The organism is Ruegeria sp. D4 (assembly GCF_056534475.1).
In genome coordinates this window covers 114,931-168,281 of the sequence record NZ_JBQFPJ010000008.1, presented here as the reverse complement: position 1 = coordinate 168,281, position 53,351 = coordinate 114,931, and the positions used below count along the sequence as shown (strand labels likewise).

The 53,351-nt window shown below is 58.8% G+C and carries 44 protein-coding genes and 1 pseudogene (1 of these 45 running past the window's edge); 22 read left to right on the top strand and 23 right to left on the bottom strand.

Translation table 11 applies throughout. The annotated features are described in order from the left end of the window. Positions 1 to 155: 155 nt before the first annotated feature. Positions 156 to 1,292, bottom strand: a complete 1,137-nt coding sequence (locus ACR0MI_RS13335; RefSeq protein ID WP_170614115.1) for a LacI family DNA-binding transcriptional regulator — start codon at positions 1,290 to 1,292, stop codon at positions 156 to 158. A 247-nt stretch (positions 1,293 to 1,539) separates the two neighbouring features. Continuing rightward, positions 1,540 to 2,409, bottom strand: coding sequence for a LysR family transcriptional regulator (locus ACR0MI_RS13330; RefSeq protein WP_170619352.1), 870 nt, complete (start codon positions 2,407 to 2,409; stop codon positions 1,540 to 1,542). 254 nt (positions 2,410 to 2,663) lie between these two features. Between ACR0MI_RS13330 and ACR0MI_RS13325 the strand changes: the two genes are divergently transcribed. Continuing rightward, a complete protein-coding gene (locus tag ACR0MI_RS13325; protein ID WP_170614043.1) occupies positions 2,664 to 2,852 on the top strand; it encodes a hypothetical protein in 189 nt (62 codons plus the stop codon). A 50-nt stretch (positions 2,853 to 2,902) separates the two neighbouring features. Here ACR0MI_RS13325 and ACR0MI_RS13320 read toward each other — a convergent pair whose 3' ends face one another. The 12 genes from ACR0MI_RS13320 to ACR0MI_RS13265 all read right to left on the bottom strand — a co-directional run bounded on the left by ACR0MI_RS13320 (position 2,903) and on the right by ACR0MI_RS13265 (position 13,065). Next, entirely contained in the window at positions 2,903 to 3,715 is an 813-nt protein-coding gene (locus tag ACR0MI_RS13320) for a methyltransferase domain-containing protein (RefSeq protein ID WP_170815872.1), read from the bottom strand. 21 nt (positions 3,716 to 3,736) lie between these two features. After that, positions 3,737 to 4,537, bottom strand: a complete 801-nt coding sequence (locus tag ACR0MI_RS13315; RefSeq protein ID WP_170619350.1) for a class I SAM-dependent methyltransferase — start codon at positions 4,535 to 4,537, stop codon at positions 3,737 to 3,739. Then, complete coding sequence (locus tag ACR0MI_RS13310) at positions 4,534 to 4,947, bottom strand: RidA family protein (RefSeq protein ID WP_480441086.1); 414 nt, start codon at positions 4,945 to 4,947, stop codon at positions 4,534 to 4,536. Before ACR0MI_RS13310 ends, ACR0MI_RS13315 begins: the two co-directional genes overlap by 4 nt. A gap of 381 nt (positions 4,948 to 5,328) precedes the next feature. Further along, a complete protein-coding gene (locus ACR0MI_RS13305; RefSeq protein WP_170817015.1) occupies positions 5,329 to 6,393 on the bottom strand; it encodes a ferredoxin--NADP reductase in 1,065 nt (354 codons plus the stop codon). Continuing rightward, positions 6,390 to 7,544 carry an aromatic ring-hydroxylating oxygenase subunit alpha gene (locus ACR0MI_RS13300; RefSeq protein WP_170619348.1) on the bottom strand — a complete coding sequence of 385 codons (1,155 nt, stop codon included), beginning with the start codon at positions 7,542 to 7,544 and terminating at the stop codon, positions 6,390 to 6,392. The genes ACR0MI_RS13305 and ACR0MI_RS13300 overlap by 4 nt, the downstream gene beginning before the upstream one ends. 28 nt (positions 7,545 to 7,572) lie before the next feature. Beyond that, complete coding sequence (locus ACR0MI_RS13295; protein ID WP_170619347.1) at positions 7,573 to 7,818, bottom strand: hypothetical protein; 246 nt, start codon at positions 7,816 to 7,818, stop codon at positions 7,573 to 7,575. Continuing rightward, a complete protein-coding gene (locus tag ACR0MI_RS13290) occupies positions 7,815 to 8,363 on the bottom strand; it encodes a TetR/AcrR family transcriptional regulator (RefSeq protein ID WP_170619346.1) in 549 nt (182 codons plus the stop codon). The genes ACR0MI_RS13295 and ACR0MI_RS13290 overlap by 4 nt, the downstream gene beginning before the upstream one ends. A 46-nt stretch (positions 8,364 to 8,409) precedes the next feature. Continuing rightward, positions 8,410 to 8,856, bottom strand: a complete 447-nt coding sequence (locus tag ACR0MI_RS13285) for a DUF2141 domain-containing protein (protein WP_170619345.1) — start codon at positions 8,854 to 8,856, stop codon at positions 8,410 to 8,412. 92 nt (positions 8,857 to 8,948) lie between these two features. After that, positions 8,949 to 10,082, bottom strand: coding sequence for a lyase family protein (locus ACR0MI_RS13280; protein ID WP_170619344.1), 1,134 nt, complete (start codon positions 10,080 to 10,082; stop codon positions 8,949 to 8,951). Beyond that, the gene (locus ACR0MI_RS13275; protein WP_170619343.1) at positions 10,042 to 11,556 is read right to left on the bottom strand and encodes a tripartite tricarboxylate transporter permease; all 1,515 of its coding nucleotides are present in this window, start codon (positions 11,554 to 11,556) and stop codon (positions 10,042 to 10,044) included. The genes ACR0MI_RS13280 and ACR0MI_RS13275 overlap by 41 nt, the downstream gene beginning before the upstream one ends. Positions 11,557 to 11,561: 5 nt before the next feature. Further along, positions 11,562 to 12,032: a tripartite tricarboxylate transporter TctB family protein gene (locus ACR0MI_RS13270; RefSeq protein WP_170619342.1), complete on the bottom strand. Its 471-nt coding sequence runs from the start codon at positions 12,030 to 12,032 to the stop codon at positions 11,562 to 11,564. Between the two features lie 73 nt (positions 12,033 to 12,105). After that, positions 12,106 to 13,065 (bottom strand): tripartite tricarboxylate transporter substrate binding protein, encoded by a 960-nt coding sequence (locus ACR0MI_RS13265; protein ID WP_170619341.1) that lies wholly within the window; start codon positions 13,063 to 13,065, stop codon positions 12,106 to 12,108. Between the two features lie 103 nt (positions 13,066 to 13,168). Between ACR0MI_RS13265 and ACR0MI_RS13260 the strand changes: the two genes are divergently transcribed. Continuing rightward, positions 13,169 to 14,086, top strand: a complete 918-nt coding sequence (locus ACR0MI_RS13260; RefSeq protein ID WP_170619340.1) for a LysR family transcriptional regulator — start codon at positions 13,169 to 13,171, stop codon at positions 14,084 to 14,086. A 296-nt stretch (positions 14,087 to 14,382) separates the two neighbouring features. Here ACR0MI_RS13260 and ACR0MI_RS13255 read toward each other — a convergent pair whose 3' ends face one another. From ACR0MI_RS13255 to ACR0MI_RS13240, 4 genes are all read right to left on the bottom strand, one after another. Beyond that, complete coding sequence (locus ACR0MI_RS13255; protein WP_170614046.1) at positions 14,383 to 14,769, bottom strand: acyl-CoA thioesterase; 387 nt, start codon at positions 14,767 to 14,769, stop codon at positions 14,383 to 14,385. Between the two features lie 178 nt (positions 14,770 to 14,947). Beyond that, a complete protein-coding gene (locus tag ACR0MI_RS13250) occupies positions 14,948 to 15,751 on the bottom strand; it encodes an SDR family NAD(P)-dependent oxidoreductase (RefSeq protein ID WP_170614047.1) in 804 nt (267 codons plus the stop codon). 187 nt (positions 15,752 to 15,938) lie between these two features. Further along, positions 15,939 to 17,093, bottom strand: coding sequence for an acyl-CoA dehydrogenase family protein (locus ACR0MI_RS13245; RefSeq protein WP_170614048.1), 1,155 nt, complete (start codon positions 17,091 to 17,093; stop codon positions 15,939 to 15,941). 284 nt (positions 17,094 to 17,377) lie between these two features. Next, a complete protein-coding gene (locus tag ACR0MI_RS13240) occupies positions 17,378 to 18,010 on the bottom strand; it encodes a TetR/AcrR family transcriptional regulator (protein WP_170614049.1) in 633 nt (210 codons plus the stop codon). 141 nt (positions 18,011 to 18,151) lie between these two features. Between ACR0MI_RS13240 and ACR0MI_RS13235 the strand changes: the two genes are divergently transcribed. The 14 genes from ACR0MI_RS13235 to ACR0MI_RS13170 all read left to right on the top strand — a co-directional run bounded on the left by ACR0MI_RS13235 (position 18,152) and on the right by ACR0MI_RS13170 (position 37,586). Further along, positions 18,152 to 19,933, top strand: a complete 1,782-nt coding sequence (locus ACR0MI_RS13235; protein WP_170614050.1) for an acyclic terpene utilization AtuA family protein — start codon at positions 18,152 to 18,154, stop codon at positions 19,931 to 19,933. After that, complete coding sequence (locus tag ACR0MI_RS13230; protein WP_170614051.1) at positions 19,933 to 21,564, top strand: carboxyl transferase domain-containing protein; 1,632 nt, start codon at positions 19,933 to 19,935, stop codon at positions 21,562 to 21,564. Before ACR0MI_RS13235 ends, ACR0MI_RS13230 begins: the two co-directional genes overlap by 1 nt. Positions 21,565 to 21,686: 122 nt before the next feature. After that, a complete protein-coding gene (locus tag ACR0MI_RS13225; RefSeq protein ID WP_170817012.1) occupies positions 21,687 to 23,690 on the top strand; it encodes an acetyl-CoA carboxylase biotin carboxylase subunit in 2,004 nt (667 codons plus the stop codon). Next, positions 23,683 to 24,501, top strand: coding sequence for a TIGR03084 family metal-binding protein (locus ACR0MI_RS13220; protein WP_170614053.1), 819 nt, complete (start codon positions 23,683 to 23,685; stop codon positions 24,499 to 24,501). The genes ACR0MI_RS13225 and ACR0MI_RS13220 overlap by 8 nt, the downstream gene beginning before the upstream one ends. Before the next feature lie 522 nt (positions 24,502 to 25,023). Continuing rightward, entirely contained in the window at positions 25,024 to 26,544 is a 1,521-nt protein-coding gene (locus ACR0MI_RS13215) for an aldehyde dehydrogenase (RefSeq protein ID WP_480535869.1), read from the top strand. Position 26,545: 1 nt separating this feature from the next. Continuing rightward, positions 26,546 to 27,931: a Rieske 2Fe-2S domain-containing protein gene (locus ACR0MI_RS13210; RefSeq protein ID WP_170614054.1), complete on the top strand. Its 1,386-nt coding sequence runs from the start codon at positions 26,546 to 26,548 to the stop codon at positions 27,929 to 27,931. 37 nt (positions 27,932 to 27,968) lie between these two features. Beyond that, entirely contained in the window at positions 27,969 to 28,598 is a 630-nt protein-coding gene (locus ACR0MI_RS13205; protein ID WP_170614055.1) for a hypothetical protein, read from the top strand. Then, positions 28,598 to 29,224: a hypothetical protein gene (locus tag ACR0MI_RS13200; RefSeq protein WP_170614056.1), complete on the top strand. Its 627-nt coding sequence runs from the start codon at positions 28,598 to 28,600 to the stop codon at positions 29,222 to 29,224. Before ACR0MI_RS13205 ends, ACR0MI_RS13200 begins: the two co-directional genes overlap by 1 nt. Then, on the top strand, positions 29,221 to 30,414 hold the full coding sequence (locus ACR0MI_RS13195; protein ID WP_170614057.1) for a YlbE family protein: 1,194 nt from the start codon (positions 29,221 to 29,223) through the stop codon (positions 30,412 to 30,414). Before ACR0MI_RS13200 ends, ACR0MI_RS13195 begins: the two co-directional genes overlap by 4 nt. Further along, positions 30,411 to 31,700, top strand: a complete 1,290-nt coding sequence (locus ACR0MI_RS13190; protein ID WP_170614058.1) for an amidase — start codon at positions 30,411 to 30,413, stop codon at positions 31,698 to 31,700. Before ACR0MI_RS13195 ends, ACR0MI_RS13190 begins: the two co-directional genes overlap by 4 nt. Before the next feature lie 336 nt (positions 31,701 to 32,036). Further along, positions 32,037 to 34,133: a hydantoinase/oxoprolinase family protein gene (locus tag ACR0MI_RS13185; RefSeq protein ID WP_170614059.1), complete on the top strand. Its 2,097-nt coding sequence runs from the start codon at positions 32,037 to 32,039 to the stop codon at positions 34,131 to 34,133. After that, positions 34,133 to 35,785, top strand: coding sequence for a hydantoinase B/oxoprolinase family protein (locus ACR0MI_RS13180; protein WP_170614060.1), 1,653 nt, complete (start codon positions 34,133 to 34,135; stop codon positions 35,783 to 35,785). Before ACR0MI_RS13185 ends, ACR0MI_RS13180 begins: the two co-directional genes overlap by 1 nt. Then, complete coding sequence (locus ACR0MI_RS13175) at positions 35,782 to 36,849, top strand: pyridoxal phosphate-dependent aminotransferase (RefSeq protein WP_480854578.1); 1,068 nt, start codon at positions 35,782 to 35,784, stop codon at positions 36,847 to 36,849. Before ACR0MI_RS13180 ends, ACR0MI_RS13175 begins: the two co-directional genes overlap by 4 nt. A 38-nt stretch (positions 36,850 to 36,887) precedes the next feature. Next, a complete protein-coding gene (locus ACR0MI_RS13170; protein WP_480854576.1) occupies positions 36,888 to 37,586 on the top strand; it encodes a maleate cis-trans isomerase family protein in 699 nt (232 codons plus the stop codon). A 13-nt stretch (positions 37,587 to 37,599) separates the two neighbouring features. Here ACR0MI_RS13170 and ACR0MI_RS13165 read toward each other — a convergent pair whose 3' ends face one another. Then, entirely contained in the window at positions 37,600 to 38,955 is a 1,356-nt protein-coding gene (locus ACR0MI_RS13165) for an MmgE/PrpD family protein (protein ID WP_170614062.1), read from the bottom strand. 217 nt (positions 38,956 to 39,172) lie between these two features. Between ACR0MI_RS13165 and ACR0MI_RS13160 the strand changes: the two genes are divergently transcribed. Beyond that, complete coding sequence (locus ACR0MI_RS13160) at positions 39,173 to 40,060, top strand: LysR substrate-binding domain-containing protein (protein ID WP_170614063.1); 888 nt, start codon at positions 39,173 to 39,175, stop codon at positions 40,058 to 40,060. 22 nt (positions 40,061 to 40,082) lie between these two features. Here ACR0MI_RS13160 and ACR0MI_RS13155 read toward each other — a convergent pair whose 3' ends face one another. Beyond that, on the bottom strand, positions 40,083 to 42,527 hold the full coding sequence (locus tag ACR0MI_RS13155) for an FAD-dependent oxidoreductase (RefSeq protein ID WP_170614064.1): 2,445 nt from the start codon (positions 42,525 to 42,527) through the stop codon (positions 40,083 to 40,085). A 511-nt stretch (positions 42,528 to 43,038) separates the two neighbouring features. Between ACR0MI_RS13155 and ACR0MI_RS13150 the strand changes: the two genes are divergently transcribed. Both ACR0MI_RS13150 and ACR0MI_RS13145 read left to right on the top strand, forming a co-directional pair. Beyond that, positions 43,039 to 44,760 (top strand): type I secretion system permease/ATPase, encoded by a 1,722-nt coding sequence (locus ACR0MI_RS13150; RefSeq protein ID WP_170614065.1) that lies wholly within the window; start codon positions 43,039 to 43,041, stop codon positions 44,758 to 44,760. Next, the gene (locus ACR0MI_RS13145; protein WP_170614066.1) at positions 44,760 to 46,076 is read left to right on the top strand and encodes an HlyD family type I secretion periplasmic adaptor subunit; all 1,317 of its coding nucleotides are present in this window, start codon (positions 44,760 to 44,762) and stop codon (positions 46,074 to 46,076) included. Before ACR0MI_RS13150 ends, ACR0MI_RS13145 begins: the two co-directional genes overlap by 1 nt. Before the next feature lie 24 nt (positions 46,077 to 46,100). On the opposite strand, the gene ACR0MI_RS13140 is transcribed toward ACR0MI_RS13145, so the two are convergent. The 3 genes from ACR0MI_RS13140 to ACR0MI_RS13130 are packed head-to-tail and all read right to left on the bottom strand — an operon-like array spanning position 46,101 to position 48,112. Beyond that, positions 46,101 to 46,946, bottom strand: a complete 846-nt coding sequence (locus ACR0MI_RS13140; RefSeq protein ID WP_480854573.1) for a dockerin type I domain-containing protein — start codon at positions 46,944 to 46,946, stop codon at positions 46,101 to 46,103. A gap of 57 nt (positions 46,947 to 47,003) precedes the next feature. Further along, positions 47,004 to 47,702: a lactonase family protein gene (locus tag ACR0MI_RS13135; RefSeq protein ID WP_480854571.1), complete on the bottom strand. Its 699-nt coding sequence runs from the start codon at positions 47,700 to 47,702 to the stop codon at positions 47,004 to 47,006. Next, complete coding sequence (locus ACR0MI_RS13130; RefSeq protein WP_480854569.1) at positions 47,699 to 48,112, bottom strand: hypothetical protein; 414 nt, start codon at positions 48,110 to 48,112, stop codon at positions 47,699 to 47,701. The genes ACR0MI_RS13135 and ACR0MI_RS13130 overlap by 4 nt, the downstream gene beginning before the upstream one ends. 221 nt (positions 48,113 to 48,333) lie before the next feature. On the opposite strand from ACR0MI_RS13130, the pseudogene ACR0MI_RS13125 reads away from it, so the two are divergent. From ACR0MI_RS13125 to ACR0MI_RS13115, 3 genes and pseudogenes are all read left to right on the top strand, one after another. Further along, positions 48,334 to 50,901 (top strand): annotated as a pseudogene (locus ACR0MI_RS13125) (Ig-like domain-containing protein); the annotation flags it as partial. Further along, positions 50,884 to 52,203, top strand: coding sequence for a TolC family protein (locus ACR0MI_RS13120; RefSeq protein ID WP_480535906.1), 1,320 nt, complete (start codon positions 50,884 to 50,886; stop codon positions 52,201 to 52,203). The pseudogene ACR0MI_RS13125 and the gene ACR0MI_RS13120, both read left to right, overlap by 18 nt. Continuing rightward, positions 52,200 to 53,351 carry the 5' portion of a type I secretion system permease/ATPase gene (locus ACR0MI_RS13115; protein ID WP_480854567.1) on the top strand. 993 nt of this gene lie beyond the right edge of the window, so only the first 1,152 of its 2,145 coding nucleotides appear in the window; it begins with the start codon at positions 52,200 to 52,202; the stop codon falls past the right edge of the window. Before ACR0MI_RS13120 ends, ACR0MI_RS13115 begins: the two co-directional genes overlap by 4 nt.

The following is a 53,351-nucleotide window of genomic DNA, read 5'->3' as shown; positions in this document are numbered from 1 at the left end:
GTTTTCCCGGGCTTTGGGCTTGTTCATCCGTGGTCCAGAAGCGAATGGTATCGGCTTGCGCCGACAGCGCTGACAAGGTCAGTGCAAGGGATGTGCCAAGCAAAAGCCTGGCCGTACGGGTTGCGATGCGAATAGTCATTTGGTTCCTCCCCGGATTATTCGACATGTATGGAAATCTTTTGCGCCAGTTCTTCTGGAGAACAGGTGGGCGGCCCGTCTGAAGCGCGCTCAACCAACGTGGCCTCACCCAACTCGCGCAGCGTATCTGCGGTTTCGCCCCTGATCTGACGGATCAGCAGTGTCACAAGCCTGTGCCCGGCTTGGCCGGAATCCACGTTGAAGGTGGTCAATGCCGGGTGGGCATGCTGGCTTTCGGGAATGCCGTCATAAGCAATGACCGAGACATCCCGACCAACCTGCAAGTTCAGATCAGCGGCCACGGTATAAAAGCCCAATGCAGCAAGATCAGTGGCAAAAACGATCGCTGTGGGCGGGCGGTTCAGCCGCATCAGTGCGCGGCCCTGCACGGCCCCTTCCTCTCGGGTTCGGGCTCCGTCGCGCACAAGTTCAAGATCATAGGGCAGACCTGCGATGCCCAGCCCCTCGACAAACCCGTCCCGACGCAGGTGACTGTAGTTGAATTTGAGATCGCTGCCGACATAGCCGATCCGCGTATGGCCGTGCCCGGCCAGCCTCAGGACTGCGTTACGCATTGCGCTTTCGCCGGAAATGTCGAACCAGGATGTACCTTCGGGCGGGTTCGAGCGTCCGTAACCGGTTCGTCCATACAAAATATGCGGCACCTCGAGATGGCGCAGAAGACGAACACGAGAATCATTCACGGCGGTCCGAGGCAGGATGAAGCCGTCGGCCTTGCGCTCCTCGACCAAACGGCTCAGGACTTTCAACGTGTCCTGCTCGGATTTGGCGGTCGAGATTGTCATGGTCCAGTCAAAACCGCTGGCGGCCTCGCACGCACCGGCAAGAAATTCCTGAAGGAACGGATTGTGCCCGTCCGGCTCTTCACTGTTGAGCACCATGGCGATAGCGCGAACACGTCCGGTTCGGATTGCCTGTGCATGGCTCAACGGACGGTAACCGAGCTTTCGCGCGGCGTTTTCCACCCTTTTTCGCGTTGTTTCGGCGATATCGGAATAGCCGTTCAGTGCGCGGGAAACGGTGCTTTTTGACAGCCCCAGATGTTCGGCCAGTTCGTCGATTTTGACGCGACCCGCCGCCGGGGGCGTCGCCCCGTTGTTTCTTGCCTTGGAAGTGGACGGATTCGCGTTCATGTGCTCAGGTTCGGTTTCGAAACCGGTTTCGGCAACAGTTTTGTGTGTGTTTTTTTGGATCGAGCCAAACCCGGATCCGCCGACTACTGATCCAAGTGCCAACATAGATGGTGAATTGCTGGCAACTCCGTCGCTCAGGACAGGCACAGGCTTCCCCGGCGCAAATCCAGCCTGATCACATACGAAACCATCGGGGCGATGTCCGTGGCGGTAGCCGCAAGTGGCCGATCAAGCTCGCAGGGCGATCTTATCCGCTGTGCGATGCAAGACCCAACGAACTCGCGGCAGCACGAAGCTCTGATGCGGCCTGGGCTGGCAGCCCATCCCCCTCGCTTTCGTCGAAAACCGCGTAGGCGGCATATGCGAACCGGGGGGCCGCCTTGACCAGCTTAAGCCACCCGCCTTCAAGTTCCGGTTCGATCACGCGTTTCGGAAAATAACCAGCGGCGGGAATTGAGCGCAGGTATTGAAGGCCGAGGGTTCCGATCCCCAGTTGAAGACGTGGCGTATCAAGCTCGGGAAAGTTCAGCAAATGGTCGGCCCGGAATTCCGGGCCCCAATCTATCAGGATGTAGGCGTTGCCGAGATTGGCTGGCAGGGCATCCGGGCCGCTGGTGACCAGTACAAACTCATCTTCGAAAAGTTGCACCGCAGATAGCCCTGACACGCTTCGCGGCTCGTACATTATTGCAAGGTCCAGGCCGCCCTCTTCGATTTCGCGGGTCAGGGTTGCGGAAGACGCGGCTGACGCTTTGATGGCAACATCGGGCATCAATGTCATCAACTTGGGCAGGGCGTCGGTCAAATAGCCGTCCCATAAGCTCGGCGCCGCACCGATCGCCAGCGCGGCTGTCATCGCCGCCGGAAGGCTTGCATCCAGCTTTGCCTGTGTCCAGGTGCGTACCAGAACCTGAGCGTGTTTGAGGAAATGCCGCCCCGCTGGCGTCAGGGTCGCGCCGGATTTGCCACGTTCAAAAACGGATTGGCCTAGCTGCTGCTCGAGCGTCCGAATCCTCATGCTCACGGTCGATTGTGTGACATGCACCTTGTTTGCGGCATCGAAAAAGGTGCCCGTCTCAACGACCGCCAGGAACGTGCGGGCAAGTTCAATATCCATGAGCCACCTATTTGATTGGTCGATATTATCCGTGATAAAAATTCGTTTTTCAATAAAATGAGGCCGTGCGATATTTTATGTGTAGCGCGAAAGTGCCCCTGCCATATCGGATCACCAATCAACACTTCTAATTTCGTATTGCAGCACCCAAGCTGAGGAACCAATGAAGTCTGATACCCGAAGAAATTTCACCGGCACCGGTGCGCTACACCAACCTTGCAATGGGTAGTTGCCCATATCTGACGGAGACTAAAATGGGTCGAGATTCTGTTGTGTCACTGCTCTCGTCGCTGTTTGCCCGGCTTGTGTTCCCCATGCCCGCCGATCTGGATATGGACGGTGACGGCCTGGCCTCTCTGGCGGAGCTTCAGACGAAGTATCCTGCAGTCCCTGATGAATTCTTTCTGGAATTCGGCCCGGATGCAGATGGCTTTGTCAGTTGAGTCGAACAATCATCAGGTGCGAGGGAACCGATCCGAACTTCGGCCGTCTGCTATCTGGCGACCGCTTCGAACAAAAGCGCCTTTTGCGGCATGATCAGGAACTCGCCGTCGCGAAAGTGAGTGACCGCCTTTAGTATCTCTGAAGCAACAACGTTGGTGGCTTCCTCTCCCGCCGCGCGAAGCGCCTTTTCGTTCGGAGTTGATAACAGTTCGTCTCGCATGGCTTGCGCGTCGCAGCGCAGTTTTCGGTCGACGGAAATGGTCTTCGGTGCGGCGACGTTGAAACCAGCGGCTCCAATCAATTCGCGAACCTCATCGGCGTCGTTCCATGTGAAGGGTTGAACAGCCGTTGTGGCGGCCGTGTCACCAATGTGGACTTTCAGCACATCGGCAACGACCGCAAAAAAGGGCGGGATCGCTGACCAGCATGTCACGACAACCAGCGCGTCTGTCTTTACGATCTTTCTGATCTCGGCCAGGGCTGCGGGTTTGTCAGGAAAAAACTGCAAACCATGTTGGCAAAACGCCAGATCGACTGCCCCATCTTTCAAGGGCATCGACTGGGCCGGTGCCTCGATCCATTCAAATCGGTGCGGGCCGTCCGGCGTGTTTGCGCGGGCAACCCGGATCATGGCCGGGTTCAGATCGCATCCGACAATACGAGCGGGTGTGGTCAGCCGCTTGGCCACGGCGCGGGCCATGACCCCCGTTCCGCAGGCCACGTCAAGCACGGTTTTTGCGGGGGGCAGCGAAATGGCATTCTGCGTGGCTTCTGCCATCGGGCCGAAAATGGCCGGGACGCGTTGTTTCTCGTATGTTCCCGCTGCAGAGGTCGAAAGATGAAAGGTGTTGTCTTGCGACATTGGATTGCCGTCCGAAGTTTGCTACGCGCGGGTATTGGTTGCCTTGACGGCCCAGGCGCGGGCCGGCAGCACGATCTCGTTCTCGCCCAGATCGGTCTTTAATCTGCCTTTCAGTTCGGCCTGTTGTTTCGGAGCGAGCTTTGCGAGGTAGCCCGGTGCCGGTCCAGCCCCTCGTGTGAACGGGTCCCAGAACGCTTCGAAGTCCGAAAATCGGGTGTCGCGCTGGATGGGTGCCACATCGCATTGCAGGCCCGCAGCCTTGCAAAGCTCGGCCAGCCCGTCGGGCGTGCATTGAGGAAACCGGGCCGCCTCGTCTAAACTGGCCGCGTTTTCATCAATCGATGCCGCAGCTTTCCAGAAAGTGCTGATGAAGCCCATGCCACCGCCGGGATAGTCCCAGACATAGAAGCAAACAGTGCCTCCCGGCCTTACAACGCGTATCATTTCCTGCAGCCCCGCAGTTGCATCGGGGAAAAAATTGACGGCCAGACCAGACGTCGCGATGTCGAACATCCCGGTCTCGGCAGGCAGATCTTCCGCACCGCCGACGGCAAACCGAGCACGATCATCTGCCGAGTTTTCGCGGGCGAAGGCGACGAAGGCGTCCGACGGATCAACGCCGAGCACGGATTTCGGGCGACAGTGGTCCAGAATAGTTGCGGAAAGCGCGCCGGTTCCGCATCCGACATCTATCCAGTCGGCGTCAGGCGAAGGTGCCAGCCAATCCAGGAAATCGCCGGCGATCTGACGGCTCCACCGGCCCATGTAATGTTCGTAGGCATCACCGGCGGCCCAGCTGTCGAATTTCGCAGATGTGGTCATGACGATGCTCCGCCTGTGTCTTCGGGGATCACGGCATCCACTTCGATTTCGACCAGCCATTCCGGGTTCACGAAGCGTTCAATCGCCATGATCGTGTCCACCGGCCGGGAGTCCCTGCAATAGTGTTTCCGCGCCTCGATCGCGTCCCTCCAGTTGTCGATATCCGTCAGGATCACGCGGGTGCGGACAATGTCCTGCAAGCCGGATCCGGCGTCTTCGAGGGCCGCCTTGATGATTTCGAAACACTGTCTGGTCTGCGCATAGACATCGCCGATGCCGACCGTTTTACCGTTTGCATCGACCGGCGCAGTTCCCCCGACGGCGATGAACGATCCGACCCGAACAGCACGGCTGAACCCAACGATCTCTTCCATCGGGTTGCCGTTCGAAACGAGTTGCCGTCCCTTCATTACTGGTTCCCCCAAATTGATGCGCTAGTGTAGAGTCTTCTTTTTTTCTTGTCTCAGAAATAATCGACCCGGCAACCTGCGGGGACAGTTCTGTTTGACGGTCTTGAGGCAAAGCATTCCAAGTGCGATTCACACAAATCCGGGCTTGAAAAAGCAAGCCGCCGGAACAGTCCCGCGGCCAGTGTTTTCTAATCGTTTGGCGTCGGGCCCCTGCCCAGACAAGGAAGGGCTTTGGCACAAGGAAGACACACCGTCACAATGGGCAGGCCGCTCTATCGACGGCCCTGCCCGCCCCGGCACAGGCAATTCGTACGGCAGGTGAAGTCTGGTAAATAGTGGACTTGGTCGCTTGGATCGACTCACCCATTTCCCTTAATGCGATCAGTCATAGCTGAGCGACAGGGCTTCCGTCTGCGGCAGCGACTGGCACGTCAGGATCGCCCCTTTTGCAATGTCCGAGTCTTCCAGCGCCATTCGCGCGCGCATGTGGACATCGCCTTTTGCCAGCTTGGCACGGCAGGCACCACAAACCCCGGACTGGCAGGAAAAGGGCGGTTTCAGTCCTGCGGATTTTGCTGCTTCGAGAACCGTTTGGCCGCTGGCCACGTCGACCGAATGCCTGACGCCGCCCAACGTGATCTCTGCCTTGGCAGCCAGACCTTCGACAGTGGTGTCAATCTCTGCCGCGCCGCCATAACTTTCCATGTGGATGCGATTGGCAGGAACATCGAGCGACATCAGCGATGCTTTCACGGCCTTGTTCATGCCGCCGGGTCCGCAGACGTAATACTGCGCGTCCTGTGCATAGGGCGGGTTTTCGGCAATCAGCGCCTCGATCGCGGGTTCGTCGATGATACCTCTACGCCAATACTCGGCCGAGGACCAGAAACCGGGTTTGGAAAAGACATGGTGAATGGTCATCCGATCCGGGTTGGCTTCCCACAGGGCGTTCAGCTCGTCCAAAAACAGGACAGAGTGCTCGTTGTTGTTACCATAAGCCAGATGCGCGAAGGAATTGGGCTCGGCCGCCATGACTGAACTGAGCATTGCGTAAAGCGGGGTGATGCCTGAACCTGCGCCAAAAAAGTAATGGGTACGCCGCGCTGTCGCTCCGGGGTCCAGGAAAAACCCGCCGAAAGGTGGCATCACATCAATCACATCGCCCTTGTTCACAGTGTCATTGACGTGGTTGCTGACGAGGCCGTTCCGGACACGCTTTACGGTGATCCGCAGCGGATCACCCGTAAACGGAGACGAGGAGATTGAATAGCTGCGCCTTTGCTCCTCTCCGTTCACCACGAAGCGGAACGACAGGTGCTGACCGGGCCGCCAGACGAAGGTTTCGCGCAGGGCGTCGGGCACGTCGAACATGACTGTCTTGGCCTGGCCGCCGATTTCCTCGCGGGTATCGAGAACGGTCAGCGGGTGGAAGTTTCGCTGGTTCATTTGGCTTCCCCCAACCATTCGAGAACGACTTTCTGATGCTGCACGACCGGGCTTTCACCAACCGCTGCGGGACCGGTTTCGAAATAGAGCGATTTCATCGATTTCTGCTGCTGTTCACATGCGTAGATGTCTTCCCCCGTGAAGTCGCCCGCGACCATCGGGTCATCCTCGCTCATGGCGTCATGGGCTTCGTACTTGCCGCTCAGGCCAAACTTGGTCCAGAAATTCGAGGATTTCATCGACTGCTTGGCAAACTCCCAGCCGGAACTGTTGGACACCCGCCCCCGGTTGGACACTCGCGTCAGTTCGGGGCCGAGCGGCTCAATGATGAAGATGTTCCAACCGTCCTCGGAGCCAGCCAACCCAATCCCCGGGAACAGCATCGGCACCCATGCGCCAGTCATGTCCTCGGGGATCACACGCGGGGCAATCAGCTTGCTTTCCTGATCCTTCAGAAAGTCTTCGACCGGGGGTTCCCAGAACATGTAATGGGGGCCTTCCCAGTGGTACTTCGCGGCCTTGTGGTCGTACATTTGCAGCGTGTTCGAATGCAGGTGGCTCAGGTGGTAGACGTCGATGTAGTTTTCGACGACCACCTTCCAGTTGGCCTTGATCTCGTAGCTGTTGTTCAGGTCTTCATATTCGACCAGTTCCTCGGGTACGTGCGGGCCGATATGCGGTTCCACCGGCCCGAACCATTCAGCGATGGAGGGCGCGCCCGGGTTAGGATGCACAAATATCATCGATTTCCAGATGTCGACCCTGGCGGGTTTCAGACCCAGGCAGGATTTATCTACCTTTCCGAATTCCTCTTGTTCTTCGGGCACCGAGATCAGGTTGCCTTCAAGGTCATAGGTCCAGTCGTGATACGGGCATGTCAGCGCCTTTTGCGTCTTGCCGACGGCCCGGATCAGTTGCGTGCCGCGGTGACGGCAAATGTTATGAAACGCGCGCAGGCGTCTGTCGCGGCCCATTACCACGAAAATGTTGTTCAGCCCGGCCTGAACGGTGATGTACTGGCCGGGTTCGCTGACATCCTCCATGAACCCGGCATAACGCCAGGTTTTTGAAAAGATCTCGCGCATTTCGCGATCGAACCATTCTTGCGAGGTGTAGGCCTCGACAGGCAGCTGGTGAAGCATTCGGGTCATTCGGGTGTTCCCAAGATTGGTGTGAACCCTAGCCGGGCAGAAAATCGGCGGTTATCAGCAAGATACCGAAGACGACCCAGGCAACCTGGATCAACCAGTACAGAATGGGGTCTTCGTCCCGCGTTACTTCAGACAACAAAAACGCATAGCCCGTGCGGTAACTCTGGACTGTCCAAAACAGGAACAGCAGCCCCCAGAGCGATTGATAGCCAAGCACTGTTGCAATCATCAGCACGGCGAAAGCGACGTAGTTGAGTGGACGCATCTGGATCATGAGCGGTTTTCCAATCCTTCCAGCAGGTTGCCCGCGAGGGATTGTGCGGCTTGCGGCCACTCCTGAGGCATGTTCAACGGCGCCAGAGACGCCACGTTCAGATATAGCGCAACGATGCCATGGGCCGCGACAGCGATCGCGTGATGGTCGGCTTGTGGATGGTCCTTGCTCAAAACACCTGCAATCGCGGCCTCGAACCCCAGAAGGGAGTCTCGGCAGGCGGCGCGCAGGTCTGCGTCTTCTGCGGCACGCGCAGTCAGGGCCGCAAACGCCAACACCATGTCCGGGGTCGATTCCATCGTTTCGGAAAACAGAAACTCGACCAGAGCCGGCCCCGCGCCATTTTCCGGAAGCGCGGCCAACAGCGCTTCGGTCTGTTCGGCAAAGCTGCGCAGGACATAGTCCTGCAACGCCATGATCATTTCGTCCCGATTGCCCAGATGGTGTCGGATCAGTGGCCGGGTCAGCCCCGCATCGTCGGCGATTTGCGCAAGCGATGCGCCTTGAAGCCCGAAACGTGCCACGCAACGCACCAGTGCGTTCATCACCTGTGCACAGCGTTCGTCTCGGTTTGAAGGGCGCCCGGCCACGTCAGTTCCAGTACTTCAGCTGCAATGTTGATTTGGCCGTCGCGCCAGTGGTGACAGCCGCATCCTCGAATTTTGGCGGCAAGCCCCGTCGTCCCATGCCGGAAAACGCATATCCTTCGGTCGGCACTTCGCCTTTCATGTCCAGATCGCTGTCCAGGTCCTCGTCGTGCATCGCGGCGAAGGCATAGGTGCCAGCCGGAAGGTTGTGAAACGTGACCGAGACCGTTGCACCGGCAGCAGGGACCTGGGCCATCGCGATCGCCGTGGCCACGTCCATCGTCTCAAAACCAGCGGCCTGATCGAAGGCCGCCACGATCACTGCGCCATTGCCATTCCGCAGCCCGTCGACAGTCACCGAAAGCGGTGCGGTTTCGGACGATTGCGCAATGGCTGCGACTGCGGTGGCAGCAGCAAGGGCCGCCACTGAGACAAGTTTGAAAGGTTGCATCGGGTCACCAAAAGTTGTCAACGTTGACAATAATTAGGGTGGCCCCCGTTTATTGTCAATGATGACAGAATATTTTTTTGGAACGCCAAGCATCAACGAATCCGGGCGGCCTCGGCCGACGCTGTGCAGTGCTCTGCCATTCGTTCGGGATGAAAGGTCAGGTTTTCAAACAACGCCTGCGCCCAGTGTAGTGCCCCTGATGTCAGCAGGAACACTTCGGGCACGATAACCCACTCTCCAATCCAAGCGCCGCCGGACCTTTCGTGTTGGTGAAGGGTGAATTCCCCGATCTGTTCCGCTTTCTGCCGGCCGAGGCGCGACACCGCCTCCATGAATTCAGAAGCCCGCTGGTTGCGTTTATGGTGCATGGATGAGGACGCGCCTTTGCCGTTGGCATGTACTTCAGAGATCTCGGCAATGTCGGATGAGGACAGAAGGTTGATATTGTGGGCGATCTTGCAGAGCGTGGCGCAGAGTGATCCCAGTGCAGTCACCACATCCGCGATCCCGTCGCGGGCGTTTTGCCAGTGGGGCGCGACACTGCCCAGCCCCAGGCTTTCCGCAACCGCTGTCTTGACCCTCTCTCCCTCTGCGTTCTCGTAGCCTCGAAGGTCACCAACCGGGCCGCCGATTTGCACATTGAGGCCACGACCCGAAGCCTGTTCCATCGCCTTGTTGCGGCGCGCCAGTTCTGACCGCCACACCGCCAGTTTGGTGGCCAGCTTCATGGGAACCGCATGCTGACCGTTGGTGCGCCCCATCAGCCAGGTCGAAGGGTGGTCGCGGATATGTCCGTCCAGCAGTTTGAGCAGCCGGTTGATGCCAATCTCGATTTCCGCAAGGCCAAGCTTCATCTGCATGACCATGGCGGTGTCCATAATGTCCTGTGTGGTCGCCCTGTGGTGAACGTGATCTGCATGCGCGCGCACCAATGACCGAATCTGTTTCACCAGCCCCACGATGGGGCGCCCGACCAGATCCATTTCCGCAGCCAGTGCTTCGGTATCCAGATCAGAGATACCCACGGCTTCGATCGCCAAGGCCGCCTCGGTCGGGATCAGGTTCAGATCGGCCTGACAGCGCGAAAGGATCTGTTCGACCTTCAACCACGCAGCGATGGTGGCGGGCTCGGACCAGATCCTGCGCATTTCAGCGGAGGAAAAGCAGTTGCGGTAGATCCGGTAATCAAGCATCGCCCAGTCCACCGTCGGCGATACGCCGTTCATTCATGATTGACCGAATGCGGAACCCCATAGCCAAAAGGCCGAGCAGCAGGAATCCGGCGGCGATGGGGCGTTCGACAAAGATGAGCGCGCCGCCATCGGACATCAGCAGCGCCTGGCGGAAGGTTTCCTCGGCCCCCTTCGCCAGGACGAAAGAGATGACGAAGGCCGCCACGTTGAAGTCGAATTTGCGCATCAGCCAGCCCACAAACCCGGCCACAGTCATGACAGTCACGTCGAACATCGAACCTCGGGCGGAATAGGCGGCGACAAAAGCGGTCAGAAAGATCAGCGGATAGAGCACGTTGACCGGAACCTTCAGGATCAGGCGCGCAACCTGCGTGGCCCCAAAGTAGCCGATGATCCCGTAGGCAAAGATTCCCAGCATCCCGCAGGCAAAAAGCTGATAGACCAGTTCCTTGTCCGTGAGAAACAGGGTGGGTCCGACCTGAACGCCGTGGATCAGGAAAACGCCCAGCAGGATGGCCCCGATGGTCGAACCCGGGATGCCAAGCGTCAGCAGCGGCGCCATCGACGGCCCGGACACCGCGTTGTTGGCGGCCTCGGGCGCGGCGACGCCTTCCAGCGCACCCTTGCCCCATTGCTCGGGGTTCCTGGCGCGGCGCTTGCCTTCGCCGTAAGAAATGAAGGCCGCAATGGCCGAGCCGAGCCCGGGAAGAACCCCGATCCCCGCGCCGATGAATCCGCCCCGAATGGCGTGCGGGATACAGGGTTTATATTCTTCAAAGGTCAGGCTGTGCCCGGTAGGGTCGCTTTTGTTTCCACTGACTTCACCTTTGGTCTTCTTGCGCTCTTCCAGTTGGGCAAAAACCTCGCCCAGAACGAAGACGCCGATCATAAGAGGCACCAGTCCGATACCATTCGACAGATCAAACGAACCAAACGTGTACCGTTCTTCGCTGGAAATCGGGTCGAGACCGACCATGGCCACAAAGATGCCGAGCAGGGCCGAGATCAGGCCCTTGGTGATGGATTTTCCGATCACGGATCCGATCACCACGAAGGCCGCGAAGTAGATGGCGAAGGTTTCGGGCGGGCCGAGTTTCAGCGCGATGGCGGCGATGAAGCCGACACCCGCCACAAGCAGGATGTCCCCCATGAAATCGCCGATAACCGACGAGATCGTCGCAACCTTCATCGCCTTACCTGCCTTGCCTGCACGGGCCAGCGGATAGCCGTCGATCTGCGTCGCTGCACTTGCCGCCGTTCCGGGCGTATTGAACAGAATCGCGGCAACCGAACCTCCATAACGCCCCGATTTGCCAATCACATAGAGAAACGCCAATGCAAACAGAGGCGGCATGTAGAAGGTAATGGGCAGCAGCATTGCGATGGCCGCCGAGGCGGTCAGGCCGGGGGTGGCACCGACGATCATGCCGACGGCAGCAGCCAGAACAATGGCTAACAGGAGTGTCGGATCGGTGATGACCGACAGAAGGGCGGGAAAGATCTCCATTGTGTCTACCCTCGGAACCAGTCGAGCAGATCGAACACCTCGCCATAAGGCGGGAAGACGCCGAGCAACTCGAAAAAGATGATGTGGAAGATGAGCGGGCAGACGATCACGGATATGGCCAGCCCGATCCGACTGCGGACACCGAAGATATACAGAACCACCGGCGCGGTGATGGCTGTGGGCAGGACGTAGCCGAACCAGCGGAATGACTGCTGATAAATCAGAGCAATGGCAAACAGGATCAGGATGTTCAGCGTGCCCGTGTCGCCTTCTTCAACAGCGGCCTGTCGTGCCTGCACCAGGCGCAGCCCGTTCATCAGTACCAGGCCCGAGAGGGCGAGCAAGGCAACCGATGCGGCAAAGGGCACGATCCCGGCCCATGTGTCTCCGGGGCTTGCAGCCGGAACCTGCCAGGCCCCCCAGATCGCGACCAATGACAACAGCGCGAGTACAAATCCCTCGATCACGTCCCGCATGGTGTTCTCCTTCAGAAACATCTCGGGTGGAGCGGCCGGGCCGAAGCTGAGTCCGCCCCGGCCGTTGCCCACCTCAGTTATTCAGAGTCGCAACCAGCGGCACGGCATCCGCTTTCATCGCGGTCAGCGTAGCCTTGGCATCCGCGCCTGTCGCAAAGACCGGACCGGTGCCGCGCTTTGCCAGAAGCTCTGCAAATTCCGGCTTTGCCGTGATCTCGGCCAGCGCCGTTTCCATGGCGGAAACCACCTCGGCCGGCGTTCCCTTGGGCGCGAAAACGATCACCGGCGACGATACCGCGGCAAAGGGAACGCCCAGTTCGCCAAAGGACGGAACATCGGACATGATATTGTCCCGCTCGGCGCTGTTGACGGCCAGTGCGCGAAGCTGCTCTTCAAAACCGCGCAATTGCTGCACCCCGAGGAAACCGAAGTCGGCCTGTCCGCCAATCAGCGCAGCTCGGGTCGGGCCGCCGCCCTTGAACGGCACATCCTGCGCCTCGATTCCGTTGTTGGCCAGGAACCCGAGACCGCCCACGTGATGGAACCCGCCGCGCCCGGAATGGGCCCAACGCAATGACCCAGGGTTTGCCTTTGCCGCTTCAATAACGTCCTCTACGCTTTGATAGGTGCTGTCTGTGGGTACCATCAGCGAGGTCTGCAGCTGGCCGACCTGAGCGACGAAGTCAAAGCTATCCAGTGCATCAATGTCTGTGTCGCGTGTCATGGTCGACAGCAGGAAAGACCCGCCCGAGGTCATCATCATCGTATAGCCATCAGGCTTGGCCCCGACCACGGCGTTGGCGCCATTGAGGCCACCGGAACCGGGTTTGTTCACGACGACCACCGGAACGTCCAATACGCCTTCTGCAGCGGCGGAAATGGCACGCGCATAGGCATCGGTGCCGCCCCCGGCCTGATAGGGTACCACGATATTGATCGGGCGTTTCGGCCAGTCGGCGGCGAAGCTGGCGGTTGCCGTTGCGACCAGCGCGGTCGCCGCTGTGACGGCAGCAAGGAATGCTCTGCGTTTCATGTGGGCTCCTCCAAAAAGTGACGCAGCCTTTCTAGCAGGCCATTTGATTGCGATTTTTGCAAATGTAGCATTAAATAATGCAAATAATGAAAGAGTCCTGTCGATGAACATCAAAGCTCTCCGCGCCTTCCGCCATGCTTTTTCCGAAGGCTCCATTGCGGCGGCCTCGGACATCATGCATCTAAGTCAGCCTGCCATCAGCAGACTGATCAGCGGTTTGGAAGCAGAACTGAAGCTTAGGCTGTTTGACCGCAGCGGGCGCAGCCTGTCCCCCACCACCGAGGGGATCGCGTTTTACCGCGAAGCCGGGCGCATTCTGGATAACCTGGATGAGGTTCCCCGCATTGCAGCCGAAATCCGCGCTGGTCGCACCGAAAGCCTTCGGGTTGTGACGATGCCTCGGATCGCCCAATTTCTGTCGGCACCCGCTGTCGCGCAATTCACCCGGGAAAACCCCGAAGTGAGTGTGACCTTGGACGTCCGCGCGCGCCGGGACGCGAGCAAATGGCTGGCGGGACGCGAGTATGATATTGGAATAGCGGCCCTGCCGGTCAGCCATCCGGACATCAGAACGGTGCCGCTTGTCCGCGTGCGAGCCCTGGCAATTCTGCCCCGGGATCATCCCTTGGCCAATGAGGCATCGATAACCGCAGAGCAGCTTGCCAGTGAAACGATCATCCGCCTGATGCAGGGCTTGTTGCTTCGGGATCAGTTGGACGACGCTTTCAACTCGGCTGGCGTTGCGCCCGAAGTGACCCACGAAGTGTCCTCGTCCCAACTTGCTTGTGCCTTGGTGGCCGAAGGTGCAGGTATCACGATCGCCGATGAGATGGTGGCGGCGTCGTTCGGGGATCGCTTGGTATCAATCCCGATCGAGCCGGAAAAATGGATGACATTTGGAATGTTGCTTCCGAAGTATCAACAGTCGGGATCGGCGGCCAAGCAGTTCCAGGACAAGTTGGTGGAGCACGTAAAACGCGTATGCCGTTCCAGCGACACCATGCGCAGCGAGGTGTCCTGATCCACCGACTTACCGTTCAGGCGACTAATGTGGACCTGACTGGCTTGCCTGATTGGAAATCGCGCTCCAATCGAGGTGCGCGGTAGAAATCCTCGCGTTTTTAGTAGTTGTTATCGATCTAGCGAACTCAGGCAGGAACTCTCCTGACCGGCTGGCATGTGAATTGTGCCGGCATGAAAGCCTTAGTACAGTTTCTAGCAGTTCGAATTTTGGAAGCGCACTCCAGTACCGCTCCAAAACGGTCAAATTCTAACTTTCCCGACAAAGTTGGATACCGCAAACGCCAGTGACAGCCCCTATTCAGCGCTTGGAACCGGACGCGGAACTCCATTCTCGTCGATCGCAACAAAGGTGAAGATCGCTTCGGTCACCTTTTCACGGACGCCGATGAGGCCGCGCAAAACCCAGGCTTCGATGGATATGGCCATTGAGGTTCGGCCCACACGCGACACCTCTCCGTAGATGCATAACACGTCACCGACTTTCACCGGACGTATGAACTTCATCGCGTCAACAGCGATTGTGGCAACGCGGCCTTGCGCACGTGTAGCTGCAACAATTCCACCAGCGATATCCATCTGGCTGAGAACCCAGCCGCCAAAGATATCGCCGTTAACGTTGACGTCCGCCGGCATTGCTGCCGTGCGCAAGGTCAGTTCACCTCTCGGAGTTTCACTGCTCATCTTTTGTGCCCTTCTTCGGTTCAGGACACGGTCATCATGTCCGGAAGTTCTTGTCCTGCCATGAGCGCCAGAGGTGGATTGCACTGTTCAGTCGCGCGTTGCAGGCCGTTATGACGTTCCCTGGGTTCCCTTATAAGACGTTCCCTGACGTCGCCATAGCTGTGATCGCCGCAGTTCTTCACCCGAGCTTTTCCGGCGGTAGGGCGTTTTTCAGCACTTTCTCATTTATGCGACCGAACATGGCCGTCGGGCTGTGTTTGGCCATCCATATGGTCATTTTGTTCATCAGCCCCGGAGCCGTCAGGAACTTGCCACCCAGATTGCCGAGCGCTTCGGTGACAACTGCGTCTGCATTCATAACGCTTGATGGAACCTTGCTCCAATCCAACCCGGTACCGGCAGCCATCGGGGTATCGGTCGGTCCGGGCGACAGGACATGAACGTCAATGCCCTTCGGCCGAAGCTCGGCCCGCAGGGATGCGCCGAAGTTCAACACGTAAGCCTTGCTGCCTGCATAGTTTGAAAAATAGGGGTTCGGCATGTGGCCCGACAGGCTTGAGACCAGAACGATCCCGCCCCGTCCGCGCTTTAGCATTCCTTGGCAAAAGTGGTGGGTCAGGCGAAAGGTCGACAGAACATTCAGCCGCAGCAATGCCATTCCCTGATCCGCATCGGTCGTTTCAAACGCGCCGTTCACCTCGACACCGGCAGAATGAACCAACAGACCGATTTCTTCGGGGATGGTACACACCGCGTCGATGCCGGCCTCCGTTCCGAGATCAGCCGCGACACAGCGTACTTCCACTCCGTGGCGAGCGCTGAGATCGCTGGCCATAGCGTCCAGCACGTCGGCGCGGCGCGCCACGAGGATGAGGTTCATCCCGGCAGCCGCAAGCTGGTTCGCAAATTCGGCGCCAATTCCGGAACTGGCACCTGTGACCATCGCCCAATTGCCATACCTGTCCTGATACGTCCTGCCCATGCTACCCCGCCTCTCCCTTGCTTCGCTTCGTCGCAAAAACCATCGCGTGTATCCTGAGGGTCGGCACTTCTTTTGTCGATGTGGTCGCGGGTAGTTTATCGCGTCGGTTAGCGCCGTACCGGTCGACCCGCCCAGTTGAGTGCCACCCGATCCAACCTGTGCAATACACTTTCGCGCCGGCTGACGGTTATGTGGTTAGGCCCATTTGGCGTACAGCCAGATCGCGCATGATCTCTTCCGAACCGCCGCCGATGGCCATGATCTTGACTTCGCGATAAACGCGCTCGACCGGATTGCCGAGCATGTAACCTGCGCCACCAAAGATCTGCATCGATTCAGACGCCACAAATTCCAGCGATTTCGTCGCCTGTACCTTCGCCTTTGCGATTTCGGCGGCAGGCATTTGGCCCGCGTTGATGGTGTAGCAAATCTGATCCAGATAGGCCTGATTCATGTCTATCCGGGCCGAGATTTCGGCAAACTTATGGGCGATGACCTGATGATCGATCAGGCGTTTGCCAAAGGTCCTTCGTTCGCGCGCCCAGTCCAGGGAGGTGTTGAAACACAGCTTCATCATGCCCAGCGAACCGGCGATCAAAGCAAGCCGTTCATGATTGAAGTTTTCCATGATCGCAAGGAAGCCCCGGTTTTCAGGACCGATCAGCGCGTCGGCGGGAACGTGGCAATCCTTGAAGAACAAAGAGGCCTGTTCGGAACAATGCCAACCCATCTTTTCTTCGCCTCTAGTGCGGGTAAAGCCTGGTGTGCCGGCTTCGATCAGAAACAGAGAGATACCGCCCAGACCCGCATCGCCCGTCCGTGCGCCGACGACAAACCACTTCGAGGCCATGCCGCCGGTGATAAAGCACTTTTCACCATTCAAAACCCACCCGTTACCTGATCGCGTGGCGGTCGTGCGCATGTTGGCCACATCTGATCCGCCACTGGGCTCAGTGATCGCCAGCGAAGACGACATCCTGCCCGCGATAATTTCGGGCAGAACGGTGGTGCGGAAGTCATCTGATGCAAACCGCGCCATCGGCGCAATTGAAATCGCGCGCCCGCCCACGGCCGCCGCCACCCCCGATGCACCGCAGCCAAAGATCATTTCGTTGAAGTCGGCACGCAGAAAGGCATCATCCATTCCCATCCCACCGTATTCTACGGGCACCCCAAAGCCGAACACACCGAATTCGGCCACTTTTTCATCCAGTTCGGCGGGAACGGCTTTGTCGGCCTCCCACTTTTCGATGTGGGGGTGAATCTCGCTTTCGACAAATCGCTGGAAATTGTCCCGGAAGTGTTCGCGCTCGGGTGTCATAAAGGGTGAAATCAGCGCCATCTCGGCCTCCTAGCCATTCAGTACTTTCTCAACCGGCTGTTCGGATAATGCACTGGTCGCGCCCAGTTTGACCGTGTCGAGCCATTCATACCGATCTTTTGACCCGCTTGATCTCCCGGGTGTCCAGTGATTTGAAAGTCTCATGGCCGGGGAAGGCCCTTGCAAAGGTTCATCTCGGTCTCTGCTCAACGTTCGCAAGTACGTCGGGATTCTTCGTGTCTTTGTGTGAACATCATCGAAATCCCCTCAAAATGGTTACAGTGCCCGATCTGGGGCATGACTGCCTAGCTTTCGGAACTCACCAGCCGCACTTCGCTTCGCCGTTGCAGATGCGGGGTCAGCAGGTAAATGAACTCCTGCACGATTTCCGCGGTCTCAGCTTCGCTCCGGACAAATGAGTCATGTGTCAGCAAGCCACGATAGAAAATTCGGGCGATGGTCCACAGGCGAATAAATTTCGCATTGTCGCCATCCGTCGTCTTGAGATGAAGCAATGCGTTTTCATTGATGGTGTCGTTCCAGTCCAGCAGCGAGTCGTGGATCTGGTCCGCAAGCTCTTTATCCGTGCGGATCGCCACCAGAATCTCGTGCAGGGCGCGCATCGCGTCGGTGTTCATGACCTGCCGCCAAAGCCGTTCCAGATCCCTCTCGATTGTCTGCTCAGGTCGGTTTTCGCGGCCAGCCAGCCAGCGGATCGAGGCCTGCATGATCCAGTCGCTGGTCGCCACCATCAATGCGGTCTTCGAGGTAAAGTGGTGGGTCAAAGCTCCGCGCGAAAGCCCTGCCTCTTTGCACACACGCGACGTGCTGGTTTCGGAGTAGCCGTATTTCACGAGGCACCGCATCGTCGCCTCAAGGATCGTCTGCCGCGACTTTTGCGCCCTGGTCTCGCGTTTGGTCGGTTTGCTGTTGGCCATATTCCACCTTATTCAGCTTCGGTCTGCCCCTTTGCGATTTCGAAAGGTTTGATGCGACACGAAGCAGTTGACAAACAGAACGTTCTGTTTGTTTGATGGCATCAAAACTGACGCAGGTCCAGTGGATTCAAAGGGGAGTTCATGCCGAAACAAATCCGAATAGGCGGTGCCAGCGGATTTTGGGGTGAATCCGATATGGCCGTGCCGCAGTTTCTGGAAAACGGGCGGCTGGACTATATGGTGTTCGACTATCTGGCTGAAATCACGATGTCCGTTTTGGCGCGCGCGCGCGCAGCTGATGCAGACAAGGGTTATGCGGTGGACTTCGTGAATTCGGTCCTGCGTCAGAACCTGCCCGAGATCGCGCGGCAGAAGATCAAGGTCATTGCAAATGCGGGTGGCGTGAACCCCGAAGCCTGCGGCGAAGCCGTACGGTCACTCATTGCCGATCTGAGGTTGGATCTGAAGGTCGCCGTGGTTTTGGGGGACGATATTCTACCTCGCTTCAAGGCCGGGGAATTCGCTGACGCGCGCGAGATGTTTGTGAACACTCCGCTGCCGAAACCAGAAACTCTGCAAAGCGCGAACGCCTATCTGGGCGCCTTCCCCATCGCGCAGGCGCTGGCGGGTGGTGCAGAGATACTTGTAACCGGTCGCTGTGTGGATAGTGCCGTCACGCTGGGGGCCTGTATCCATGAATTCGGCTGGGGAGCGGATGATCTGGACCAACTCGCGGGTGGCAGCCTTGCAGGACACGTAATCGAATGCGGGCCGCAAGCCACAGGTGGTAATTTCACCGATTGGCGGGATGTGCCTGATATGGCCAACATCGGTTATCCAGTCGCAACGCTCACGGCCGACGGAAGCTTTACCGTCGAAAAGCCCAAAGGCACCGGCGGTTTGGTGTCCGTCGGGACCGTCGCTGAACAGATCATCTATGAGATCGGCGACCCACAGGCCTATATCCTGCCTGATGTTGTCTGCGATTTCGCGCAGGTTGTCGTGACGCAAATCGGCCCCGATCTGGTCCGGGTTGCTGGGGCCCGGGGCCGCGCGCCAACCGAGTGTTATAAGGCCAGTGTCACTTTCCTGGATGGATATAAGGGCTCAATCATGCTGGTGTTTACCGGCTTTGACGCCGAGGTCAAGTTCCGCGCTTATGCGCAGGCGGCTCTGACCCGTGCTCGCGGAAAACTGGCCGCCAGAAACTTGCCGGATTTCGAAGGGATATGCGTTGAGCCGATCGGATCCGAAGCCAAATATGGCGATTATGCCCGAGAATTGGGCGTGCGCGAGATTGCGGGCCGGATCACTGTAAAACACATGGATAAAACCGGCGTCGCCCTTTTCTTGGCCGAGGTAATTGGCGCGGGCCTTGCAACGCCAGCCGGTCTGTCCGCATTTGGCGGTGGCAAGCCAAAACCGATGCCGACCGTGCGCCTGTTTTCGTGCCTGATCCCGAAAGCGGATGTGCCGGTCCATGTCGTCACGGAGAGCGGCGCACAATCAGTGGATATAGCGGCGGGGCAACCATTTACGGATTCCGAACCCCTGCCCGGCATCCCCGCTGTTCTAGAAGCCTGCACAGTCGAAGTGCCCCTGATCAAGTTGGCCTTCGGACGCTCGGGCGACAAGGGCGACAAGGCCAATATCGGCCTGATCGCCCGCAAGTCCGAATACTTGCCTTATATTGCTGCCGCGGTAACCTCGGATGTGGTGACGGCCCGCTTTGCCCATCGACTGAAAGGCGGGGTAGAGCGGTTTTATATGCCGGGCATGCACGCGCTGAATTTCGTACTGCATGATGCACTGGGTGGCGGTGGCACGGCCGCACTGCAGGACGATCCGCTGGGCAAGGCCTATGGGCAGATTCTGCTGGATCACCCCATTCCTGTTCCCCCCTCTGTTGCGGAGGCGCTCTGATGCCCGTTTTCCAGACCAGAATATCGACCTCATCCGAAGCGTTTGGGCAGAACCGTCGGGATATGCTGGCACTGATCACCGAACTGCGCGAGTACGAAGCGCGTGCCGTTGCGCGTTCGGACAGCCGCAAGGCCCGTTTCGACCAGCGTGGCCAGTTGACCCCGCGCGAGCGGGTCAAGCGCCTGCTGGACCCGGGTATGCCGTTTGTCGAGCTGTTCAATATGGCGAATTTTCTGGTCGACGACCCAGACCCGGAAACCTCCATTCCCGGCGCGTCGATGATAACCGGGATCGGCTATATCAGCGGCACGCGCTGTCTGGTCTATGCCGATGACAGCGGGATCAATGCGGGCGCGTCGACCAATATGTCAGTGAACAAAGGACTGGCCATTCTCAAGATCGCGCTGAGACAAAAGCTGCCCTTTGTGCATCTGGTGGAAAGCGCCGGGGCCAATCTGATGCAGTACACCGTAGAACTTTGGGCCAATGGCGGCGGGCTGTTTTACGGTCTGGCCAAACTGTCCGCAGCCGGCATTCCGACCTTTGTGGTTCTGCACGGGCCTTCCACTGCTGGTGGCGCCTATCAGCCGGGCATGTCGGATTACGTAATTGGCGTGAAACACAATGGCATGGCGGCGCTGGCCGGAGCCGCGCTGACGCAGGCCGCAACTGGTGAGGTGGCCGATGAGCGCGAACTGGGCGGTACCGAGATGCACGCTTCGGTTTCGGGCCTTGTGGAATACCTGGCCGAGGACGATGCGGATGGCATCCTGATATGTCGCGATCTGGTCGAGCGTCTGGACTGGAACAAGAACGCCCGCCCCCTGCCCCGCAAACAGGTCGAACCGCCGGTCTATTCTCCGGACGAACTCGCCGGTGTCGTCCCTGTGGATTACAGAACCGCCTTTGACTGCCGCGAGATCATGGCCCGGATCACCGATGGCTCGAACCTGCTGGAATTCAAACCCCGTTTTGGCCCTGCGACCGTCTGTATTCAGGCCCGAGTTTTTGGTCATTCGGTTGGAGTCATTGGCAACAATGGCCCGCTGGACCCTCAGGGTGCGGCCAAGGCAACGCAGTTCTTCCAGCTCTGCGACAGCGCAGACATGCCGATCATCTTTCTCAACAACATCACCGGCTACATGGTGGGTACCGAGTACGAGCAGGCGGGTATGATCAAGCTTGGCTCCAAGATGATTCAGGCCGTGTCGAATCTCCGCGTTCCAAAGTTTTCACTCTATGTCGGTGCCAGCTTTGGTGCCGGGAATTACGGCATGTGCGGTCATGCTTTTGATGCGGATTTCCTGTTCTCATGGCCCAATGCGCGCACCGGAGTAATGGGTGGCGAGCAGGCCGCCATGACCATGGATGTTGTTGCCCGCGCGGGAGCCGCCCGCAAGGGGGTTGAGATCACGCCCGAGATGGAAGCGAAGATGGCCAGGCAGAAACAGGCCATTCAGGACGTGTTCGAACCGCAGGAAAGCGTCTTCTACACCTCGGGCCGGATGTTGGACAACGGTATCATCGACCCGCGCGACACTCGAAAAATTCTGGGCTTTTTGATCGAGACCACATGGGAAGCACGCAACCGAGACCTGAAACCCAACACCTTTGGCATCGCAAGGATTTGAGAGGGCGCAACTTGGCTGATTTCAAGACCCATCAAACCTTCGAACTGGACAATCAGTGCAACAGCCGGTCGGTGTGGTCCGACCAGGCCGATGCCACCTCCGAAACCGCAAAGGTCTGATCCATGCCGCGCTTCAACTCGATCCTTGTGGCCAATCGTGGTGAAATTGCCTTGCGGGTGATGAAAACAGCGCGTTCGCTGGGCTATCGCACCATCGCCGTCTATTCCGAGGCCGATGCCACCGAGCCGCACGTGAAATTTGCCGATGATGCGGTCTGTGTGGGTCCGGCACCTGTAGGCGAAAGCTATCTGCGTGCGGACAAAATCCTTGAGGCTGCCAGGAAGGCTGGTGCGGGCGCGGTGCATCCGGGCTATGGCTTCTTGTCCGAAAACGCTGATTTCGCAAAGGCTTGTGTCGACGCGGGTATTGTCTTTATCGGTCCCACGGCCGAAGCGGTTGACCTGATGGGCAACAAGGCTGCCGCCAAGCGCCGGATGATTGAGGCGGGTGTGCCTTGTGTTCCTGGCCGTGAGGGCAAGGGTCAGTCGGACGAGAAACTGATCACTGCCGCAGCCGAGCTCGGTTTTCCAATCATGGTCAAGGCTGCCGCAGGTGGCGGCGGGCGCGGGATGCGTCTGGTCCAGATGGCCGAGGAACTGCCCGCTGCGCTGATCTCGGCCCGGTCCGAGTCGCTGAACGCCTTTGGCTCGGACGAGTTGATTCTGGAAATGGCCCTCATCCGCCCTCGTCATGTCGAGGTTCAGGTTTTTGCCGACGCCCATGGTAACGCCATCCACTTTGGCGAACGTGACTGTTCCGTCCAGCGCCGACACCAGAAGATCATTGAAGAGGCCCCCTGCCCGATCATGACCCCCGGACTGCGCGCGGCGATGGGCAAGGCCGCCGTCGATGCGGCGCTGTCGATCAGCTATCTGGGCGCGGGCACGGTGGAGTTCCTGGTGGACGCCTCGGGCAAGTTCTACTTCCTTGAAATGAATACCCGCCTTCAGGTGGAACATCCGGTGACCGAGATGATCACCGGTCTCGATCTGGTGGCGCTGCAAATCAGCATCGCACAGGGCGAACCCCTGCCGTTGGTCCAGGATGATGTGCAGTTGAATGGCCATGCGATCGAGGCGCGTCTTTACGCCGAAGACCCGGCGCAGGACTTCCTGCCGATAACGGGTCATGTGGACCTTTGGCAACCCCATCGCGGCGAAGGCATAAGGATCGACAGCGGTATCGAGACCGGCAGCGTCGTCTCGCCCTATTATGACCCGATGATCGCCAAGGTCATCGCCTGGGGCCCGGACCGTGAAACCGCCACCGCGAGGCTGAGCGCGGCACTGGCCAAAACACGACTATTCGGCATCAAGACCAACAAGGGCTTCCTGTCGGCAATTCTAGACAAGGAAACCTTCGCCAAGGGCCAAGCTACCACTGCCTTCATCGCCGAGGAGTTCGGCGCAGAAGAAATGACGCCACCGGTGTTGTCCGAAACCGAAGCAATGATTGCGGCCGTTCTGCAGTACGACGACTCGCGCCACCGGAGTATGGCGGCCACGCTGGGTATCAACCCGGAACTGGCCAACTTCAGCTCAACTGGGCATCTGGAAACCGACTATCGTTATGTCAACGAAGGCAAGACCCGCGACGTAACGGTGACCGCCACTGAAAGCCGCTATCACGTGACCTGTGGTAAAACCCACGCCGCTATCACCATCGAGCGTCAAGAAGGCACCGAAGCCCGCTTGCGGGTGAACGGACGCATTGTCCCGGTCGGTATGCTTGTCACCGAACGTGGCCATATTCATCTGGACCATCAGGGCCGTACGTTCGCCCTGCGCAACGAGCTCGAATTTCCGGCTTTGGCCGAGGAGGCACGCGGCGGAGGCCGTGTGGCGGCACCGATGCATGGTGCTCTGCTGGAAATCAATGTGGTCGTGGGCGACACCGTCGCCAAGGGCGATCGTTTGGCGGTTCTGGAAGCGATGAAAATGCAGCACGCGATCGAAGCGGAAATCGACGGTACCGTGACCGAAGTTCAGGCCAGTGCCGGAGGACAGATTGCCGCCGATGAGGTGATCCTGATCATTGAACCCGCCGAGGAGGGAGAAGATGTTTGATCAACCGCAGGCCGTTCAGGTCGAGAGTCAGTCGCTTTACGATCTTCTGAAGGACCGGAGCGAGGAAGATCTGGCCCGCGCCACCCTGTTCAAGGGTTGGACCGCCAACCGGATCCTGGGCCATCTGCATGTCTGGAACATCGGTGCAGACCTGTCGCTGAGCAAACCCGAGGCTTTCGCGCCTTTCAACACTGACGCCATCGCCCACTTCAGCAGCGGTGATCTTGCCGGGTTTGAGGCGAAATACCTCGAGGGCTTATCGGGGCACGCGTTGCTGGATGAATGGATGTTCTACACCACTGGTATGTGCGACCGCTTTGCGCAGGCCGATCCCAAGGCTCGGGTGCCGTGGGTCGGGCCGGATATGTCCGTGCGATCGTCCATTTCTGCCCGGCTGATGGAAACCTGGTCGCACGCGCAGGCGCTTTACGATCTGTTCGGTGTCGCGCGGCAGGATCACGACTACATCAAGAATATCGTCGTTCTGGGTGTGAACACTTTTGGCTGGACCTACAAGAACCGCAGCTTGGATTTGCCCGGTACGATGCCCTATCTAAACCTGACCGCCCCTTCCGGTGAAGTCTGGGAATGGGGGGAACCCAATGAGGCCGGGCGGATCGAGGGCCGCGCCACAGAGTTTTGCCAGGTCGTCACCCAAACCCGTAATATCGCCGACACCGCCCTGCAAGTGACCGGCCCGGTTGCCACGGAATGGATGGGCATGGCGCAGTGTTTTGCGGGCCCCCCCGAAGTGCCCCCGGCCCCCGGCCAGCGCCATATGGCCCGAGGTCGTAAGAACACGTCTGGGTAAACCCCCCAAAAGTCGCCAGGTATGGCCGCGAACGTTTGGTGCGATCAGGCGACGCGCGACAGCATCTGGTGTCGGCCACGACCCTGATCGCAGACGGTATCCAACCTGTTGGTGTTTAGGTTCGAAAAACTAGCGTCCGGCACTTATTTCATTGGCTGCGAGCGGCCAATCGCCGAGCCTAATAACGAACACTACTCTATTGAGGCCAGCTAATATCTCGGGCCGCACGGCGCCTCAATTGGCCGCAGAACGGGTCTTTTCCTGCTGGGGGCTACCCTGCGTCGCATGCTCTTGCCGTTCATTTTCTAGATTACACCATCACAAAGTAAGTAAGTTTTTGCTTTTCGATTTCAAAAATATTATGAATTGAAGCTGAATAGGATCCGCCTGCAATGAGTTCATGCATTTCAACCAACGGCCATCAAATCCCGAGAATGTGTGCAGCGAGCCTGATCCGTCTTGGCAACAGGTGCACAATCTCAAGTCTGCGGAAACCTGAAATGGCGGCTCGGGAGTTGGTAAATGGGCGATAGCGGCTTGAAAACATACGGCCCTTTCATCTCGGGTTCATTCCTGAACTGGCATGGTGAGACATTGCCGAGTGTTGACCCTGCGACGGGTCAGGAATGGTGTCGGTTTGCGTGTTGCGGGTCTGACGAGGTTGATCAGGCTGTTCGTGATGCGGACAAGGCGTTTCGAACCGGGCCCTGGGCCAATGCAACATCTTCGCAGCGCGCAGATATCCTAGATGGTCTAGCGGATGGGCTGCAGAGTCGCTGGGAAGAGCTTGTCGAGCCCGAAATCCGTGACAACGGCAAACGCATCGCCGAAGTCCGCGGACAGTTTTCCGGCTTGCACGGCTGGTACAGGTATTTTGCCGATCAGGCACGCCAGCTTTCGCCCGCGCCGCAATCGAACGGGGTGTCTGGTGTGGAAAGCACCGGCCATTGGATGCCTTACGGGGTGGTCGCCGCGATCACACCGTGGAATTCACCGCTGATGATCCTGGCCTGGAAACTGGCCCCCGCACTAGCCGCAGGGAATACGGTGGTGGTGAAACCATCCGAGATGGCGTCGGCCTCGACGCTGGAATTTGCGCGACTGGCGTGTGAATGCGGCTTGCCTTCTGGTGTATTGAACGTCGTGACAGGTCACGGGCATGAGGCTGGTGAGGCGCTGGTGCGCCACCCGCTGACCCGCAAAGTGACCTTCACCGGCTCTGATATCGGCGGGCGCAAGGTTGCCGAGGCGGCAGCGGCCGGAGTTGTTCCAACGACCCTGGAACTGGGTGGCAAGTCCCCGCAGGTCGTGTTTGCCGATGTCGACCTGGAAAATGCGGTCAACGGCGTCATGTCGGGAATCTTTCTGTCGAATGGTCAGACCTGTGTCGCCGGGTCCCGTCTGATTCTGGAGGAAACGGTTGCCGCCGCCTTTACCAATCGCCTTCTGGAACGCGCCCGCATCCTTCGGCCTGGTGACCCGATGAAAACAGAGACGCAGATCGGACCGTTGGCGAACGAACCGCATTGGACCAAGGTTGCGGCCATGATCCGGCAGGCGAAGGCCGATGGCGCGATTTGCCTTCTTGATGGTACCGAGACAGGGGCCGGGTATCCCGGTTTTTATATCGGACCAACGATTTTCGCCGAAGTGACACCGGACATGCAGCTCTGGCGTGAGGAGGTTTTTGGTCCGGTCCTTGCGATCACCACCTTCGCGACTGAAGACGAGGCCATCGAATTGGCCAACGACACCGACTACGGCCTGGCGGGCGGAGTCTGGACCTCTGATCCGGACAAGGGCGCGCGCGTTGCCGGCGCCATTCATGCAGGCACGGTTTACATCAACCATTATCGAAGCGTCGATCCGGCAAGTCCCATCGGCGGGTTCAAACTGTCGGGATATGGCCGGGAATTGGGGCCGGATGCCGTCAAGGACTTCCTGCAAAGCAAATCGATCTGGACCGGATCTTCCCCGGTTCCCGACCCCTTCCCGGAACCGACGGAAACAACCCTTTGTGACCCGGAAAGTATGGAGCAATGACATGAGCAATCCAGCCGACGACACCTTGTTCGCAGTTCCCGAGGGTGATTTCCGAGGTCATGACCAGCAACAGGTATGGTCACTTGAGCATGATCCGGAACTGACCGAAGTCGGCCCCGGCACACCTTGCGGCGAATATCTGCGGCGGTTCTGGATGCCGGTCGCGATGACGGATCATATTGGCGATCTGCCCTATCGCCTGCGCATACTGGGCGAGGATCTTGTCCTTTTCCGGGAAAAGAAGGAAGGCAAGCTGGGCCTGACTCATCTCCACTGCTGCCACCGCAACATGAGCCTGGAATTCGGCATCGTCGAAGAGGGTGGCATCCGTTGTTCCTATCATGGCTGGAAATACGGTCTGGATGGCACGGTTCTGGAAACGCCCTGCGAACCCCCTGCCAGCCAGGTCAGGAAAAAGGCCTGTCTGGGGGCTTATCCGGTGATCGAATACAAGGGACTTGCCTTTGCTTATCTGGGTCCAAAGAACGAAATGCCGCCATTCCCAGTCATGGACACGTTCGATGATGAAGGAGACGAGCTTGTTCCCTATCTGATCAAATCTCCGTGCAACTGGCTGCAGGTGATGGAGAATGCCTGGGATCCATTCCATGTCGTATACCTGCACACGCTGGCCGCCCGCGTGCAGTTCACCGAAGCGTTCGCGCATATGCCGATGATTGAGTTCCACGACTGCGCCACCGGCGATTTCTATACCAACGTGCGCCGGGACGGGGACTATATCTGGGTGCGTGTGCACGATCACATGCTGCCCAGTTTCACGCAGAATGGCGGGCATTTTCCGGTGCCGGACCGCTCGCGCTATTTCGGTCGCGGCGGGCTGACGCGCTGGATCACACCGATTGATGACACCAATACGATGGTCATTGCCTGGCGGCACTTTCGCGCCCCCGAGTTCAATGATGACCCGCGAGGGTTGACCAATCGTGAAGAGGTCGGGTTCGGCAAAACGGATTTCTACGGACAGGGCCCTGACCGCCCATATGAAACGCGCCAACGCGATCCAGGCGACTACGACGCCTGGGTCAGTCAGGGCCCGATCAATATCCATGCCCGCGAAAACCTGTCGTTTACCGACCGTGGGGTCGCCAAGGCGCGGCGGATGGTACGCAATGCGATCCGGGCGCTGCAAAAAGGCGAGCGCCCCGCACAGCCGACCGACCATTTCACCGGCAGGGTGATCCCAACCTACGCCGGTGACACGGTGCTGAAGATTCCGCTGCAGGAAGGCCGCGACGACGGTGCCCTGCAGAAAGAAGTCAGCTTCAAGGTCGCCGAAATCCTGAAATCGGGGGATCACCTGACCGGTAAACAGAGACGCGACTTTATCGTGAAGGAACTGAAGGCTTACGAATCTGGCTGGGCCTGACGGTGAAGGGCGAGGCGACAGGAAAAGGGGATTGGACATGACGCGCATACCGCACAATCCGGGGCGGGTGGAGTGGTCGGGGGAAAACCCGGGCATCTACCTGAAGCGGGATCCGGGTCAGGAGAGGTATGACACTCTGGCGCTTTTCTTCCGCGTGGTTGTATCGCCGTTCGGACGGGGTCATGCGGCCATCGTGCTAGGTGCGCCGGATGACGCACTCGGCTGGCCCAGGGTGCCAAATCTGATCATGACTGATAATCAGCGTATGATGCGTTGGATCGTCGATGGCTGGGTGACGAAAATGCCGACATTCGTAGGCAAGGCCGGGCTGTCCTCGATGACATGGCTGGACTGTGACAGCGTTGAAAAACGTCCCGGAGACCTGAAAACCCGGTATTCGGAAACCCTGCGTGGGTCTGGCGTGACACTCGAGATGATCTGGCGGGATATGGGCCCGCCGCTGCCGGTCGAGGTGACCAAAGAGAATTCGGCGACCAAGGAACACGAGATGTATTCCGTTTTTCTTGAGGCGGGCCAGGCGGAGATCAAGATCAACGGCACAACCCTGCCCGGCCAGGTGGCGGAACGTCAGTTCTTTGGCCGCAGGATGAGCACCGCCTTTCTGGCCTTTTCAGAAACCTGGGTTACGCCGCAGGAGGATGCCTGATGCCACTGAATGAACCGATCACACCGGGCGCGGTTGACTGGACCGGGGAAAATCCCGGAATCCTGTTGAAAGATGACGACGGGAAAATTAGCGCGATGGCCTTGTTTTTCCGTGTTGCCTGGTCGCCTGTGGGACAGGGGCAGGTTCTGCTGCTGTACGGCACCCCCTCTCAGGTCGAAGGCACTTCGGATGCGCCGAATGTCATCCTCAGCGACAATCCCGATCTGACTGCTTTTCTGAAAAAGAACTTCATCAGCAAAATTGCAGCCTTTGCCAACGCGCCAGCTTTTGAAACCCTTCCGGAAATTGGCGCGCAGGTGGTTCGCAGCTCGGGTGACCCGATGAGCCATCGTTACTCTGAAACCATCGTTGGCGGAACCCTGACGGTTGAACTGGTCTGGGAGAAGCTTGAACCACCCCGCGCATTGGAGTTGTCCCCGCATGAGGTGGCATCGGGTGAACAGAACATGTTCTCGCTTCTGATCCCGGCACAATTCGCACAGATCATTGTAAATGGGCGTGCATTGCCGGGAAAATTGGGGACACGGGTTCAGGCCGGGTTCGAGACCACGACCGCGTTCCTCTATTTTTCGGAAACCTGGATCATCCCGCCGGAGGTCTCATGACTCTGCACCCCGCCGACCAGCTGGCGTTTGACCGGGCGATGGTGACGCAACCGGTCTGGAACCGTTTCAACACGGCCTCCGAAGCAGTCGGGTTGGCCGAAAACGTGTTGTTGCATGCTGGTCCGGCGTTCTCTGCGCCGGAACAAATCACTGTACCGATCCTGAATTCCGCCTGTGTCGCGGCAGTCTGGGAAGGGTTGGCCCGGGATTTCGATCAGGCCGAAGCGATGATCATGGCACAGGAAATCCTGTTGCAACCAGCGCAAGACCATGACGTGGTCACACCACTGGCTGCCGTTGTCTCCGCAAATATGCCCCTTCACACGATTTACGATGCGTGGCGGGGACAGACGCGGGTATTCACCCCGATCAACGGTGGCGCGCGCCCGTCCATGCGGCTGGGTCTCCGATCCCAGGCAGTGCTGGATCATATCCGCTGGCTGAACACGCGATTTCTGGACATCCTGCAAAACGGCATCGCCGAGGGCATTGCACTTGTGCCTCTGGCGGTCATTGGTCTGGTGGGTGGTGATGATTGTCACGGGCGAACCCCCGTCAGCACGGCTGCCCTTGTCGAGGAGTTGAAAGACCGCGGTCCGAAGGGCATTGATGACGCGGATGCGCTGGAATTCATGGCGACCTCACCGTCCTTGTTTCTGAACCTTTGGATGGCCGCAACCAAGATCATGATGAAGCTGGCCGAAGGGGTCGAAGGGTCCAGTTTCGTGACCGCGGCCGGCGGAAACGGGCGCGACGTCGGCATACAGGTATCTGGCCTGCCCGGGCGTTGGTTCACCATTCCGGCCGCTCCGCCATCAGGTAAGTTCGATGTCGATCTACCGGCCGAGCGTGCCCTGGGCGCCATCGGTGACAGCGCTGTGGTCGACGCGTTTGGGCTGGGCGCCATGGCCATCGAACACAGCCCTGAGCAGTTAAAGGGTTTGGGTGCCTTTTTGCCTGGCGATGCCAGGACCCGTACATCCGGCTTGTCCGTGGGCGCGCACCCGTATTTCAATGCTTTTGATATCCGTCTGGGCTCGACCGCCAGAGGGGCGGTTGCGCAAGGGGCAGGTCCGGTGGTCAGCCTTGGCATTCTGGATCGGCTGGGACAGGCTGGGCGCTTAGGCGGTGGGATTTATGACATGCCGGTCGATCCTTTTGCGGCTGCCTTGCGGGCGCTGTCTTCATGACAGAACTGAATGAGCTTGGGGCGTTTGAGCTTGCCGCGCTGATCCGGGCGGGCCAAGCCAAACCGTCCGAAGTAATGGCCGCCCATTTGCATCGCATGGCACGCAGAGAGCCTGAAATTGGCGCCTTCGAATACCTCGATGCTGAGCATGCCATGGAGCGGGCGATCCGAGCCGACGCTCTGCCTGTCAACGGGCCGCTGTTTGGGGTGCCTTTCGCGATTAAAGACATCATTGATACCGAAGACATGCCAACAGGATGGGGCAGTGACTTGTTTGCCGGGCGGCAGCCAACGCGTAATGCGGCCTGCGTTCAGACATTGATAGATGCGGGCGCGATTGCAGTCGGCAAGACGGTGACGACTGAGTTCGCCTATTTTCGCCCGGGCAAGACGGCAAACCCCCACAACACCTTGCATACACCCGGCGGATCTTCGTCAGGCTCAGCCGCAGCGGTGGCCGACTTCATGGTGCCGCTGGCCTTTGGTTCGCAAACGGCGGCTTCCCTGATCCGGCCAGCGGCCTATTGCGGGGTATATGGGTTTCGGCCAACTATCGGTGGCTATCCGCTGGACGGAGTCATGGGTTTGTCGCAAAGCCTGGATACCCTGGGCGTGCTGGCCCGAAACCCCCGTGATCTTTTGTTGGCGGATTCTGTCTTGCGGGGAACCCATGTGCCGCCGCCGCCAGACTTCCAAGACAACCTGCCGCGTATCGGGCTGATGCGTGGCCCACACTGGATGGATGGCACGGTCGAAATGCGCGATACATGTACTCGTGCGCTGGCTGCAATTGCGGCGGCCGGAGCCGACACAGCAGAGGTCGCCTGCCCGCAGGTGTTTTCCGGACTTTCCGACGCCCAAAACACCGTCATGAGTTATGAGGCCGCCCGGTTGCGCGCTGTCGAATACAGCGCGGGCGAGTCCGCGATCAGCCCGCAATTCCATTCGCTGATCGAGAACGGCCTTGGGGTGCGTGATACGGACTACCGGCAGGCGCTGACAATCCGCGACAGCGCGTCTGTCGTTCTGAACCAGTTGTTCCGGGATATTGATGCCTTGCTGGTGCCATCGGCTCCGGGACCTGCACCTAAGGGGTTGGAAGCCACCGGCGATCCACTGTTTTCCCGAATGTGGAACCTGTTGCAGGTCCCGTCCTGCGCCGTACCGTTCGGGGCTGATCCAAGCGGCCTGCCGTTGGGATTTCAGTTGATCGCACCATGCGGTGCCGACGCGCGGTTGTTGGGCATTGCGCAATGGGTTCATGATATTCTGCAGGCTGAGCCATAAAATAATGGGCACGAATCCCGGTCCAAGTGGCGTGTAGGTTGCTGGCTATTTGGTTTTCAGTAGTCCTTTGCTGGGGCCACGGGGTCCGCTTCAAAACAAAATTCTGTCGCACGACTATCGGCCGAGCGAGCAAGTGCATGTCGCTAACGAGAACTTCTGTCGCAAATCGGCTTGTCGAAGCATTGGCGCGACGGCAAGATCAATCGCATGAGAGCGAGTCACATCTTGAACCCTCTGGACCGTCGCGCGACCGGTTGCGATCTGGTCGCGTCAGCCTGAAGCGCGGGCATCTGCCCGGGCTCATCTGCGCTGTGACGATCATATCCGGAAAACTTCATGACATTTCAAAGACTGCGTCTGGCCATCGATATTGGCGGCACATTTACCGATACGGTTCTGGTATCCGGTGAAGAGACGATACTGGCTTCGACAAAAACGCTGACCACGCACCAGAACCCGGCAGATGGCGCGATGGAGGGCGCGGTGCGCGTAATGGCACAGTCCGGGCACGACCTGAATGAAGTAACAGGGTTCATTCACGGGACCACCCTTGCAACCAATGCACTGATTGAGCGGCGCGGCGCTGTTGTGGCGACGGTGACGACCGAAGGGTTCCGGGACATCCTTGAGATCGCGTACGAGCGGCGGTACTCGCAATATGACATCAATCTGGAAAAGCCCGATCTGCTGGTGCCGCGCGAACGGGCGCTGACCGTTCGTGAAAGGATGGCGGCGGATGGCAGTGTGCTGATCCCTCTGGAGGATGACGCGATTGATGCATTGTTGGCCGATCTAGACGCCAGCGGTGCCGAGGCGGTCGCGATCTGCCTGATGCATGCTTATGCCAATCCCGACCATGAGCGGCGCCTGCGCGATGCGCTAGCCGAGAAACGCCCCGGTCTGACGGTTTCGATCTCGTCCGATGTCAGCCCCGAGGCGCGTGAATTCGACCGTCTCTGCACCACGGTTGCCAATGCATATATCCAGCCGCTGATGGAAAGCTATCTAAGGCAGTTCGTCGCCCGGTTCGAGGCCGAAGGCGTGACCTGCCCGATCCTGATGATGACTGCAGGGGGTGGCATGTGCACGGTACGAACCGCCGCCCGGTTTCCGATCCGACTGGTGGAAAGCGGACCAGCGGGCGGTGCCATCCTTGCCGCGCGCATCGCGGCGCGGGCTGGGATTTGCGATGTTCTGTCCTTTGATGTGGGCGGCACAACCGCCAAGCTGTGCCTGATTGATAACGCCCGGCCCCAAACCTCACGCCAGTTCGAAATCGCGCGCGCAGCACGGTTCATCAAGGGATCGGGTATGCCCGTGCGCATTCCGGTGATCGAAATGATCGAGATTGGCGCGGGCGGTGGTTCTATCGCCGGTGTCGATCGTCTGGGTCGGTTAACCGTTGGCCCGAAATCAGCAGGGTCGGAACCCGGTCCCGTAGCGTTTGGTCGGGGCGGCACAGAACCAACCGTAACCGACAGTGATATCACGCTGGGTTACATCGTGCCGGACACCTTTGCAGAAGGATATATCCAGCTCGATCCCGAAGCCTCAAAAGAGGCCCTGACCCGTGTGATCGGATCACGCCTGGACACTGATGCGACGGGATCGGCCGATGGGGTCAGCCGGATCGTCGATGAAAGCATGGCCAGCGCTGGCCGGATGCATGCCGTGGAATCGGGCAAAGACCTCGGTTCTCGCACCATGATCGCCTTTGGTGGTAACGGGCCGCTGCACGCCAGCCGTGTGGCGCGTTCGGCCGGGGTCAGCCGGATCGTGATCCCGCCCAATCCGGGCGTCGGCTCGGCGGTGGGTTTCCTGTTCGCACCAGTCAGTTTCGAAATCGTGCGCTCGCGTTATTCGCTGCTGGAAACGCTGGATTTTGATGGGATCAACACCCTGTTCGCCGACATGATTGCCGAGGCCAGCGGCGTTGTTGCACAAGGTGCAGGCGATGCGCTTACCGAGACGCAACGCACTGCCTTTATGCGCTACAACGGTCAGGGTCACGAGATCGAGATTCCCCTGCCCGACCGTGCCTTAACGGCGGATGATATCAGCCCGCTGATAACGGCGTTCGAAACGGAATACCGCAAGCAGTTCTCGCGCCCGGTGCCGGGGATGCAGATCGAGATTCTGAACTGGGCCGTGCGCGTTGCCACGCCGGATGCCGAGTTGCCGGATATTCCGACAACACCTGATCTGACCACGATCACACCTTCCGAGACGCGCCCCATCACCTGTGATGTTGACGGACAGAAAAAGCAGGCAAGCTTTGTCCCCCGCGACAGCCTGAGACCCGGCGACCGGATACATGGCCCGGCACTGATCATCGAACCGCAGACCACAACATTGGTCTCGGCTGATTTCTCGGCGCATGTGGACGCCATTGGAAACCTTGTCCTGATCCAGGACCAAAAAGGAGGCGCATGATGACTGCCGATCATTCTCCCGCCCGCCTGCAAGTGATGTGGAACCGTCTGCTGGCAGTGGTCGAGGAACAGGGCCAGACCCTGATCCGTGCAGCGTTCTCACCTATAGTACGGGAATGCGGCGACATTTCTGCCGGGATATTCGACGTTCATGGCCGGATGTTGGCGCAGGCCGTCACCGGCACACCGGGCCATATCAACACCATGGCCGAAGCGGTGATGCAACTGCGCGAACGTTTCCCGGTGCAGAATATGAAGCCCGGCGACATCTATATGACCAATGATCCCTGGCTCGCCTCGGGGCACCTGAACGATTTTCTGCTGATGATGCCTGCGTTCAAGAATGGCGAGGTCGTGGGCTTTACTTCGTGCACCTCGCATCTGGTCGATCTGGGTGGCCTCGGCATGGGGCCAGAGGGTTCGGACATCTATGACGAAGGTCTGCTGATCCCGCCCTGCAAACTGGTCGAAGAAGGCGTGCCGAACGCGCTGCTGCTCGACATCGTCCGCGCCAACAGCCGCGAGCCCATCGCAAACGAGGGCGACATATATGCGCTGATCGCCTGTTGCGAAGCGGGTGTGACCCGGCTGGTCGACATGATGGACGAGTTCGGCATCGACGATCTGGACAAGCTGGGCAACTACATCATCGACACCTCGCGCCGTGGTACGCTTGAGGCGATCGCCGAAGTGCCGGAAGGCGTCTACAGGAACGCGCTGAAGATGGACGGCTATGAGAACGAACTGGAACTGCACGCGACACTGACCGTAAGCAAATCGGGCATGCATGTTGATTTCACCGGCACCTCGGGTTGTTCGCGCAAGGGTATCAACGTGCCGCTCAACTATGCCACCGCCTATACAGTGTTCGCACTGCGTTGCATCGTCGGCTCTGACATCCCCAACAATGCCGGATCGTTGGAACCGTTCACCGTGGACGGACCAAAGGGCTGTATCCTGAATGCACAGCGCCCGGTGCCGGTCGCCATGCGGCATACGCTGGGACAGGTGACGCCGGATCTGGTGCTGGGGTGTCTGCATCAGGCGCTTCCCAATGCAGTGCCGGCCGAAGGTGCCTCGTGCATGTTCGACCTGCCAATGCGTCATGCGCCGGAAGTGGCCCGTGATGGTGGACGCGAGTTCGCCGTTGAACCGGTACATAATGGCGGCACCGGCGCGCGGCCACACGCGGATGGCCTGTCGGCCACTGCTTACCCTTCGGGCGTATTCGGATCACAGGTCGAGATCACTGAAAGCGTGGCACCCGTCACCATCTGGCGGCGCGAACTGCGCCCCGATTCCGGCGGCGCAGGCACGTATCGCGGCGGATTGGGTCAACGGATCGAGATGACCTCGGCCAACGGTGCACCCTTCATCGTATTCCTCTCGGTCGAACGGCTGAAGTTCCCCGCCCTGGGGCGTATGGGCGGACGGCCAGGCGCACCCGGGCGCATCCGTTTCCGCGACGGAGAAGGCGACATTCCCGGCAAGGGCGAGTTGCGGGTCGAAGGCGGCGACTATCTGATTTTCGAAACCCCCGGCGGAGGTGGTTTCGGAGATCCCTCCGAACGCGACGCACAGGCACTTGCGCTGGATCTGAAACGCGGCCTGATCAGCGAGGACGGCGCCAAATCCTACGGCGTTGTGTCATGATCCGCCCGGTTTCCCATGTAGGCGCGATGGCGGCGTATGCGCTGGCCGATCTCGGCGGCGCGGACACCATCTCGTTGGCCCAGAACGAAAGTGCCTTTCCTGCAAGCCCCGCTGCCATCGCGGCGGGACAGGCTGCTATGAGTGATTTGCCACTCTACCCCGATCCGGAGTGGCCGGAACTGCACGCCGCTATTGCCGATGTGCATCGGCTGGATCCGGCGCGGGTGTTATGCGGCGCCGGCTCGATGGAACTGATTGGTTGCCTGATCCGGGCTTATGCCGGACCTGGCGATCGGGTTCTCGGTACGGACTATGGATATGCGTTCGTCTCGTCCGCTACGGCGCAGGTGCAGGCTGATTATGTCCAGGCCCGCGAAATTGACCTGACAGTATCCGTTGACGACATCCTTGCTGCGATGTCGCGCAAGACGCGGATCGTTTTTGTCTGCAACCCCGGCAACCCGACGGGCACCTTGATTCCGAACTCCGAGATCCTGCGCCTGCGGGACGGGTTGCCCGCAGATGTTCTGCTGGTCGTGGATCAGGCCTATGCCGAGTTCTCTGACGAAACCAATGACCCCGCGGGGATTTTTGCCCTGACTGACAGGGGCGATACCGTGGTCATGCGGACGTTTTCCAAGGCTTATGGTCTTGCGGGTGCTCGGGTAGGCTGGGGGTATTTCCCGCCGGCGATTGCGACTGAGATACGAAAGCTTCTGAATCCCAACAATATCTCGATTGCCTCGCAAGCCGCCGCAACCGCCGCGATGCGCGATCAGGCGCATATGCGGGACGTAATTGCCCGAACCGCCGACATTCGCGACCGCTTCGCCGATCAATGCCGCGCCATGGGCCTGCGCGTCCCCGAAAGCCACACCAACTTCGTCCTGCTGCGTTTTGCCTCGACCGAAGAAGCACAGCGTGCGGATGCGGCGCTGCGTGCTGAAAATCTGTTGATGCGCGGAATGGGTGGCTATGGGCTGAGCGACTGCCTGCGCGCAACCATATGCGAGGCACCGGTCATGGATCGATGCCTGGCGGTGCTAAAAAAGGTGATATCATGATTTGCGAAACGCGAAGACGAGCCAAAATCGGCGTCCTTGTGCCCTTCACCAATACCAATCTGGAGCCGGATATGGAATTGATGCGCCCGCCGGACACCACCGTCCATTTCCAGCGCATGGGTGGGTACGACGTGGACGAGATTCCGGGATCGGACCAGATGGCAGGACTTGGCGCATCCGATATCAGTCACGACCTGCGAATGATCGCGGGCGTTCGGCCGGACGCGGTATTATTCGGTTGCACTTCTGCCACGCTGACTCATGGCCCGTCATTTGACGCGGATCTTGCGCGGCAGATCAAATCCGGTTCGGGCGCGCTTTCTCTGACCGCCGCAGGGTCACTGATTGCGGCGATTACAGCGCTAGGAGCTGCCAAAGTCGGGTTTTCCTCGCCCTACCTGGGGGAAATCAATGCACAGGCGATTGATTTCATGTCTCAAAACGGCATCGAAACCGTTCGTTGCGCTGACATAGGCCGCGAACTGGGGAATTATGGTCAGGGTGAACTGACCCCGGATGAGGTTTTTGATCTGGCCTGTCAGGCCGACCATCGCGAGGCGCAGGCAATTGTTCTCAGCTGCACGGACATGCGATCCGTAGAAGCGATTGACCGGATTGAAGAAAAACTGGGCAAGCCGGTCGTGACGTCAAATCAGGCGATGATGTTCTGCCTTATGCGGGCCCTGAATCTTCCGCGTCACGATGCGTTGCCAGGCCAGTTGTTCGAGTGGCTTTGATCTTCGCCCGTATTCAAGTGCTGTTGGCAGCGTCGTAGATCAGTGCGCCAAGGTCCGAGAACTTTGATCCGGCTTGGTTGAGCCCGAGAACCGCGTCCCGAATGGCGACGGCCCGTTCTGTACCCAGCGACGGGCTGGCGAATTCCATGAACTTTCCGACAACCTCGTCCTGATCCATCGGTGCTTCGGGGCCGCCGCGCGCGTGTACGTCACCCGAGTTCAGCACCTGTCCGTCGGTCAGAGTTATGCTGACATCGGCAGTGCGGCTTTGCGGGAAGCGGTCAGAGTGGCGTGCGGTTTCCGCAACCGTGATGCGCTCGACAATGCTGGCCACCAGCGGGTCGGACAGACCTGCGCCGGTGATGTGCTCAACACCGATCCGGCCATGTGCCGCCATTGTGGCGACCGCAAAAGGCAGCGAGTATTGCGCCTTGGACGTATCATCCGGCATGCCCCGGAACAGGCAGGCGCTTTCCTTGAAGGTGTTCACGTGGATGGCCGCGATATCCTGATGGCTCAGGTTGTTTTCGCGCATCAATGCGCGGGTTGCGTCAATGGCAGCGTGAGCCCAGCGGCAAATCGGATAGGGTTTCACATACTGATGTTCCATCTGCCAGAACTGGCCCAGGTCCTGCCAATGCGCGGCGGCCTCTTTCGCCTCAATGGTGATGGCAGGCGCACCGGTAAAGCCCTTTTCTGCCAGAACCGCCGAGGAAATACCCACCAAAGCCCCCCAGCCCGAGCCGTCGTGCAACATGGTCGGGTTAGCGATCTCTCGCATCATCTGACTGCGCGGACCGTGATATTCGGCGATGCCCATTGCCTGCCGCATCTGTTCAGCGCTCAGGCCGCGAAGACGGGCTGCAACCGCCACCACGCCTAGTGCGTTCCAGGCGCCCGACGTATGATAGTCGCTGACCGTATCATGCAGAGCAATCCCGGCCCGTCCGGCAACTTCATACCCAATCGTCACGGCGGCCAGCGCTTGAGGCCCCGAGAAATCGGGCACCGTTTCCGCCAGTGCCGCCAGGGCGGGAACCACGACGACCCCGATATGGCCCTTTGTCGGGTTATACCCGTCATGACCGTCCAGATTGTCTGTTTGGGTCGCGGCTGCGTAAGCGGCTCCGGCCACGCTGACCCTGCGGCCATCGAACAACATGCGTGCGCTCAGCCCCTGTTCACCGGCACCGTATAGGGCTGCCGCGCAGTCTCTTGCGATTTGCCCGGCCTTCATGGGGCCAGCGCCGATGGCGATGCCCAAAGTGTCGAGCAGCATCAGAGCCGCCGCATTGAGAGTGGAGTCCGGAATGTCCTGCGGTTGGCGCCCCAGTGTGAAATCGGCAACGGCTTGAAAGGTGTCTGTCACGGTGTCCTGCGGGCGTTTTCTTTTGACTTCCCGAAAATTCTAGCAGGGTTTACGATTGGCAGAACGAAAACTATCGGGGGCATTGGCCCTTGATTTTTTGCGACACTTTCCAATCTTTGCGGGACCAAAAAGGACCGTTCAGGCGTCGCTGACGGACAAGAAGGTGCACAGTATGCGCTTCACTTTGGTTCTGCGTCCCATCTGAGATACCGTTGCCATGATGAATCTGCCCCACCTCACCTTCCTGCGCTCGTTCGAGGCGGCAGCGCGCCATCTGAGCTTTACCAGCGCGGCGCAGGAACTGAACTGCACGCAGTCGGCGGTCAGCAACCACGTGCGCTCGCTTGAGGAATTTTTGCATCGTCCGCTTTTTGTTCGCCATGCCCGGTCATTGACCCTGACAGATGTGGGTGAGGCCTATCTGCCATCCGTGCGCCATGCCCTGAACGAAATCGACGTGGCCACGCAATCCGTCATTCTGAACACGCACAAGCGGCGGGTCGTGGTGTCCTGCCCTGTCAGCCTGGCGGAAAACTGGTTGCCGGATGTAATCCGGGGCTTCAACGCCGTGCATCCGGATATCGATCTGACGGTCCATGGCACCGTCTGGACAGATGTCGGCGCAAATGTTTCTGATATTTCTCTGACGATCAATCATGCTGAAGACGTGGCGGAAGGTGCCAGATGTCTTTGGGTTGAAAAGCTGGCCGTGGTCTGTGCTCCTGATTTTTTGGTCGATGGAAGACCCCTGACCGTCCCCGCCCAATTGCAGGATGCGTCACTGATCCACATTCTGGGTCGCCCCGCCTATTGGGAGCGTATTGCGCAGCATTTCGGATTATCGGATCTGAACCAAAAGGACGGCTTGCGCACCAATATTTCGAACCTGGCAATGGAGATGGCGGTCAAGTCTCTGGGGTGCATAGCACTACCCCGTTCGCTTGCGCGACCCTATGTCGACAGGGGATTTTTGGTTGAACCCTTTAGCTTTGAGCTGGAAAGCCCATGGGCTTATTTCATACAGCTCAAAGAAAAATCGGCCTCGCCTCCGGTCAGGCTATTTCAGGACTGGCTTTTGAAGGCTGCCGCTGAATTGAATACCTGACCGGAACAAGCTGCACTGTTTGTTATGCGCCGACTTCTTCCACAACCGGGGCCGTGTCGCGTAGGCGGTGCCCTGCGGGGTCAAAGGGCGGCTCAGCCAGGATTTTGGCCTTGTGCGGTTTCCCAAGAATGAAGACATCGACCGTATCGCCGGGCTTGGCGACAGCGGGGTTGGCATAGCCGATGGCAAGGGATTTGCCGACTGAATAGCCGTAAGCGCCCGAGGTCACGCGACCGACTGGCGTGCCGTCCGGGGTAAAGATCGGCTCGCCGCCTGTCGCATCGGCATCGGTTACGTCGACCTCGAAGATCGACAGAATTTCGCGGGCGGCGTTATCCTTGATGGCCAGATAGGCGTCCTTGTGCAGGAAATCCTTGTCCAGCTTGATCAGGCCCGCCAGCCCGACCTCCTGCGGCCAATATTCCTGTGAATACTCGCGACCCCACGAGCCATAGCCCTTCTCGATCCGCAACGACCCAAGCGCACGGCCGCCCACCGGGCCGCCATTGCAATCCTTCGCCGCCTCAAGCAGCGCAGAGTAGAGCCTGATCTGGTCCTCTTCGGCGCAGTGCAACTCCCACCCCAGGTCACCGGTAAAGCTGACACGGATCGCGAGGCAGGACACGCCTGCCACCTCGATCGTGGCCGATCGCATGAAACGGAAGGACTCGTTCGACAGGTCCGCATTGGTCAACCGCTGCAGAAGGTCACGCGATTTGGGCCCTGCGACGTTGAAACCCGCGATCCGGTCTGTCGCCACCTCGAACGTGGTGCTCTCGGGCAGGTCGATCATGTTGAAGAAGCGCTGATGATAGCGTTCAGCCATGCCCGAGCCGATCATCATGTATTCGTCGTCAGCCACCTTGGTGATGGTAAAGTCTCCGGCCACACCGCCACGCACCGAGATCAGTGGTGTCAGGCAGGACCGGCCAACCTGGGTCGGCACCCGGTTGGCGACCAGCTTGTCCAGCCACGCATGGGCGCCTGGTCCCTTGATCACGTAGTTTGCAAAGTTCGAGATGTCGATGACCCCAACGCTCTCGCGCAGCATCTTCACCTCGCGGCCCACCGGTTCCCACCAGTTCTGTCGTGTGAAACCGTTGGCTTCGACCGCCCCGGGCTGATCTGCAAACCAAAGCGGGTGTTCCCAGCCGCAGTTCAGGCCAAAGACACAACCCATGTCCTTTTGCATCTCATAGGCCGGGCGCACGCGGGCCGGTCGCCCGGCACTGCGTTCCTCGTTCGGGAAATGGATGGCGAAGCGGTGGGTATATTGGTCCTCGACCCGCGCCTTGGTGAATTTCTTGTCCGCCCAGTCGCCGAACCGGGCCAGATCCCAGGCAAACATGTCGTATTGCGGCTCTCCCTCGATCATCCACTGAGCCGCAAGCAAGCCCAGACCGCCCGATTGCGAGAAGCCGGGGATAATGCCGGTGCAGCAGAAATAGTTCCGCAGCTCCGGGACCGGCCCCCAGATCGCGTTGCTGTCCGGGGACCAGATCATCGGTCCATTGATCACCCGCTTGACCCCGGCCGTGGCGGCCACCGGCACACGCTCGGTGGCGCGGATCACATTCTCCATGATCCGGTCCAGGTCATCGGGGAACAGGTCATGGGCAAAGTCCAGCGGCGTACCGTTTTCTGCCCAGAACTTCATGTCTTTTTCATAGGCTCCGATCAGCAGGCCGTTGCCTTCCTGGCGGAAGTAGTATTCGCCATCCCGGTCGGCGATCGAGGGCAGACGCCGGCCCAGGCTCGCGACCTCGCTAATCGCCTCGGTCACGAAATACTGGTGTTCGGTCGGCTGCAATGGCAGCTCGATCCCCGCCAACGCCGCGACTTCGCGTCCCCAGAGGCCCCCGGCATTGACCACCCATTGAGTATGGATGTCGCCTTTTTCGGTGCGCACGATCCACGAACCGTCGGGCTGTTGTTCCGTCCCGATGACCGGGCAAAACCGCTCGATCGATGCGCCCATTGCGCGGGCCCCTGCGGCATAGGCGTGGGTCACACCCGAAGGGTCAACATTGCCGCCGTCGGGTTCGTACATGATGCAACGGATGTCATCGAACTGCGCCAGTGGGTGCAACTCCTTGGCCTGCTCGCGGCTGATTTCGTGAAAGTTCAGCCCGTAGAACCGCGCTTTGGCCTCCTGCAGACGCAACTGGTGTTCACGGTTCTCGGTCTGCGCCAGATACAGCGAGCCCGGTTGGAACACGCCGCAACCCTGTCCAGTTTCCTTTTCCAGCTCTTTATACAGGTTCATTGTATAATGCTGGATGCGGGTGACGTTGTTGTTATCGTGCAGCCCGTGAATATTTGCCGCCGCATGCCAGGTCGATCCGCTGGTCAGTTCGTCCCGTTCCAGCAGGACAACGTCCCTCCAGCCCAGCTTGGCCAGGTGATACAGGATAGAGCAACCAACAAGGCCGCCTCCGATCACTACAGCCTGCGCGTGCGTCTTCATCGGTGTTCCTTCTCGAAATCAAAGACGTCAGATATTCTGAGTCATCATGGTTTTGGTCATCCGACCATTTCTCGTTCGTCGGATAACGGCACGATTCGTGACAAAACTAAACGATCACCTGTTGCTCGACCTGCAAAATATTGTGGGGCAAAGCCCCGGAGATTTTCCATGCATACTGATTGAGAATGAACATGCGGGACCAAAGCTATTGGATCATCACAAATTCGATGGGTTGAGGTGTCAAAAAGAAAATGCCCGGCAGATTCAGCAATTGGTATCAATAGGTTCGACATGTCCTGCGTAGGCCGTCATAGTGGCTTTCAAGAGGCAGTCGCTTTGACTCGCCAGTCATCCAGGGGGTTGCAATGACTTTGGTCAGAGGTTTTTTGCCGATCTTCGACACGGCGCATTTTATGCCCCGCGACAACGTTCTAAGATGCCGGACGCTGCAGACGGGATCGTCTGCGTACCGCAATAAGCAAAGGCTTGAACTGTGAACCCGGATTTCAGGATGTCTGCGTCCCCCAGACACGAGTTGCGCAATACCCGCAATCAGGGAACGACGTTCCTGGCACTCGCGTTTCTGTTCAGTGTTTTTGTCAATCTGCTGATGCTGACCGGGCCATTGTTCATGTTGCAGGTCTATGACCGGGTTTTGGGATCGCGCGCGGTCGAGACGCTGACGGCTCTGTTCCTGCTGGTTGCACTGCTTTATGTCCTGATGGCCATGCTGGATTATGCACGCGGCAGGATTGTCGCCCGGTTTGGGGCCCGGTTCCAATCCGCTTTGGACGAACGGGTGTTCGACGCCACGTTGCGGCGATCGCTTGATCCGAAAACAAGATCCGCACCGGCGACAGCGTTGCGGGATCTCGAAATCATCCAGAAACTCTGCGCGTCCCCCATTCTTCTGGCGGTGATGGACATCCCCTGGACGCCGGTGTTTCTGGCCGCGATCTTCCTGTTTCACCCCTTGCTTGGATGGCTGGCCGTTGGTGGCGGTTCGCTGCTGATATTCATTGCTCTGCTCAACCAGGTTCTGACCCGGAACAAAGTAGCGGAAGCACAGCGGGCATCGGCGCAGGCGAACTCGTTTTCCGAACATGCCAGGCAAGCCGCGGAAGTAGTCCGATCGCAAGGAATGCAGAGGGCTGTGACCCAGCGGTGGTTGCGGCAACGGTCGAGTGCATTGTCACAGACCATTTCCGCCAGCGACTGGACTGGAAGCTTTACTTCGCTGACCAAATCGCTGCGGCTGTTTTTGCAATCCGCGATGCTGGCGCTTGGGGCCTGGCTGGTGCTGCGCAATGAATTGTCGCCCGGTGCGATGATTGCTGGCTCGATCCTTTTGGGCCGGGCATTGGCGCCCGTGGAACAGGCGGTGGGCCAATGGGGGATGATCCAGCAGGCGCGGACGGCCTGGGTTTCGTTGAACCGATTTCTGGATACCACCCCGCCTGAGATGCCGCGCACCAAGTTGCCGGTGCCAAAAGCGAAATTGGAGGCCAAGCGCCTGACCGTCATTCCGCCGGGTGCCGATACACCGACACTGCGCAATGTCACGCTGCGCCTGGAACCGGGCAAGGCGTTGGGAGTTATCGGCAAAAGCGGGTCGGGTAAAACGACACTTGCCAAGGCCCTGCTGGGGTTGTGGCAACCGGCCGGCGGCGAAATAAGGTTGGGCGGTGCGACGCTGGATCAGTATGATCCGGACGATCTGGGGCAGCATATCGGCTATCTGCCGCAACAGGTTACCCTGTTCAACGGAACAGTGGCCGAGAACATCGCCCGGATGTCCGAAAACCCCGATCCCGAGGCAGTCGTTGATGCTGCGAAGAAAGCCAATGCGCATGACCTGATCCTGACACTGGAAAAAGGGTACGACACCTTTCTGGAAGGCAATGACAGCCAGCTTTCAGGTGGCCAAAAACAACGCATTGCCTTGGCACGCGCCCTATATGGGGACCCGGTCCTGTTGATTCTGGACGAACCGAACTCGGCCTTGGACGCAGACGGAACCGAGGCTTTGAATGCCGCCGTTCGTGGCCTGAAGGCCGAAGGTAAGGGGGCGATCATCATGACACATCGTCCGCAGGCAATCTCGGAATGCGATGATCTGGCCGTGGTCGAACGCGGTCAAGTTGTGAAGTTCGGCAGTCGGGACGAGATTTTGAGCGCGGCTGTGCAAAACGCCGAAGCCATCAAACGAAAATTCAATCAGGTAGGCAGCTGATGGCGGCGAATCTTGAACAACATCCACGTCCGGCGTGGCGCATTACGGTTCCGGCGCTTGTCGGTTTCTCTGCCTTGACCATCCTGGTCGGCGGACTGGGGCTCTGGTCGGTGCAGACAGAACTGGCGGGGGCAATCGTCTCGCAAGGGGTGATCGAAGTTCAAAGCAACCGCCAGGTCGTCGAACACCCCGACGGTGGTGTGGTCGGCGAGATCTTTGTGCGGGATGGCGATGTCGTCGCCGAGGGCGATTTACTCCTGCGGCTGGATGATACGTTTTTGTCCTCGGAAAAAAGCATTGTCGAATCTCAGCTTTTCGAACTTCTGGCGCGGAAATCGCGGCTGGAGGCGGAACGCGACGGAAGCAACGCAGACGGTTTGGCATCCAGTCTAAGCGCCCTTCAGCAACAGGAAAAAATCGATTCAGATCTGATTGATGGCCAGCAGCGGCTTTTTGAGGCGCGGATCGATACGATGGCCCAGCAGAAAGAGCAACTGGGCAAACAAATCACCCAGATCGAAAGTGAGATCGAAGGCACACAGGCCCAGTTGGTGTCGCTGCGCACTCAGGTCGATCTGATCCAGAATGAGTTGGAAGATCAGGAAAACCTGCTCAAGCGCGGTTTGACGCAGGCCAGCCGGGTGTCGGCCCTTCAACGTGAAAATGCCAGCCTGACCGGTGAAATTGGTCGTCTTGAAGCATCGGTGGCCCGTCTGAAAGGCCAGATTGCAGCAACGGAAATTCAGATCGTCGAGCTCACCGCCACACGGCGGGAGGAGGCGATCACCGCGTTACGTGAAGTGCAGGCTCAGGTGTCTGAACTGTCGGAGCGCAGGCTGGCCTTGACCGAGCGTTTGTCGCGTCTGGACATCCGTTCGCCGGTCTCGGGGTCAGTCTATGACAGTCAGGTTTTTGCGCTGCAATCGGTGATTCAGCCCGGTGAGCCGATGATGTATGTCGTGCCGCAGAACACACCGCTGCTGGTTGCCGCGCGTGTGGATGCGCTACATGTTGATCAATTGTATGTCGGACAAGAGGTCGCCCTGCGCTTCCCGGCGTTCAATCAGCGTGAGACACCTGAGATCAATGGTCATGTGATAAATGTATCTGCCGACACCTTCATGGACGAGAGTACTGGATTTACATTCTACCGGACTGAAGTTGCCCCAGACGACGGCGAAGTTGAACGACTGAACGGGCAAGCTCTGCTTCCCGGTATGCCGGTTGAGGCGATGATCAAGACGGATGAACGTACACCGCTGTCCTATCTGATCAAGCCGATGGCCGATTATTTCAATCGCGCGTTCCGCGAGTAACCAGGCGCATCATCGCGCCGGGTTTCAGGCCGCTTCCAGATTTCCGAGCAGGATCGAGGTCATGTCGCCCGAAAACTGTCCATCCACGGCGACAGCGTTTGTGCCCGTTGCATAGTTTACGTTGGTCGGGGTAATCCCGGAAAGATCCGCAGCGGAGTCCAGAAACACCCATTCAGCAGGATGTGTGGTCGGTAGACCAACAGCGACCTTCAATACCGCCAGCGCATCCAGAGCGTTTACCGTTCCGTCCTGTGTTATGTCGGCCGCGATCAGGTTTTTAGGCGTGGCGGGCCCCCAGGTCGGATCAAGCCCCACGGATATCCGCAGGACCTGCAGTGCATCCAGTGCGGTTATCTGGTCGCTGGCGGTCGAATAGCTTTTTACAACATCGAATTGACCAGGGAACGTGCCGGACGGCAGGCCCAGATCAAATTGCCCGTTCTCATCGGCAAAAACACTGATCGTGCCACCGCCGTTTAGAGTAAACCTGATTTCTGCGTCCGCCAGCGCAGGATTGGCCGTCTGTGTGTCGACTGTGATGTCCCCCAGCACGCCACCCGAGCCTTCAGGCACGAGCCCGCCGAAATTGCCGAAATTGACCGGGATATGGTCAGGCCCGCCAAACCCCGCTCCAAAGATGTCGGCGCTGGTCAACGGGCCACCAGTTGCGGAGTGAACCAGAATGGTTTCATTGATGTAGTCAATCTGCGCGCCTTGCGCTGTCGCGGTGAAAGTCAGTTGCGATGGGGTTCGCATCAGCGGGTAGTCGAACAGATCCAGCCGGTCCAGACCCGGCTGGAAGTCAGTAATCGTGGTCGTGTCGCTGCCGTAGTTCATGACAAAGATATCGGCGCCGGAACCTCCGGTCATCGTTGTGGCGCCTGTGCCAGCGATCAGAATGTCGTCTCCCGCCCCACCCAGAAGGGTCTAGTTCAGGATGCTGCCGGTCAGCATATCGCCCAGAGCTGTTCCGTTGACGGTGCCCAGCCCTTCGTCGACCACCCCCAGATCGGCGATCGAAACAGTCAATTGCGTCAGGCCGGATTCCTGTTGCGAGGCAGCAAGGATCTGTAACTCGTCCCCGACCTGGGCAACGCTGATCGTTTCGACGTTCTGCAAACCGCTTGCCAGAGTATCTGCGAAACTATCCAGATAGATCAGCTGGCCGTCGGGTGTCAGGGTAAACAGGGTAAGCCCGTCATCGCCACCTCCGGCCACAACAAAGGCCCGCCCGTTTGCTTCGACGACTGCCAGATCCTGAACCGTTTCAAACCGCGTGTTCAAGGAATCAAGAACATAGTCCGTCGGTGTCAAACGTCCGTCACCGCCCAACTTCATGACGCTGAGAGAGTTGCTGCCCGAACCCGCCACCAACACCCAGGATAGTCCGTACGCCTGCACCACTTCGATAGCTGTCGGAGTGGCAATGCCCAGTGTCGACAGAGAGGCGCTGTTATCCACCGTGGTCAGGATTCCGGTCGTATCGTCTATTTCGTAGGTGGAGATCACATTGCTGGCCGCATCCGCAGTGATCACGAAATGTCCGGATCCGGATTTCAGGCTTTGCATCGAATCGGCCTGTCCGGGGGTGATGCCTGCCAATGACAGCGATCCGTCCGTGCTCACATGATAGGTCGCAATACTGCCGCTGTCCTCGTGGGCAATTGCCAGAAATTCAACTGGCCCGACAGGGTGCCTGTTTCCCGCAAGGTTCCGATGGAGCCGTCAGCCAGCAGATCGTATCCAACCAGACCCTTTGCGGAATCGACGTCCAGAATCAGCCGGTCCTGCCCCCCAAGTGTCACCGGCATCCCGCTGCGCCCGACCTGAAACGTTATCGAGCCGCTGAAATATTGCGTGTCCTGAAGTTGAGGAATCGCGCCGTTTGCCAATGTCCAGACAGCAATACCGCCGCCGGGTCCAGTCACGCTGTACAGATACGTGGTCCCGTTAAACATTTTTAAAGCCGTATCGCCGATACCTGAATCGAGCGCCGTGCTCGCCGTTTCTACCACGCCTTGGAAATTGAACTTCATATCTGATCACCCCACGCCGATGCCGGCTTTGACAACAGGGTGCTCTGACGCAAAGACCAAAACCAAAGCGCAATTGTGGTGAAAACGAGGAGTTCGGATTCAGATTAACTCAAATTTTCGGGTCCGACCACGTGAGTCATCAAAAGGAAAGACAGATGAACGGAACCTGGCCCAGGCCAAACGTCTTCCCGACGTAAGCGGCAACTGCTTGTGAGGACAAGATGACGAAGAATTCTGAACTCAACACTCCTGACACGGATCGCAAGAAGCATATTCGCCAATGGATCGATGCGAGGTTGCGCAAATGGGCAGGCCGGGGCGCCGCAGGGGGGCTCGGATCCGTGCTTATGGCGTTACCGGCATTGGGACAGGCCACCGTGGAAGAGCTTTATGCCTTTCAATTTGCGGAGACCATTCCGGGAGTGAAGTCGGCAAAGCTGTTGAAAAACGGCGATGTTTTGCTGAAACTCAACGATGGTCGTACCCTGATCGTGGCTGCCGAAAACGTTCAGGTTCTGGACAGCGGCGCAATCATGATCGCCGAGGAAGCCGTTGCCGAAATCGCTCAGTTCAGCCTTACGGCAGAGGCCGGTGGCGCAGCCGCAGGTGGAATGGGCAGCGCTGGCGCAATATTGGGCGGGATAGGTCTGGCTGGCGCCGCTGCTGCGGGCGCAGGTGGCGGTGGTGGCGGCGGAGATGACAGCCCCGCAGTCGTGCCCACCCCGACCCCCAGTCCGACACCCAGCTACCCGACCCTCAACCTTGCGGGAGCCCAATCGACGACACTCAGCAGCTTCGGCACCGGAGTTTTGGCCTCGGCAGACGCGGACACTATTGAAGTGACCATCGGTTCGATCACGAAAACCATTGCACCGAATGCAGACGGAAGCTGGGTTATCTCGCTGACCGAAGCCGAAGCGACCAGTCTGCCGCAAGGGGTAAATTCAGTCACTATTCGAAGCCTCGATGCGTCTGGCGCCGAGTTGTCAACTGAATCGGTTCAGTTCGAAATTGACACCATACCACCGACCCTTGCCATAACCGGGGTATCTGACGGGGCCGTGATGAACGCCATTGAACAGGCGACCGATCTGATCCTGAGCGGAACCACAGACGCTGAAAACGGCCAGCTTGTAACTGTTTCGTTCAACGGGCAGTCGTATACCGGCATCGTCGCCAACGGGGCGTGGAGCGTAACGGTCCCCGCCTCTGATCTGGCCGCGCTGCAGGATGGTGCGACAATCATAATACAGGCGGACGTGACCGACCAGGCAGGCAATCCGGCTGTTCCGGCCGCGGACAGTATCGACACGGATTTCACTGCTCCGACCATCACACTTGACCCGGTTTCGGGCGGTTCGATCGAACTGGTCGATCTGAACAGCGATCTGGCTCTGACCGGCACGACAACGGCAGCCGATGGCCAGAGTGTTTTGGTGACGTTCAACGGCCAAGTTTACACGGGCACAACATCTGGCGGCAGTTGGAGCGTTACCGTCCCCAGCGCCGATCTTGGGGGGCTGACTACCGGCACCCCGGTTTCGGTCAGTGCCACGGTCAGCGACACCTCGGGTAATTTCGCCACTCCGGCAACGGCAACCCTGCCCGTGGATCTCAGCGGGCCTTCCATTTCAATCTCCCCACTGCCCACCGGTTCCGTTCTGAACGCGGTCGAGGCCGGGTCGGATCTGACTGTCAGCGGTACAACGGGAAATGTTCCGGATGGACAGCAGGTAACGGTTAACCTGGGCGGTCAAACCTATCTGGGCGCTGTATCAGGAGATACATGGACAATTACGGTTCCCACGGTAGATTTGCAGGCGCTTGCGGACGGTTCGGGATTTACCATCACCGCTGACGTTTCCGACAATCACGGATTGGACGCGCCACAGGCCAGCAGCTCGGTCTCGACGGATTTCACCGCCCCAACGCTCAGCATCGACAGTTTTTCTTCTGGTGCCGTTCTGAATGCCTCGGAGCAAGCTACGGATCTGACCATAACTGGTGCGACGGATGCCGAAGACCGGCAAATGGTGACCGTTTCGATGAACGGGCAGACGTAGTCCGGCCAGGTCCAGAGTGGCAGTTGGAGTGTGACTGTACCGTCCTCAGATCTTTCGTTGTTGTCCGACAATGGTACTGTGACGGTTACCGCTGACATCTCGGACGCCGCAGGTAACCCCTCCGTTCAAGCGACGAGCAGCTTTGACACGGACTTTACGGCACCTTCAATCACGATCTCCGCCCTGTCAGACGGCGCGATCATGAATGCCGCCGAACAGAGCACGGATCTAACCGTGTCGGGCACATCAGATGCGCCGGACGGAACAACGGTCACAGTTCAGATCGCACGTGCTGACGGAACCGTTGATGTGAGCGGAACAGCGACTGTAACAGGTGGAGGGTGGAACTATACCGCCGCAAGCTTGGATTTAGCCGGGTTGCAGGACAATGAAAGCTACAGTGTCACCGCTTCGGTTGCGGATGCGGCAGGAAACAGCAGCTCCGCTTCAGACGGCTTCACAACGGACTTTAGCGCACCGTCAATCACGCTTGATCCGGTTCCGACCGGTGCAGTTCTGGATGTGATTGAAAGAAACAGCGATCTAGCAGTGTCGGGAACTACCACAGCTGAGGATGGCCAGACGGTTTCGGTAACGCTCGGCGGGCAGACCTTTACGGCCGTTGTTTCCTCGGGAACTTGGTCCGCTACCGTTCTTTCGGGCGATCTGGCGGCATTGGCGGATGGGACCGCCTTTACGCTGACGGCTATGGTGGATGATGCGGCTGGCAACAGTGCGCCCGCTGCAACGACAACGCTCACGACCGATTTCCGCCCGGTGTTGACCCTGAATGACGTCGGGACAAACGGTGCCGTTTCTCTCAGTGACGCGCAAAACTCGCGCCTGACCATAAGCGGTTCCTCGCACGGTCTAGCTGTCGAAAGCAGTCCTCATCTGGCAAAAAGCGATGCCAGGTTTGCGGCCGCAAATGCCGGTCAGGATGCCGCGAAGGGCGCGTTTCTGCCCCAGGTCTTCTTGGGTCTGAACGCGCGCTCCGAACGAGTTGTTTCGGATGCCGCTGATTTTTCACCGTATCTGCGTGTTTCGCAACTGGTATATGATGGTGGTGCGGCGGCGGGGGATTTGGCTGCGGCACGCGCCCGGATTTTTGAAAGTCAGGGGGACCGTCTGCAAACGGCCTCGGCAACGGCGCTGGCCGCGATTGAAACATATGTGACAGTTTTGGACCGCCGGAAGATTCAAGACCTGACCGCCAGGAATGTCGAGGTACACCAACAGCTTGTCCAGCAGATTTCGCAACGGGCGGCCAGCGGCGCAGGATCGAAGGGGGATGTTCTGACCGCGCGTTCCCGCATGGCTGACGCACAAACACGCTTTGCGGATGCAAAAACGCGCACGGCGCGCGCCGAGGCGCGATTTGTTGAAATCTACGGAACAGCGCCCGGAGTGTTGGCCCCGGCCATCCCCGCTCCGCTGCTGTCACGGAGTGACGCACAGATCGTGGAGGCAAGCCCTCAGATCCGCCGCGCAGATGCTGCTGTTGTGGCCGCGAAGGCAGAACTTTCTGCCGCTCTGGCCTGTCGCCAACCGGATGAAAGACTGGCCGCTTTTGCCAACAGGGACGATAGCCGAGATGCGAATTACGGTGTCGATCTGGCAGTTAACTACGAAATCGACAGTACGGGGACGCGCCGGGCGGCGATTGCGGTTGCGGAAGCGCAGGTCCGAGATGTCGAGTTTTCCCGGGAAAGCCTGAGCCGCGAAAAATCCCGGGAATTGGGGTTCATTCGTTCGGATCATAAAGCTGGCGCCGAACGCCTGCAGGCAGCGCGCCAGGCCGCCCAGGCAAACGCCGACAGCATCAAGGCAGCACAAGCACAGTTTTTAATCGGGCGACGCACTCTGATCGAGATTCTGGATGCACAAAGGGATTATGTGAACGCGCAAGAACGACTGATCCTGGCAGAGCAGAACTACTTTCTGACAAATTATGCGGCGCTCAGCCTAACCGGGGATATTCTTGATCTTCTTGGTGTCACTCTGAACAACAGGATTGGGCAACCATGATGCAGGCGCAATCGGTTACACGCCCCCACTCTTTGACGGCAATGGAGGTCTGCCTCCTGCACGTCGCCGCGCATCTCGACCGCCCACTGACATTGGCAGCGGTCCAGGCGACACAATCCAGCGAAGGTGAACTGACAATCCGGGATGTCATTACAGCCCTGAACAGAGCGGACATGCAGGCCGCGTATGGCAAACGGAAACTGGCTGCTTTCAACAATCATCTGGTACCGGCGATCCTTCTCTTGGAAAATGAGCGTGCAGTGGTCTTGCACGGGCGAGCATCCAACGGCGATTTACTGATCTTTGATCCGGAACTGGGCCGCGAAATCGGAGAGATACCAGAAGCCAGCCTTTCTGAAACATACACCGGATATGCAATTCTGGTGCGCGGTATCCATCAGGAGGAAATTGGTTCGATCAGCAACGATTGGAAAGGTCATTGGTTCTGGTCCGCCCTTGCCGCCAACCGCTGGTCATATATTCAGGTGGCGCTGGCAGCCGCCCTTGCCAATCTGCTTGGGCTGTCGACATCCGTGTTCATCATGGTCGTTTACGACCGGGTTCTGCCCAACGAGGCGACGGAGTCCCTGATCGCCTTGACCGCAGGCGTTTGCCTAGCTCTGATTTTCGACTTTGTGCTCAAACTGCTACGAGCCGGGTTTATTGATGCAGCGGGAAAGCAGGCTGATCTGTTCATGGGGCGGCGTGTATTTGACCACTTGCTGAACATTCGTATGAATTCCCGGACCGGGTCATCTGGCGCCATGGCCAGCACCGTCCGGGAATTCGAAACACTCCGCGAGTTCTTTACATCGGCAACGCTGGTCGCGGTGGTGGATCTGCCATTCATTGGGCTGTTTGTTTTCGTCATTTATTTGGTCGGTGGCCCGCTGGCCCTGATCCCCGCACTTGCTGTGCCTGTCGTTCTGGTGACCGGGTTGATCGTTCAGCCTGTTTTGTCCCGTCTTGCGGAAAACAGTTTTGCTGATGGGCAATCCAAACAATCGGTTCTGGTCGAAGTTCTTTCCGGCCTTGAAACCATAAAGACAACCGGAGCGGCGCGGCAAATGCGGTCCCGTTGGGAACAGGCGATGGATCGTCAATCCGCGCACGGCATGCGCAGTCGTGCCGTCACGCAATTTGCGCTG

Coding starts and splice junctions, on each gene's coding strand:
- ACR0MI_RS13195 (WP_170614057.1), top strand. CDS start 29,221: ATGACTCTGCACCCCGCCGACCAGCTGGCGTTTGACCGGGCGATGGTG.
- ACR0MI_RS13155 (WP_170614064.1), bottom strand. CDS start 42,527: ATGAAGACGCACGCGCAGGCTGTAGTGATCGGAGGCGGCCTTGTTGGT.
- ACR0MI_RS13330 (WP_170619352.1), bottom strand. CDS start 2,409: ATGGATATTGAACTTGCCCGCACGTTCCTGGCGGTCGTTGAGACGGGC.
- ACR0MI_RS13145 (WP_170614066.1), top strand. CDS start 44,760: ATGGCGGCGAATCTTGAACAACATCCACGTCCGGCGTGGCGCATTACG.
- ACR0MI_RS13265 (WP_170619341.1), bottom strand. CDS start 13,065: ATGAAACGCAGAGCATTCCTTGCTGCCGTCACAGCGGCGACCGCGCTG.
- ACR0MI_RS13295 (WP_170619347.1), bottom strand. CDS start 7,818: ATGATCCAGATGCGTCCACTCAACTACGTCGCTTTCGCCGTGCTGATG.
- ACR0MI_RS13210 (WP_170614054.1), top strand. CDS start 26,546: ATGAGCAATCCAGCCGACGACACCTTGTTCGCAGTTCCCGAGGGTGAT.
- ACR0MI_RS13305 (WP_170817015.1), bottom strand. CDS start 6,393: ATGAACCAGCGAAACTTCCACCCGCTGACCGTTCTCGATACCCGCGAG.
- ACR0MI_RS13280 (WP_170619344.1), bottom strand. CDS start 10,082: ATGAACGGCGTATCGCCGACGGTGGACTGGGCGATGCTTGATTACCGG.
- ACR0MI_RS13290 (WP_170619346.1), bottom strand. CDS start 8,363: ATGAACGCACTGGTGCGTTGCGTGGCACGTTTCGGGCTTCAAGGCGCA.
- ACR0MI_RS13260 (WP_170619340.1), top strand. CDS start 13,169: ATGAACATCAAAGCTCTCCGCGCCTTCCGCCATGCTTTTTCCGAAGGC.
- ACR0MI_RS13285 (WP_170619345.1), bottom strand. CDS start 8,856: ATGCAACCTTTCAAACTTGTCTCAGTGGCGGCCCTTGCTGCTGCCACC.
- ACR0MI_RS13200 (WP_170614056.1), top strand. CDS start 28,598: ATGCCACTGAATGAACCGATCACACCGGGCGCGGTTGACTGGACCGGG.
- ACR0MI_RS13160 (WP_170614063.1), top strand. CDS start 39,173: ATGATGAATCTGCCCCACCTCACCTTCCTGCGCTCGTTCGAGGCGGCA.
- ACR0MI_RS13130 (WP_480854569.1), bottom strand. CDS start 48,112: ATGAAGTTCAATTTCCAAGGCGTGGTAGAAACGGCGAGCACGGCGCTC.
- ACR0MI_RS13310 (WP_480441086.1), bottom strand. CDS start 4,947: ATGAAGGGACGGCAACTCGTTTCGAACGGCAACCCGATGGAAGAGATC.
- ACR0MI_RS13235 (WP_170614050.1), top strand. CDS start 18,152: ATGCCGAAACAAATCCGAATAGGCGGTGCCAGCGGATTTTGGGGTGAA.
- ACR0MI_RS13275 (WP_170619343.1), bottom strand. CDS start 11,556: ATGGAGATCTTTCCCGCCCTTCTGTCGGTCATCACCGATCCGACACTC.
- ACR0MI_RS13120 (WP_480535906.1), top strand. CDS start 50,884: ATGGTGGATGATGCGGCTGGCAACAGTGCGCCCGCTGCAACGACAACG.
- ACR0MI_RS13180 (WP_170614060.1), top strand. CDS start 34,133: ATGACTGCCGATCATTCTCCCGCCCGCCTGCAAGTGATGTGGAACCGT.
- ACR0MI_RS13175 (WP_480854578.1), top strand. CDS start 35,782: ATGATCCGCCCGGTTTCCCATGTAGGCGCGATGGCGGCGTATGCGCTG.
- ACR0MI_RS13270 (WP_170619342.1), bottom strand. CDS start 12,032: ATGCGGGACGTGATCGAGGGATTTGTACTCGCGCTGTTGTCATTGGTC.
- ACR0MI_RS13190 (WP_170614058.1), top strand. CDS start 30,411: ATGACAGAACTGAATGAGCTTGGGGCGTTTGAGCTTGCCGCGCTGATC.
- ACR0MI_RS13250 (WP_170614047.1), bottom strand. CDS start 15,751: ATGGGCAGGACGTATCAGGACAGGTATGGCAATTGGGCGATGGTCACA.
- ACR0MI_RS13325 (WP_170614043.1), top strand. CDS start 2,664: ATGGGTCGAGATTCTGTTGTGTCACTGCTCTCGTCGCTGTTTGCCCGG.
- ACR0MI_RS13140 (WP_480854573.1), bottom strand. CDS start 46,946: ATGACCGGAGGTTCCGGCGCCGATATCTTTGTCATGAACTACGGCAGC.
- ACR0MI_RS13320 (WP_170815872.1), bottom strand. CDS start 3,715: ATGTCGCAAGACAACACCTTTCATCTTTCGACCTCTGCAGCGGGAACA.
- ACR0MI_RS13300 (WP_170619348.1), bottom strand. CDS start 7,544: ATGACCCGAATGCTTCACCAGCTGCCTGTCGAGGCCTACACCTCGCAA.
- ACR0MI_RS13335 (WP_170614115.1), bottom strand. CDS start 1,292: ATGAACGCGAATCCGTCCACTTCCAAGGCAAGAAACAACGGGGCGACG.
- ACR0MI_RS13245 (WP_170614048.1), bottom strand. CDS start 17,093: ATGGCGCTGATTTCACCCTTTATGACACCCGAGCGCGAACACTTCCGG.
- ACR0MI_RS13220 (WP_170614053.1), top strand. CDS start 23,683: ATGTTTGATCAACCGCAGGCCGTTCAGGTCGAGAGTCAGTCGCTTTAC.
- ACR0MI_RS13230 (WP_170614051.1), top strand. CDS start 19,933: ATGCCCGTTTTCCAGACCAGAATATCGACCTCATCCGAAGCGTTTGGG.
- ACR0MI_RS13215 (WP_480535869.1), top strand. CDS start 25,024: ATGGGCGATAGCGGCTTGAAAACATACGGCCCTTTCATCTCGGGTTCA.
- ACR0MI_RS13255 (WP_170614046.1), bottom strand. CDS start 14,769: ATGAGCAGTGAAACTCCGAGAGGTGAACTGACCTTGCGCACGGCAGCA.
- ACR0MI_RS13225 (WP_170817012.1), top strand. CDS start 21,687: ATGCCGCGCTTCAACTCGATCCTTGTGGCCAATCGTGGTGAAATTGCC.
- ACR0MI_RS13240 (WP_170614049.1), bottom strand. CDS start 18,010: ATGGCCAACAGCAAACCGACCAAACGCGAGACCAGGGCGCAAAAGTCG.
- ACR0MI_RS13150 (WP_170614065.1), top strand. CDS start 43,039: ATGTCTGCGTCCCCCAGACACGAGTTGCGCAATACCCGCAATCAGGGA.
- ACR0MI_RS13205 (WP_170614055.1), top strand. CDS start 27,969: ATGACGCGCATACCGCACAATCCGGGGCGGGTGGAGTGGTCGGGGGAA.
- ACR0MI_RS13185 (WP_170614059.1), top strand. CDS start 32,037: ATGACATTTCAAAGACTGCGTCTGGCCATCGATATTGGCGGCACATTT.
- ACR0MI_RS13315 (WP_170619350.1), bottom strand. CDS start 4,537: ATGACCACATCTGCGAAATTCGACAGCTGGGCCGCCGGTGATGCCTAC.